Below are 57671 nucleotides of genomic sequence, written 5' to 3' on the forward strand. Positions count from 1 at the left end.
CATGTTGCCGCAGGAGGCGTCCAGACAGAAGTCCATTTGCTCCGAGGCAGTGCAGTCCGGCAACAGGATATCGGCGTACTTGGCCGAGGCGGTCATATGGTTATCGATCACCACAATCATCTCGCACTTGCTATCGTCTTGCAGGATGTCGTGGGTACGATTGACCTCTGCGTGCTGATTCACCAGACAGTTGCCGGCATAGTTCCAGATCATCTTGATCGGCACATCCAGCTTCTCCTTGCCACGCACCCCGTCACGGGTGGCGGTCATCTCGGGACCGCGCACGATGGCATCGGTCCACAGGAACATCGAGATACTGGTCTTAACCGGGTTCTCCAAGGTCGGCATACGGACGAACGGCAGGCTATAGGAGCCTTCACGCGCTCCCGAGTTCCCGCCATTGATCCCCACGTTTCCGGTCAGGATCGGCAGCATGGCGATGGCGCGTGAGGTCAACTCACCGTTAGCGTGGCGTTGCGGCCCCCATCCCTGGCAAATGTAAGCTGGCTTGGCGCTTCCAATTTCACGTGCCAGCTTGATGATCCTATCCTCTGGGATGCCGGTGATCGCCGATGCCCATGCCGGAGTCTTAGCGGTCTTATCCGGTCCCTGACCGAGGATGTAAGCCTTGTAGTGGCTGTTGGCGGGCGCACCAGGCGGCAGAGTACGCTCATCGTAGCCAACACAATACCGGTCGAGGAACGGCTGATCGACCAAACCTTCGCTGATCAGCACATGGGCCAGGCCGGCCACCAGCGCCGCATCGGTTCCCGGGCGGATGGCGATCCACTCATCCTCACGCCCGGCGCCGGTATCGGTGTAACGCGGATCGATGAGGATCATCTTGGCATTGGATTTAGCACGCGCCTGCTCCAAATAGTAAGTCACCCCGCCGCCACTCATGCGCGTCTCACCGGGGTTGTTGCCGAACATCACCACCAGTTTGCTGTTTTCGATATCCGACGGACTATTACCGTCCGCCCAACCGCCGTAGGTGTAATTCAGTCCGGCGGCAATCTGCGCGGTACTGTAGTCACCATAGTGGTTAAGGTAACCGCCGCAGCAGTTCATCAGACGCGCGATCAGCGTCGCGCCGGGAGGCCAGGAGCGCGTCATGGTGCCGCCCAGCGTACCGGTACCGTAGTTCAAGTAGATCGCTTCGTTACCATACTCTTTGATGATTCCCTTCATACTGACGGCGATAGTATCGAAAGCCTCCTCCCAGGAGATACGTTTAAACTTCCCTTCGCCGCGCTTACCGACCCGCTTCATCGGGTACTTCAGACGATCCGGGTTATAGACCCGACGACGCATGGAGCGACCACGCAGACAGGCGCGTACCTGGTGTAAACCGTCATAACGATCATCACCGGTATTGTCGCTTTCGACATAACTAATCTCACCATCCACGACGTGCATACGCAACGGGCAGCGGCTGCCGCAGTTTACGGTACAAGCGCTCCAAATCACCTGCTCATCCTGCGCTGCCGAGGCGGGCTGCGAGGGTTGGGCTTCCGCCCGACACGTAAAGGGGAGCGAGAGCGCACCGCTGGCCGCCGCCAGCCCGCCGATCGCGCCGCCTTTCACCAGAGTACGCCGTGTCAGCGACGCATCTAGCAATGCCGTCCGATTGTGTTTTTTCATAGCATGCTCACTTTTATTTTGCTTTCTACTGGTTAATACGCGCTTGCCCCTCCCGATGAGAGGAGATGCCGACGCAAAGAAAGAAAACGGAATAAGGCAAAGGAGAGATCGCAATGACCCGGAATATCCAGCCCAGAGCGACAAGAGTTAAGGACCCATTAAAAATTAAAATAATCATCCTGCTAAGCAACTCCATGGCAACTCATCGCCTTGCTTAGGAGCATACGGCTTTCACCTGTTCTGCTTTTGTTTCAAATCAAAAAATATCCCGTCGGATTTCACAGAATCGGGTAAATTTTTTTTATTTTTCTTATGCGTAATTTTCTTTTAAAAAAAAGAAATTATTTAGTCTGGTGGACGGCAAAAAAACGACAGCATCACTGCGCCGCGGATCGGCCAAGAGCGTCACACGCCTCCTTTACGGATGAAGCCGGGTACGCCTGTTCCTTGCGCCTCGTCACCGGGCTGCGCGGGTCGAGTTCAGCGTGGATGTTAGCACTGAGTCAGCACGGTAAGCATGAGAGCGTGCCACAGCCTCATAGAAGGACAGCGGTAAAACCTATTCCCTACCCTAACCGGGAGACATCTGCGCCGTTCAGGCTTTCTTGCCGGTCGATCCTCATCGGCGTGGTGTAATTGCGCACTGAATAGCACTTGCGCCTCATCCCCCCCTCTCTGGACGACGCCAAAGGACCACTCCCCTATTATTTACCGTAATCGCAAGTAAGCGCTCAGGACTTTTCATCCCCCGTTAAGGACTCCCGGCGGCATTGTTATTTTGACCTTTGCCATGATCAGCACGCGCGCGGTTTTAATAAATCCAAAGGCCAGGTTAGCGCTAACGCTGTGGGGCAAATATTACCGCCATACTCGCCTCACCGAGGCTTTCACAACACAAAAAAAAGACCCCGCCAAGCGGGGTCTAATGGGATACAGAACGAACGCACTTAACCGATATATTCCAGGCCATTCATATATGGGCGCAAAACTTCCGGTACCTGAATGCGGCCATCGGCCTGCTGGTAGTTTTCCATTACCGCCACCAGCGTACGCCCCACCGCCAAGCCGGAACCGTTCAGAGTGTGCAGCAGACGCGGTTTTTTGTCTTCCTTGCTGCGGTAGCGCGCCTGCATACGGCGTGCCTGGAAATCCCACATGTTGGAGCACGAGGAGATCTCACGGTAGGTGTTCTGTGCCGGAACCCAGACTTCCAGATCGTAGGTCTTGCTAGAGCCGAAGCCCATGTCACCGGTGCACAGCAGCACCTTACGGTACGGCAGGTTCAGCAGTTGTAGCACCTTCTCGGCATGGCCAGTCAGCTCTTCCAAGGCCGCCATGGAGTCTTCCGGGCGCACGATCTGCACCAGTTCGACCTTGTCAAACTGGTGCATACGGATCAGTCCGCGAGTATCGCGGCCATAAGAGCCGGCCTCAGACCGGAAGCACGGCGTATGCGCCGTCATCTTCAGCGGCAGATCACTCTCGTCCAAGATCTCACCACGCACCAGGTTGGTCACTGGCACTTCGGCGGTCGGGATCAACGCATAGGTGCTGCTATCGGCTTCTTCTTCCAGTGGACGAGTGTGGAACAGATCCGCGCCGAACTTCGGCAACTGGCCGGTACCGTACAGGGTATCGTGGTTCACCAGGTACGGGACATAGGTTTCCAGGTAGCCATGCTGCTCAGTATGCAGATCCAGCATAAACTGCGCTAGGGCGCGGTGCATGCGGGCAATCTGACCTTTCATCACCACGAAACGGGCCCCAGTCAGTTTCACCGCCGCGGCGAAGTCCAGGCCGTCGGCCATCTCACCCAGGGTCACATGATCGCGCACCTCGAAATCGTAGCTGCGCGGCTCACCCCAACGGCTGATCTCCAGGTTATCGTTCTCATCTTTGCCGATCGGGACAGAGTCGTCCGGCAGGTTCGGAATGGAGAGCGCCAGATCACGGATCTCCTGCTGGAGCTGATCCAACTCAGCCTTGGCGGCATCCAGCTTTTCACCCAATTCATTGACTTCACGACGCAGCGGCTCGATATCCTCACCCCGGGCCTTGGCCGCACCGATGGATTTGGATCGCGAGTTACGCTCAGCTTGCAGGGATTCCGTCTCCACCTGCAACACTTTACGGCGTTCTTCCTGTTGACGCAGTGTGTCAACATCCAGTTTGTAGCCTCGGCGAGCCAGTTTTTCGGCGACTGCGTCTAGCTCATTACGCAGCAGATTGGGATCTAGCATGCTAATCCTGTGAATTATTGAGGGGTTTTAATAAACTCATACACTGAGGCGGCCATCGCGATGGCGGCAACGCACTCAATGCAAAGCGGATTTCTTCATAACCTTACCGCAATGAATGGGTTAGCGGTAGCGTTTTGTCGGGCTATTTTGATCCTGCTCAGCGAGCCAGGCCAGCTTCTCGCCGATCTTGCCCTCCAAGCCACGCGAGGTCGGCTGATAATAACGCGTCTGCGCCATTTCCGGCGGAAAGTAAACTTCACCCGCTGCGTAGGCGTTGGGCTCGTCGTGGGCGTAACGGTACTCTTCACCCAGCCCCATCGACTTCATCAGCGTGGTTGGCGCGTTGCGCAGATGGGACGGTACGTCATAGTCCGGGCGCTCCTTAGCGTCGCGCAGAGCCGCCTTAAAGGCGGTATACACCGCGTTGCTCTTCGGTGCACAGGCCAGATAGACAATGGCCTGGGCAATGGCACGCTCACCCTCGGCCGGGCCGACGCGGGTGAAACAATCCCAGGCGGCGATCGCCACCTGCATCGCGCGCGGATCGGCGTTGCCGACATCCTCCGAGGCGATAGCCAACAGGCGACGCGCCACATACAACGGATCGCCCCCCGCCGTGATGATACGAGCATACCAGTACAGGGCGGCGTCCGGCGCCGAGCCGCGCACCGACTTATGCAACGCGGAGATCAGATCGTAATAGCGATCACCATGATTGTCGAAGCGAGCGCTGCGCTCGCCAGAGACCGCGCGCAGCAGATCCAGTGTCAGCCGACGCTGCCCCTGGTCATCCGCCTCGGCCATATCCGCCATCATCTCCAGCGTATTCAGCGCCCGACGCGCGTCGCCGTTCACCAGTTCCGCCAAGGCATCACGCGTCTCCTCCGGCAGTTGCAGCTCCTGACCACCGTAGCCACGCTCACTATCGCTCATCGCCTGCTGCAATACCTGGACGATATCTTGCGCCTCCAGCGCCTTGAGCAGATAGACTCGCGCCCGCGATAGCAGCGCCGAATTCAGTTCGAAGGAGGGATTCTCGGTGGTGGCGCCGATAAAGGTGATGGTGCCATCCTCGATATGCGGCAAGAAAGCATCCTGTTGGCTCTTGTTGAAACGGTGCACCTCATCGACGAACAGGATGGTACGCCGCCCGATATCACGATTCTGCCGCGCGCGCGCGATCGCCTCGCGGATTTCCTTGATCCCCGACGTCACCGCCGAGATGCGCTCCACCTCGGCATGCGCGTAACGCGCGATCAACTCCGCCAGGGTAGTCTTACCCGTCCCCGGCGGCCCCCACAAGATCATCGAATGCAGATGGCCGGCCAAGATGGCGCGCGGCAACGGCTTGCCCGCCGCCAGCAAATGACGCTGACCGATATACTGCTCCAGGGTCTGTGGCCGCATGCGCGCGGCCAACGGTTGAAAGGTATCCTGGGCGAAGTCAAGGGAGAGATTACTCACGATCGGCGTCCTGGGCTTATTTCTGGCGCTGATCGTCCAGCGTCACGCCCGGAGGGGGCGTAAAGCGGAACTTGGCCGCATCCACCGCGCCGTTCTGCTGACGCTTCAGGGTATAGACGCTGCGCTGGCCATCCTGCTCAACGGCGCTGAAACCGTTAATGGTGCCATCCGGCAACACGGTGATGGTAAATTTCTTCAGGTTGTTTTTGCTGTTCTTCGGCGTCAGATCGAAGGTATTACCCTGCTGGGTCACGTTGTACTGCGCCCATTCACTGGCATCGTTACGGGTGATCAGCATAAACGGCGTATTGCTGGTGGCGCTGTTCAGCCAGGTGGCCGTGACTTGCTCGACGAACGGGTTATAGAACCACAGGGTTTTGCCATCGGAAACCAATACACTCTCATCCGGCGAGATCATGTGCCAATTAAACAAGTTGGGGCGCTTCACCCACAGCTCACCCTCGCCCTGCTGGACCGCCGTACCGTCCGCCGTGCTGACGGCTTGGGTAAAGCTGGCATGGAAACTATTGACCTTGTTCAGCCGGCCTTGCAGATCGCTGCTTGGCGACGCCAGAACAGAGGCCGACATCATGCCGCTCACGACAACACAGCAGGCAACTAACAGCTTTTTCATCGGAATGATTACCTTCAACAAGAATAAGTTCAGCCTGCCCGGACGACCGCGACCACGGGCAGATATGGCACCGCGCTGTGATTATACGCCAAGGCGTACGACGGCACGGCGAAAAAACGCCGCGCCGCCACGCAATTAATCATAATCGCCGGCAGGGGGAGCCAATACCTCTCGGTTACCGTTATGCCCCTGCGGACTGACAATCCCCTGCGCCTCCATCTGCTCGACGATGCGCGCCGCCCGGTTGTAGCCAATGCGGAACTGGCGCTGTACCCCCGAGATCGAGGCGCGACGCTTGTCGATGACAAATGCGACGGCCTGATCAAACAGCGGATCCAGTTCGTCGTCACTGTCGAGGCCGCCGCCGGCGCCCCCTTCACCATCCTCACAGGCGGTGATGCTGTCAATGTACTGTGGACGCCCACGCGCCTTCCAGTCCTGCACCACCGCGTGCACCTCTTCGTCACGCACAAATGCGCCATGAACACGCACCGGCGCCGACGTATTGGGCGGAATATAGAGCATGTCCCCCATGCCCAACAGCGACTCCGCACCGGCTTGATCGAGGATGGTACGTGAGTCGATCTTGCTGGAGACGGTAAAGGCGATGCGAGTCGGAATATTGGCCTTAATCAGGCCGGTGATCACATCCACTGAGGGGCGCTGCGTCGCCAGCACCAAGTGGATCCCCGCCGCACGCGCTTTCTGCGCCAGACGCGCGATCAACTCTTCGACCTTCTTACCCACCGCCATCATCAGATCGGCGAACTCGTCCACCATCACCACGATGTAAGGCAGTTTCTCCAATGCTGGCGGTAACGCATCCATGCTGTCGCCCGGACGCCACAATGGGTCGGGGATCGGCCGCCCCATCTCCGCCGCCTGGCGGACTTTATCATTGTAGCCAGCCAAATTACGTACCCCGAGCGCCGACATCAGGCGATAGCGACGCTCCATCTCGCCGACGCACCAACGTAACGCATTGGCGGCGTCTTTCATGTCCGTGACCACCTCGGTCAGCAGATGTGGAATACCTTCATACACCGACAGCTCCAGCATCTTCGGGTCGATCATGATGAAGCGCACCTCATCCGGTGTCGACTTAAACAACATACTGAGGATCATCGCATTGACCCCGACCGATTTACCGGAACCGGTCGTACCGGCCACCAGCAGGTGCGGCATACGCGCCAGATCGGCGATCACCGGCTGACCGGCGATATCCTTGCCCAACACGACCGTCAACGGCGAGGGACTGTCACGGAATTGGGCACAATCAAGCACTTCACGCAGGTAGACCGTCTGGCGGTGCTTATTCGGCAGTTCTAAGCCGACATACGGCTTGCCGGGGATCACCTCCACCACGCGTACCGCCACGGCGGAGAGCGAACGCGCCAGATCGCGCGACAGGTTAGAGATGCGCGCCGCCTTCACCCCTGGTGCCAGATCCAACTCGAAACGCGTGATCACCGGCCCCGGCGAGATGCCGACCACCGAAGCCTTGACGCGATAATCGGCCAGGCGCGCCTCGACCAACTGCCCTTGCTGCTCCAGCGCGAACATATCCACGGGCTCAGCATTGGCTGGCGGTGGCGTCAACAGATCCAGCGTCGGCAATGGTGTGGTCGGCTTGTGCAATGGCCGCTCGTCACGAACCAAGAACGGATGAACCAGACCGGCCATAGCATCCGGCGGATTCGCCGCAGCCGGAGCATGGCCAGCCGCTACGGCTGGCTGAGCCGGAGCGGTATCAAACGCAGCGCTATCAAGCGAGTCACTGGGCAGCGGCGACGGCGTGAACAGTGGCGCCATCGGCGCTTCGTCCTCGGCGGCGAAAGCGAAGTCGGCCAGTGAGCTCTCCACTGCTGACGGCGCCGTCCCCGCCAAGACGTCGCGGGCAGAAAAGTTCAGTAAACCATCGTGCGTCGCTGGCGTTGTCGAAGAGGAAGCGGACGGCGTAGAAACGGCGGGACGTTGCGGCGTGGCCGCCGACGTCTCCGCTAGCGGCGTTGGCGCGCTGGCGGTCACGGATGGCGTGGCGGCATAACGCTGCTGCTGAGCGGCTAAAAACTCACGCTGCAAGCGCGCCTGCTCCAACGCATTCTCATCCTCGCCGTCGTGCAGATACGCTTGACCATAACGTGCCCGCTGCTGGCTAACAAAGGCCTCGCGCAGCGCGGCCTGCTCCAACAGGCTGGCATGCTCCTCATCCGTCTCCGGCTGATCCGTCGCTGACGGAGTAGGCTCGGAGTAAGCCGAGAAGCGGGGTAAGGATGTAGAACCACTGGTCGCCGAGCTCGCTGCCCCCTCAACCGCCGCGGCCCGAGCCGTTGCCTGGGCAAAGATAGACTGACCCGCTGAGTCAGCGGCGGCCTGCGCGGGGGCGGTCAGCGGCGTCACCTGCACCTCGGGTATCTGCTCCAGCGCCGCCTGCTCTTCTCGAGCCCGACGCTCCTGCGCCTCGCGCCGGGCCTGCTCTTCCGCCATGCGCTGCGACGGTAATTTAATCCCTAATGAGGCCAACTCCCGTCGCGTCGGGATACGTACCGGATTGGGGCGAGGCAATTCGGGGCCAATCCCCTGCTTCACCTGCGGCCCGCCATCCAGTGCGCCGATAGCTGGCGTAAAGGCGGCGCTGGCGGCCGCACCGAGAGCCAGATCTTCATGGCGGCTAGCCGCGCCGAACACCGGTAGATCCGCCGCCAGTCCTGGATTGATATAGGGTAGATCGCTCGCCGGAGTGAGGCCACTGCCCGCCATCGGCGGCTCGTGCTCTGTCGGCCAGTGGCCGAGAGGCGGCTCGATATCACGCTGCGTGGATGCGCGCACACTGACGGGACGCCCCGCCGCAGAAGCGTGAGGGCGATCTTCCGGCTGACTGAGGGAGTACATCGGTGCCAACGCCGCTTCGTTGCCACTCTCTGTATCGCTGGCACTAAAGGTATAAGGCGCCGCGCTCGTTGGCGACACGGCCTCATCGGCGGGCAACGCGGAAAACGTCGCCGGTGCCGGGGTTTCCTGCGGCGGTGATGGTACCGGCGACGCAGTCATCAATGGTGAGGCCGGGGCAAACGGCGGCGCGCACTCCCCCGGCGTTGCCGAGGTCGATAACGGTGCCGTCGTCAGCGCTGAAGACGTGACAAACGGCACAGTAGTCGCATCGGCGGCGTGGCTCAGCGCGGTATCCGCGACAACCGGCTCCGCCCCTACAGCGGCAGCGAGGCCGCTGGCGGGCAAGGCCGGATTACCCTGCGACGAATGCTCAGGCGGCGTATCGTCGACCTGATCCAACGGGCGCAGTCCCTTCGGCGCTAGCGAGTCATGCTCGGCTACCTCATCACGCGCACGCAGGTCGGCAAACAAGGGATCGTCGGCCTCGTCATCCAGTAACGGCGCAGAGTGCGCCGCCGATGGCGTCTCACTCACTGCGTCGTCGGGCACGGTCACTGCCTCGTCCTCGTCGTACTCATCGTCCAACGCCTCGTCACGACGCGAGCGGTTACTCATAAAGGTCAAAGCACCGAGCAACGTCGCCCCGATCTTCTCGGCGATGGTCAACCAGGACCAGCCGGTAAATAGCGATAGGCCAACGGCCCAGGTGCCTAACATGGCCAGCGTGGCGCCGATACTCCCCAGCAACGGCAATGCCGCGCTGCTGATCAGGCTACCTATCACCCCACCAGAGGCAAAGTAATAGAGATCATCCACATTCAACGCCGCTAGCCCACAGGATGCGACCACCAGCGCCAACATGCCGATGAGACGCACGGCGATGGCGAAATAATCGACATAGCCGTTATCGTCACGCTTGCGGTACGCGACCCAGCACAACACCAACATGATCGGCGGCAAGGCGTAAGCCAGCACGCCAAAGACAAAAAAGAGGGTATCGGCCAGCCAGGCTCCAGCACCACCACCAATATTATGGATGGGCTCATGCCAAGCGGTCTGCGACCAACTGGGATCAGCCGGGTCGAAAGTGAGCAACGACGCCATCATATAGACGGCGAATAGCGCGACTAGGATGAGTAGCGCCTCATAGACACGCCGTCCACCGCTTACATGCTTGAGAACGACATCTTTTTCTTCTGTGTATTCCTGGCTCAAGAAAGGCTCTCCAGGGTCCTGTTGTCTGCCATTGCGAACATTTTATCCGACCTGCCCGCCATAAGAACAGCGCCGAGGCGTATCCCGGCGCTGAAACTGTATACATACACAGGAGTGTACCCAAATTATGGCGGCTTTGCACCTGCCCGCGATCAGCGCGTCTTGATCACCAAGCGGTTGCTCTGCTTCACCTCTTCCATCACCACATAGGTGCGGGTGTCGTTCACGCCCGGCAGACGCAACAGCGTCTCTCCCAGCAATTTACGGTACGCGGACATGTCGGGTACACGGGTCTTCAACAGATAATCGAAGTCACCGGATACCAGATGACACTCCTGGATTTCTTCCAATTTCTGCACTGCGGTATTGAACTGCTCGAACACATCCGGCGCCCCGCGATTCAGGGTGATCTCGACGAACACCAGCAGTGAGGCGTCCAGATAATGCGGATTTAGCAGCGCGGTATACCCCTGAATAAACCCCTGTCGTTCCAGACGGCGTACACGTTCCAAGCACGGTGTCGGCGAAAGCCCGACACGTTTGGAAAGCTCGACATTGGAGATTCGACCATCCTTTTGCAGCTCATTGAGGATATTGCGGTCGATACGATCAAGGTCCTTACCGGGGCGTTTCTTATTATCTACCATCTTGTTATCTCTCTTATACTCTTCTCTGCAATCCTCTGCGGCAAGCGGTTATTGCCCAGGAATCGTCCCAAAAGAAGATGTTATGCTTGCCCGTCAATTGGCAATTTCCATTGCCTCCTCCTGCGACCGCCGGATATCTCCGGAACGCCGCGCTCAACAACTTCCCGGGATCATCCCGGTTTTTGTACTACCTGCCAGTGCCACACCCTTGGCGTAGGCCCACCGTATACGGCGCTGCGGCTTACGACGCACCCAGCATGACCGGCGTAATCGCGCTATGACTCACGCATCGGCAGAACGCCGCCCAGAAGAGACGACAATTTGCTTAGCACCACGCGTACCGGTACACCACTAAGCGTAAAGCCAGCAAACCAGGCCTAAATCCCCTCCTCCTCTCCATGTTTTCGCAAATGAACAGCCGATTGTCAAAGCAAAAGAAATAAAACCAGAGGAACCTGCCGAATAAGCCCGTAAGGCAACGTTTGCTTAGGTTAAAATCACCACCCGGTTGTAGGATGATTTTGCTACTTTTAGCCGCTAAAAAGGAAAAATTTCCGTTAAAAAGACTGGATATTGATGTAAAAACAGCGCATCTTGCTAATATTGCTCTCAGCTATTGATAGAAAATACCTATCATACAGATTGATAACAACTTTTTTGCATGCTTTTTTTAATCCACAAGTTTTCTTAAAATCAGCAGCTATACCAGGTGTACCACAGAGGAAAAGAGGATTTCATGAGCTCCGTAAAACATTGCAAGCTTCTCATTTTGGGCTCTGGCCCGGCGGGATATACCGCGGCCGTCTATGCGGCGCGCGCCAACCTCAATCCGGTACTGATCACCGGGGTCGAGAAGGGGGGGCAATTGACCACCACCACCGATCTGGAAAACTGGCCCGGCGATCCGGAAGGACTCACCGGTCCTTTGCTGATGGAGCGGATGAACCAACACGCGGCCAAATTCAACACCGAGATCGTCTTCGACCATATCCAACGCGTCGATCTGAGCCAACGCCCCTTCCGCCTATTTGGCGATAGCCAAGAGTACAGCTGTGATGCGCTGATCATCGCGACCGGTGCCTCCGCCCGCTACCTAGGGCTGCCATCGGAAGAGGCGTTTAAGGGGCGCGGCGTTTCCGCCTGTGCCACCTGTGATGGCTTTTTCTATCGTCAACAAGAGGTAGCCGTTATCGGTGGCGGCAACACCGCCGTCGAAGAGGCCCTCTATCTGGCTAATATCGCCGCCAAAGTGCATCTGATCCACCGCCGCGACACCTTCCGCGCCGAAAAGATCCTCATCGATCGCCTGATGGATAAAGTCAAGAGCGGTCACATCGTGCTGCATACCAACCGTACTCTGGATGAAGTCCTGGGCGATCAGATGGGCGTCAACGCCTTACGGCTGAAAGATACCCAAAGCGATAACTACGAAGAGCTGGCCGTGACCGGTCTGTTCGTCGCCATCGGTCATCGCCCGAACACCGCCATCTTCGAAGGACAGCTATGCCTGAAAGACGGTTATATCCAGGTCAACTCGGGTCTAAACGGTAACGCTACGCAGACCAGCATCCCGGGGGTATTCGCCGCCGGTGACGTCATGGATCACGTCTACCGTCAGGCAATCACCTCCGCCGGTACTGGCTGTATGGCCGCGCTGGATGCCGAACGTTACCTCGACGCGCTCGCCCACACCGCAGTCTAAGCGCCACACATCTGACACTGGCACCAATGGCGGCAGGTCGCCTCGGCCCAGGTCTCACCGGGACGCGAGAATTTCTCCGCCCCGGTTTCAACGGCCAATAAGGCGTTGTAATATCAAGGACGGCGCCGACTCCCGCAGGGGGCGGCGAATGCGTTCAGCCTGCCGTACGCCTGTGCTCCGGGCCTGATCCTCATTCACCTGCATCAGACTAGACATGATCGCTTAATGAACAAACAACGACAACGCGAACTCACCCTGTGGCTAAAACAGCATAGCCGCCTAGCCCGGCGCTGGCTCCGACTTTCCATGCTGCTCGGCCTGCTCGCCGGTCTACTCATCATCGCGCAATCCTGGTTATTAGCCACCTTACTGCAACAGCTGATCATCGACCACACGCCTCGTTCCGCACTGCTCAGCGACTTCGCCTTGTTAGTCGTCACCATCGTATTACGCGCCCTGTTAGGGGGGGTACGTGAGCGCGTCGGTTTCCGCTGCGGTCAGGTGGTGCGCCGCGAGATCCGTGCCCTGGTGCTCGATCGTCTGGCGTTACTGGGGCCGGCCTGGATCCAGGGGAGACCCGCCGGCCATTGGGCGACGCTGATCCTCGAACAGATCGAAGACATGCAGGATTTCTATGCCCGTTACCTGCCACAGATGGCGCTGGCGGTGACCATTCCGTTGTTGATCCTGGCCGCCGTCTTGCCCATTAATTGGGCCGCCGGACTGATCTTGTTCGCTACCGCGCCGCTGATCCCGCTGTTCATGGCGCTGGTCGGCGTGGGCGCCGCCGATGCTAATCGGCGAAACTTCTTGGCCTTGAGTCGCTTGAGCGCCAATTTCCTCGATCGCCTGCGCGGCATGGAAACCCTACGGCTATTTCACCGCGCTCAGGCCGAGACGCAGCACATCGCCCAAGCGTCGGAGGACTTCCGCAAACGCACCATGGAAGTGTTGCGCCTCGCGTTCCTCTCCTCGGCGGTGTTGGAGTTCTTCGCCTCGGTTTCGATCGCCGTGGTGGCGGTCTACTTCGGCTTCTCCTACTTAGGCGAGCTTAACTTCGGCCATTATGATCACGGCGTGACGCTGTTCGCCGGCTTCCTGGTGTTGATCCTGGCACCAGAGTTCTTCCAGCCGCTGCGCGATTTGGGCGCCTTCTACCACGCGAAAGCCCAAGCCATCGGTGCGGCAGAGGCGCTGGTTACCTTCCTTGATGACAGCGAGCAGGCGCACAGCGTGCAAACCGTGGCAACGAGCGCGCCGACAATGCCCTGCCCTCCCGCCCCCATGCCGCTGACCCTGGAGGCACACAACCTGGAAATCCTTTCGCCGCAAGGCAAGGTGTTGGCCGGGCCACTCAATTTTCGTATCGCCGCCGGTGAGCGCATCGCGCTGGTCGGCCATAGCGGCGCAGGGAAGAGTTCGTTGATCAACCTGTTGCTCGGTTTCCTCCCCTACCGTGGCGAGCTAGTGATCGACGGCCAGCCGTTAACCGCAATCTCGCTAGATGCCTGGCGTAGCCAGTTGGCTTGGGTCGGACAGAATCCGACGCTACCGCTCACTACCTTGCGCGCCAATATCCTGCTGGGCAACCCCCAGGCCGACGAGGAGCAACTACAAGCCGCCATCACCTGCGCCTATGTCGCCGAGTTCCTGGATCAACTGCCCCAGGGGCTGGATACGCCGATCGGCGAGGATGCCGCGCGTCTTTCCGTCGGCCAGGCGCAACGCGTCGCCGTCGCCCGGGCGTTGATTCGCCCTTGCCGTCTGCTATTACTCGATGAGCCGACCGCTAGCCTAGATGCCAACAGCGAGCGCCTAGTGATGCGTGCCCTTCAAGCCGCCGCACGCAACCAAACCACGCTGATGGTCACCCATCAGTTGGATGAGTTGGCGCACTTCGATCGCATTTGGGTAATGGATCAGGGAATGCTGGTGCAGCAAGGGGACTTCGCGGCCCTCTCCCAGCAGCGGGGTACTCCCTTCACCGCCCTCCTTGCCAGCCGTCGTCAGGAGATTTAATCATGCGCGTATTATTGCCCTTCCTGGCTCTTTACCGTCGTCACGGCTTCCGCATGTCGCTCGGCATGCTACTGGCGATCGTCACCCTGCTGGCCAGTATCGGTCTGTTGACCCTCTCAGGCTGGTTCCTCGCCGCCTCGGCGCTGGCGGGACTCGCCGGCTTAGTGACCTTCAACTACATGTTACCCGCCGCCGGTGTGCGCGGCGCCGCCATCATCCGCACCGCCGGACGCTACGCCGAACGACTGGTCAGTCACGACGCCACCTTTCGGGTTCTTTCGCACCTGCGCGTGTTCACTTTCAGCCGCCTGCTCCCGCTGTCACCAGGCGGCTTGGCTCACTTCCGTCAGGCCGAACTGCTCAACCGTCTGGTGGCCGATGTCGATACGCTCGATCACCTCTACCTGCGCGTACTCTCGCCGCTGATCAGCGCATTGGTGATCATCGTGGTGGTGGTGTGCGGCCTTGCCTGGCTCGATGTGCGGTTAGCGCTGACCCTGGGGGGTATCATGCTGCTGCTGTTAATCGGTATGCCGACGCTGTTCTACCACGCCGGTAAGCCGGTCGGCACCGCCTTGACGGCGCTGCGCGCCGACTACCGTACCCAATTGGTCGGCTGGCTCCGCGCCAACGCCGAATTGGCGGTCTATGGTGCCCTGGGCGGCTTCCGCGAGCAACTGGAAGAAAAGGAGCGGCAGTGGCAACAACAGCAACAACGCCAGGCGGCATTGAGCGCGTGCTCACACGGGATCATGATCCTCGCCGCCGGCTTGACCTTTACTCTGATCCTTTGGCTGGCAGCAGGCGGCATTGCCGATGATCCGACACCCGGTGCGTTGATCGCTCTGTTCGTCTTCGCCACCTTGGCCGCCTTCGAATCACTGGCACCGGTGGCTGGCGCCTTTCAACAGTTGGGCCAGGTAATGGCCTCGGCACAACGGGTAGCGCAGCTGATCGACCAAACGCCACAGATACGCTTTCCTGCGCAGGGCAAGGTGCTGGATGAGGATGCAGCGATCGCCTTAAACATCGCCGATGTCCATTTCCGTTATCCCGGCCAACCACGCACGGTGCTGAACGGCGTCACCTTGACGCTCCGCGCCGGCGAACATGTCGCCCTGCTGGGGCGTACCGGCTGCGGTAAGTCGACGCTATTACAGCTGCTGACCCGTGCCTGGGAATACGACACGGGGACGATCTGCCTCAACGATCTGCCGATCGCTAGCCTGGACGAAGGGGCCTTACGCCGCGCCTGTGCCGTGGTAAGCCAACGGGTACACATCTTCAGTGCGACCCTGCGCGACAACCTGCTGCTCGCCGATCCTGAGGCCAGCGACGCCCAATTAAGCGGAGCGCTACGGGCGGTCGGTCTGGAGCGTCTACTGGACGACCGTGCGTTGGACGCTTGGTTGGGGGATGGTGGTCGTCCCCTCTCTGGCGGCGAGCAACGCCGTCTGGGCATTGCCCGTGCCCTGCTGCACCGTGCACCGTTGTTGCTGCTGGATGAACCGACCGAAGGGTTGGATGCCGAAACCGAACGTCAGATCTTGGCGCTGTTGCGCCAACACTGTGCGCAGAAAAGCCTGCTGCTGGTCACCCACCGACTACAGGGACTGGCCCAGATGGATCGTATCTGTGTGATGGACGAGGGACGCATCGTCGAGCAAGGGCGACATGAGGCGCTGTTGCAAGCGCGTGGGCGCTATTATCAGCTCTGCCGCCAGCAGCGTTAAGTACACGCTGAGGAAGAGCAATGATGCGTATCATGCAACTGGATAAACATGTGTTGACGTTTCCCTCGCCAGAACAGGCACTACGTGAGCCGAATGGTCTATTGGCCATCGGCGGCGATCTGCAACCGGATCGCCTACGGCTCGCCTATCAACGCGGCATCTTCCCTTGGTTCTCTCCGGGACAACTGATCCTGTGGTGGTCGCCGGATCCGCGCGCGGTGTTGTCGCCCACGGCGCTACACATCAGCCACAGCTTACGCAAGGCGTTACGCCGTTCCACCTGGCGCGTCACCTTGAATCACGACTTCGCCGGTGTCATCGCCGGTTGCGCCGAGCGGCGCAGCGACGGCACCTGGATCGGCCCAGCGGTGCAACAGGCCTATTGCCAACTATATCAATTGGGCCATGCCCATTCGGTGGAAGTCTGGCAAGGGGAGCAACTGGTCGGCGGGCTCTACGGCGTCGCGCTGGGCAGCTTATTCTGCGGCGAGTCGATGTTTAGCCGGGTCAGTAATGCCTCCAAGATGGCGCTGTGGAGCTTTTGTCGCCATTTTCAGGCCATGGGAGGGCAACTCATCGACTGCCAGGTGCTGAACAGCCATACCGCCTCCTTGGGCGCCCAGGAGATCCCACGGCGTCATTATTTACAGCAACTGCTGGCCTGCCGCGAGCAACGGCTCGATGAACGCTGCTGGCAACGGCAGGCTCTCGCGCTGGGAGAGCCCTCGCCAACGCAGCCGATTACACCTTAATCGCCCAGGCAAAGCTAACTTGCCTTTACATAACCGGGGTTTTTCGGCATTATCTTGCCGGTTAAAAACTGTGGTATTCATACCTAGAGGATTCGATGGCCAAAGAAGACAATATTGAAATGCAGGGTACCGTTCTGGATACGTTGCCCAACACGATGTTCCGTGTAGAACTGGAAAACGGACACGTCGTTACCGCTCACATCTCCGGTAAAATGCGTAAAAACTACATCCGCATCCTGACGGGCGACAAAGTCACTGTAGAGCTGACCCCGTACGACCTGAGCAAAGGCCGCATTGTCTTCCGTAGCCGCTGATAGGCTTTTCCCCGTGCCGCGGGCGCGAGCATAACCCGTTAGCATGATTCAGACCGGCAGCGGCAAGACGGGTTTTCAGGTCGGCATCACCGCCGACCATAAAAAAGAGCGCCTGATGGCGCTCTTTCTTTTACCCACGACGCCGAATTATGGCATGGCATCCTCGGCTTTACGCTGCTGGGTACTGCGGAATTGATAGCTCAGGCTCCCCTCGCCGCTCGCCACGTCCACGCTGACCGCACCGCCGTTAACCAGTGAGCCGAACAACAATTCGTTCGCCAACGGTTTCTTTAGGTTCTCCTGGATCACCCGCGCCATCGGTCGCGCGCCCATCGCCCGATCGTAGCCGCGCTCCGCCAACCAATGACGCGCAGCATCGCTCACCTCCAGCGAAACGCCTTTGCTGTCCAGTTGCGCCTGCAACTCGACGATGAACTTATCCACGACCTGATGAATAATCTCGCTGGAGAGATGATTAAACCAGATGATGCCATCCAATCGGTTACGGAATTCAGGCGTAAACACCCGTTTGATCTCTTCCATCGCATCGCTGCTGTTGTCTTGCAGATTAAAACCGATGGATTTGCGCTGAGTCTCCTGCACCCCGGCGTTAGTGGTCATTACCAGGATCACATTGCGGAAATCCGCCTTGCGCCCGTTGTTGTCCGTTAGGGTCCCGTTATCCATCACCTGCAACAGCAGGTTGAATACATCCGGATGTGCCTTCTCGATCTCATCGAGCAGTAGCACGGCATGTGGACTCTTGATCACCGCATCCGTCAGTAACCCGCCCTGATCAAAACCGACATAGCCCGGTGGGGCACCGATCAACCGACTCACCGTATGGCGTTCCATATACTCGGACATATCAAAACGCAACAATGGAATATCCAGCGCCCGCGCCAACTGTACCGTCACTTCGGTCTTACCAACCCCAGTCGGCCCGGCAAACAGGAACGATCCCACCGGTCGGTGATCCTGGTTTAACCCGGCGCGGCTCATCTTGATCGCCTCAGTCAACGCGCTGATAGCCTTATCCTGACCGAAGACCAGCATCCGTAGACGCTCGCCCAGGTTCTTCAGCACATCGCGGTCGCTGGCGGAAACTGTCTTCTCCGGGATACGAGCGATACGCGCCACCACCGCCTCGATATCCGCCACATTAATGGTTTTCTTGCGCCGACTGGCCGGCATCAGACGGCTACGCGCCCCCGCCTCATCGATCACATCGATGGCCTTGTCGGGTAGATGGCGATCGTTGATATATTTGACCGACAGGTCAACCGCCGCCCGCAACGCCTTGGCGGTGTAGCGCACATCATGATGCGCCTCATACTTAGCCTTTAACCCATTGAGGATCTGCACCGTCTCATCGCTGCTCGGCTCGCTGATATCAATCTTCTGGAAGCGACGCGCCAAGGCGCGATCCTTCTCGAAAATATTGCTGAACTCTTGATAGGTGGTCGAGCCGATTACCCGAATGCGTCCACCGGAAAGCAGCGGCTTAATCAGGTTGGCGGCATCCACCTGGCCGCCGGAGGCCGCGCCCGCACCGATGATAGTATGGATCTCATCGATAAACAGAATGCTGTTGCTGTCCTGCTCCAACTGTTTCAGCAGCGCCTTAAATCGCTTCTCGAAATCGCCACGATACTTAGTGCCGGCCAGTAGCGAGCCAATATCCAACGAGTAGAGGGTACAGTCAGCCATCACCTCCGGCACTTCACCTTGTACGATACGCCAAGCCAACCCCTCGGCGATGGCGGTCTTACCGACGCCGGACTCCCCAACCAGCAACGGGTTATTCTTACGCCGACGACACAACACCTGAATGGTGCGCTCCAGCTCGCGATCGCGCCCGATCAGCGGATCGATGCCGCCGACTCGCGCCAACTGATTCAGATTCGTGGTGAAGTTCTCCATCCGCTCTTCCCCGCCGGGCGCCGCCGCCTCCCCGCTGGAAGCATCGCCGCTCCCGCCGCCCGCCTCGGGGCCGCCGTCGTTTTTATGGGTGCCATGGGAGATAAAGTTGACGATATCCAAGCGACTCACATCATGCTTGCGTAGCAGATAGGCCGCCTGGGACTCCTGCTCGCTGAAGATGGCCACCAGCACATTGGCACCGCTGACCTCATTACGTCCGGACGATTGCACGTGGAACACCGCCCGCTGCAACACGCGCTGAAAGCTCAACGTCGGCTGGGTATCACGTTCGCTGTCGCCCTGAGGCAACTGTGGCGTGGTCTGTTCGATGAAGGTCTCCAGCTCTTGGCGCAATGCGACCAAATCCACCGCGCAGGCCTCCAGCGCCTCGCGCGCCGCCGGGTTGGACAACAACGCCAGTAGCAGGTGTTCGACAGTCATAAACTCATGTCGATGCTCGCGCGCTCTGGCGAACGCCATGTTGAGACTGAGTTCCAGTTCTTGGTTGAGCATGGGCATCTCCCTTCTTCAGTTACCCGGTCAGGCTTTTTCCAGCGTGCACAGTAGCGGATGGTCATTATCGCGCGCATAGCGGTTGATCAAGGCCACCTTGGTTTCCGCCACCTCCGCGGTAAACACACCGCACACCGCCTTCCCCTTATAATGCACAGTCAGCATTAGCTGCGTTGCACGTTCGATGTCGTAGGTAAAGAACTTTTGCAACACCTCAATAACAAACTCCATCGGCGTATAGTCATCATTATTCAGGATGACGCTATACAGTGACGGCGGCTTCACCGCCTCGCGCGTCCGCGCATCGGCCAAGGGTTCGAGATTCAGCCAATCGTTCAAGTTTGCCATTTCAATCTGTTACCTATTTCCTTCCCCCGGCGTCGCCGGTCATCATTCATTACTGAGCGATATCACAACTCTCTATAAGATTACCAGCCCGCCGTGCTTTCTGGCCGCTCAATAGGATAAAAAAAATGCAACGGCTCGCAATTGCGTTAACCACCTCAAACTTTAATCAAAAGTTAGCGTACTAAAAATAACCAATGCTTGACGCCGTCAGGCGCATCAATAGAGTGTAGACAAGCGGTCGACACATGGCATTTTCCCGCGTCGCCGCCCGGTGACACGCCCGTGGCATGGCCTGCCGCCGCCCGTAGGGTCTGTTCCTAAGCTGTTGCCGTCCCATCCGCGACAGGTTAAGAACCGATCTTGAATCAGTCTTATCTCATTAACCGTGATCGCTGCTACCCGCCGCGATCAGCCACCGTAACGAGGGATGTATAAGCATGGAGACGGGTACCGTAAAGTGGTTTAACAACGCCAAAGGCTTTGGCTTCATCTGCCCGACCGGCGGCGGCGACGATATTTTCGCCCATTACACCTCCATTCAAATGGAAGGCTACCGCACACTGAAGGCGGGGCAACGGGTACAGTTTGAGCTGCACATTGGGCCGAAAGGCAATCACGCCGACACCATTATTCCTCTTCCCAACGAGCCGCTCGCCTAATCGGCCGCACTGGCCGGATCCTCCGGCCGGTGCCCTCTGATCCTCAACCGTAATTCAACCCAATGGTTATCTCGTCAACAACTGTTTAGCATATTGTGCTACGGTTTATATTCGTTTCGCGACAATGCTGTCATCGTTCATCAGCCATGACAGGTAGTTCCATGTCGACCATCGAGATCAGCGACACTCACCGCCCCGCCCACGTCGGTTTCACACTGTTCGCTGCACTGGCACAGGGCAAATATCGCCCGGCTGGGCTATGGCACCAGGCCAGCTTCCGCGCCAAATTTGCCTTGCGTACGTTGTTAATGCCCAGCTATCACGGTCAGCTGTTGGCCATGCTGGCCACATTGGCGCAGCGCGATGCCATCCTCAGCAGCCAGCCTCGTCTGCCCTGCCGTCTACATCATCCTTATTTGAGCCGCCGTTTCTCCCGCCGCCAAATCGTCGCGGCCTTAACCGATCATTACCGCTTAGTCGAGCGCTGGCTCAACCACACACAACGCCAGGCACTCTATGGCGGCCACCCACTAACCCTGGCGCGTCTGCGCGGTAAACAAGAACAGGACTACACCCTGCGCCTGGCGGTGATGGAGCGCCTGGGCAAGGAGGGTGAACTCTCCCTTTCCCTGCACGACCAACAGGATCATCTACTCGCCGTCTGCACCTTCAGCCTGCTGGAGTACCATGGGGTACGCACCCTGTTCATCGGTGGGCTCCAGGGCTCCTCACCGTCGCTGCCACACCGCTACACCCAGGAGGCGACCAAGGCATGCTATGGCTTATTTCCTAAACGCCTGCTGGCCGAGGCGCTGAGTGAGATCGCGCTGCTAGCGCAGTGCCAGCAGATCCTCGCGGTCGGCAACGCCGACCATATTTACAGCCACTGGCGCTACCGGCGCAAGAAGCAGTCCCAAATGTTGGCCGACTACGATGGGTTCTGGCGCTCGCTCAGCGGCCAACAAAATGAGGAAGGCTACTTCAGCCTGCCACTAACGCCGCCGCGTAAGCCGCCAGAGAGTATTCCGAGTAAGAAACGCGCCGAGTACCGCCGCCGCTATCAGCTACTCGATACCCTACAACATGCGCTGCGTGCCAGCCTGAGCGACCCGCGCTCCACCACCGCTTAAGCGCCGCTCGACGGCAACAGCGGCAAGAGTAGCCATACTCCGGCCAACACCAGCGGGGGACCGAAAGGCACCGGTAGCGGCGATAAGGCGCCCTGCCGCCAGGTACGCCAGGCGAAACCGATCAAGGCCAGTAGGCAGGCCGCCAACAACAGCGTCGGCAGCCGTGAAACGCCGACCCAAGCGCCGAGCGCCGCCAATAACTTGGCATCACCGCCGCCCAGCCCCTCGATGCCCCGCCAGCGCCAGAAACCCCAGGCCACCAACCACAACAACAGATACCCCGTGAGCACACCGAACACCGCGTCGGGCAGCGTGACGGGGCGGTAGCTCGCCTGCCAGAATAACCCCAACCAGAGCAACCCCAGCGTCAGTTGGTCAGGCAATAGCAGCATGGCACGATCGAGTAACGCCAATCCCAGACTCAGGGAGCAAAAGCCCAGCCCACACAGCCAGACGCCACCGGGAGGCAGGCGGTTAGCCAGCACCAAGGCTATCGCCGCCAAGCCGCAAGCCAAAGCCATGGAGGATGGAAACGGTGGGAAATGGCGATCGTACCAACCAAGTGGGGGGAGCAACGGCCGCGGCAACACGCACAACAGGCGATGTAACGGAAAGCCGAGCGTAAAGCCGAGCATGGCAGCCAACGTGAACCATCCGTCTTGAGTCATCCGCCCCTCCCTATCGGCGGCGGCGTTAATCCGCCTTGCCGCGCGCCAACCACAGCACACGTGAAAACATGTTCTTCAGCAACAGCGGCACCTGGCTCACCCCGGCTTCCTCCGCCCGTGCCGCGACCAAGATCGCCAAATCAGGCTTAGAAGCACGGTGGATCGCCTTGATGATCACCTTACGCGCCGCCATCGGTGCCGAAGCCGGGATGCCTGCGACCTGGTGATACACCTCGGCAAAGCCCTCGTGGTACATGAAATGCTCCATGTCCGGCGCCGGCAACATAGTCAAGCGATCACGCTCGCTCTCTTGCATACCATCCAGCAAGCCTCGCACCGTAGCGGCATACTTGCGCCCCGCTTCATCACCGTCCACCAGCACATGCCAGGCGATCCCCATGCGGCGGGCGAACTTGATCAACGGGCGTAGCCCACACTGGGCAAACTCGATCACCTTGATGCCCTCGGTATCGAAATGGTAGCCACACTGGCGCGCCAACTCGCTCAGCAGCCACACTTCTGTTTCACCCTCCACCAGCAGCCAGCAACGGGCGAATAACGACGAGGCGCGATTGAAACGGATATGAAAGGCGATACGCCGACTGTCCTCAGGCGTCATGCCGCGCGATCCGATGCGATAGGCCGCGACTCGCCCGGATTGACGCACCAGGCGGCACACCCGCTCGACTGGCATCAACGCCAGCAGATCGCCGGAATTGGTGGTGGTCACTTTCTGCAAAGGCAAAAGATTAAGCAGGCCCCAGGCTACCGACAGCATGATCGGATGCAGGCGCGTCTCCGGATCCTCAATCAGCAGCAAGGGACGGGCATGATGATCGAGGATCACAGCCCCCTGGGCCTGCAATAGGGTGGAGAACAACCCCAGCAGAATCAGGCGCATGTTACGACTACCCGACTCGGCGATCATCTGGTTGATGTTCTCCAGTGAACGCCATGCCTGACGGCCATGAATGATCTCGTTACGGTGACGACGACGGGCGCCGGCGGCGGTCTCGTCGCCGTTAGCGGCGAAGTAGTGCTCCAGCAACTGCTGCATCGCGCCCAGCCCGGCGCGCAATTCGCTGTTGCTCAGCTTCTGCGGGTTACACACTAGCTCACGCGTCAGATCGGCCAACTGCTGCGCCACCTGCCCCTGATCGGGAGGCTGACGCGCCGCCAACACATTAGGATGCAAGCGACGAATAAAACGGGCATCGCGCAGACGCAACACCGGATGCAGGCGGATCAGCTCGCGCGCCAACAGATCGACGTGATGCAACGCCAGCGCCTCGCCCTGTTCATTGAGAAAGGAGCGCCAGGTGCAGACTGTCCCATCGTCGCTCAACTCTCCCTCCTGACGGAAGTAGATGCGTTGGAGGCGATCCTCACCCTGCTGCCAGAGCGGTGACAGGCGATGATAGCGGCGGGCCCGCGCATGCCCTCGTAGGCTTTCACAAAAGGTGAAGACGATTTGCAAATGGTGTTCACGCGCCGTCTCGTCGCCCGGAGGAAAATAGAAATCGTGAGCCTCGAAGCGGTAGAGGTCGTGTTGCGGCGATAGACACAACGTCAGAGCATCCAGCAGGCTCGACTTACCCCAGGCATTCTCACCGATCAGTACGGTATTCTCGTCTAGCGACAACGAGATACGATTGATCCCGCGAAATCCCACGACCTCAATGCGTTCCAGATACATGCCATCCCTCTCTTGTCGCAGCACACCCTTTGAGCATGCGGGCAAAGCGTAAGCGGGTCAAGGCAAGGCCGTAGTCGTGACGCCATTTTGTGCTGCTTTTCTAAAAAGTACGCAGCGGAAAAAGCTAAAAACACCATATTCTCACCCACGCGGCGGGTGCAGCTTTACTCATCCTCCCCTTTTCAGTACGGTATTAGCTTTAAAATTTAACAAGTTAGGCTGTTATGTATTCTGGACTCCTGATCATCCTGGTGCCACTGCTACTTGGCTACCTGCTGCCCCTGCATCATAAGACGCTGATCCGTTTCATTAACCGCATGCTGAGCTGGATGGTCTATCTTATCCTGTTCTTCATGGGGATCAGCCTGGCGTTCCTTGACAATCTGGGCAGTAATCTGTGGCTGATCGCCAAGTACGCCTCGCTGTTCTTCGTGTTGATCATCGCGGCCAACCTGCTGGCGCTATGGCTGCTGGAGAAGCGTTACCCGTGGCGTGTGGCTCACCGCCAGGAGGCATTGCCGTCGCGGTTACACATGGCACTGGAGTCCCTGAAACTGTGTGGCGTGGTAGTACTCGGCTTCCTGTTGGGACTGACGCAATGGTCATGGCTCAGCAATGCCACTCACGCCAGCGAATATGCACTGATCTGGCTGCTATTTCTGGTCGGCCTCCAACTGCGTAACAGCGGTATGTCACCGGCGCAGATCCTGCTTAACCGCCGAGGGATGATGATCGGCTGCGTGGTCTGTGTCAGTGCCTTGGCGGGCGGAGCCCTGGCGGCGCTCCTGCTAGGCCTGCCGATTAAGACCGGATTGGCCATCGCCTCCGCCTATGGCTGGTACTCCCTCTCCGGCATCATGTTGACTGAAGCCTTCGGCCCGGTGATCGGCAGCGCTGCCTTTTTCAATGACCTGGCACGCGAGTTATTCGCCATCATGTTGATCCCGAGCCTGATCCAACAGCATCGCAGCAGCGCATTAGGGCTATGCGGAGCCACCTCGATGGACTTTACCCTGCCCGTCTTGCAGCGCAGCGGCGGTATCGAACTGGTGCCGGCCGCCATCGTTCACGGCTTCTTGCTGAGCCTACTGGCTCCGGTGCTGATGGCGCTGTTCTCTTCTTGAGAGAAGCGGGCGGTACGGCAGTATCGCCCCCACCTTGGGTAAATAGTTCCTATTCGCACGCGAATTTGCGCTAAGTCAAACAAAGTAGAAGTTGCATTAAAAACTCCTTTTTTGTTGCCCGCGTCCGTCTTACCCTCAAAACAAGCATAATAAATGCAACTTTAAGTAGAGGGTTCCCCATGTATTGTGTACAGTGTGAGCAAACCATCCGTACTCCAGCCGGCAACGGCTGTGCCTATGCCCAAGGGATGTGCGGCAAGAGCGCCGAAACCTCCGACCTGCAAGATCTACTGGTCGCCGCGTTGCAAAGTCTCTCCGCCTGGGCGCTCGTCGCCCGGGCGTGCGCTATCCACGATCACGCCATCGACAGTTTCGCCCCACGCGCTTTCTTCTCCACCCTGACCAACGTCAACTTCGACTCTGCGCGCATCATCGGCTACACCCGTGACGCCCTGGCGATGCGAGACAGTCTGCGTGCCGCCTGCCAAGCTAAAGCGCCGGGTATCCAATGTGACCACCCGCTGGCCGAGCTGCGCCTAGCCGGTGACGACGTGACGACACTACGCCAGCAGGCGGCCGCCTTCGCCCTGGACAGCGACCGTGCCGAGATCGGCGACGATATCCATGGTCTGCGCATGCTGAACCTGTACGGTCTGAAAGGCGCCGCCGCCTACTTGGAACATGCCCACGTTCTCGGCCAGCACAGCGAGACAATCTACGCCGACTACCATCATTATATGGCCTGGCTCGGCACTCAGCCGCGCGACATGGAAACCCTACTCAACAACGCGATGGGCATCGGCAAGATGAACTTCGCCATCATGGCGATGCTGGACAAAGGATCGACCGACGCCTACGGCGATCCGACACCGACACAGGTCAACGTGCGACCGGTCGCCGGGAAATGCATCCTGATCTCCGGGCACGATCTGAAAGATCTTCAGATGCTGCTGGAACAGACCGCTGGCCGGGGTATCAACGTCTACACCCACGGCGAGATGTTGCCGGCCCATGGCTACCCGGAACTGCGGAAATACCGCCATCTGGTCGGCAACTACGGCAGCGGTTGGCAGAATCAACAGCAGGAATTCGCCCGCTTCCCCGGCCCGATCCTGATGACCTCCAACTGCATCATCGATCCTAATGTCGGCAACTACAGCGACCGCATCTGGACACGCAGCATCGTCGGTTGGCCGGGCGTTCGTCACCTGGAAGGGGACGACTTCAGCCAAGTAATCGCCCAGGCGCAGGTGTGTGACGGCTTCCCCTACAGTGAGATTGAGCAGTGGATCACCGTCGGCTTTGGTCGCGCCACCCTGCTCAACGCGGCGGATAGCGTGATCGATCTGGTCGCCCAGAAGAAACTGCGCCATGTATTCCTGCTCGGCGGTTGCGACGGCAGCCGTGACGAACGTAGCTACTACACCGACTTCGCCCGTGCCATCCCTCAAGACTGCCTGATCATGACTCTGGCCTGCGGCAAGTACCGCTTCAACAAGCTGGAGTTCGGCACCCTAGAAGGGCTGCCGCGTCTGCTGGACGTTGGCCAGTGCAACGACGCCTATGGCGCCATTATGCTGGCGGTCAAGCTGGCCGAGAAGCTGGGCTGTGGCATCAACGATCTGCCGCTGAGCCTGGTGCTCTCCTGGTTTGAACAGAAAGCCATCGTCATCCTGCTGACCCTGCTAGCGCTGGGCGTGAAAAATATCTATACCGGCCCGACCGCGCCGGCGTTCCTGACGGAGAATCTCTTGGCGATCCTCAACCAGCAATTCGGCATGCGCGGCATCAGCAACGTCGAGAGCGATCTCGACGCGCTCCTCAACCAAGCCTAACCTTACACCGCCCCGGTCACATGCCTGGGGCGGCCTTCGTACTGCGAGAACCGACCATCATGACTATGCCAACCCCGCAATGTCCGCATCGGATGCAGGTCCATTCACTGCACCAAGAGACTCCCGACGTCTGGAGCCTGAACCTTATCTGCCCCGACTTTTACCCTTACCGACCGGGTCAATATGCCCTGGTCAGCATCGGTGCTAGCGCCGAGACGCTGCGCGCCTACACCCTCTCCTCCACACCGGGCCTTAGCCCTTTTATCACCCTCACGGTACGGCGCATTGCAGATGGCCTTGGCTCCGGCTGGCTCACCCGCCAGGTGAAACCGGGCGACTACCTGTGGCTCTCGCCGGCGCAAGGTGACTTCACCTGCCCGCAACCGGGCGCCGACGCCTACCTGATGCTAGCCGCCGGCTGCGGGGTAACACCGATCATCGCCATGACCCGCTGGCTTCTGCTACACCGCCCGACGAACGATATTGCGCTGATTTACGCGGTACGCAGCCCACGCGACATCATCTTTGCCGCGGAGTGGCGCCGCCTGGCCGCCGCTTATCCACGCCTACAGCTGATTCTACTGGCTGAAAACGACGCCAGTGGAGCAATCTTGCCGGGGCGCCTGAGCCAGGCGGTGCTGGCACAGGTCGCCAACCTGCCCGCACGCACGGTGATGATATGCGGCCCGGCGCCCTACATGCGTCAAGCGCAAAATCTGGTAAATGAGTTAGGCGTCGCCGCGCACCAGATCCATCTGGAACGTTTCCAGCCTGAAACGGCGAACACGCCCCGCGACGGCACACTGCGCATCCGTTCCTGCTCACACCCCGGCGACTACCGTGCCGCCGTCGGCAGCACCCTGCTCAGCGCCATGGAGCAAAACCAGCTACCGGTACAGGCTGCCTGTCGCGCCGGCGTCTGCGGTTGCTGTAAGACCCGTATTCTACGCGGCGATTATCGCGTCGGTAGCACCCAGACCCTTACCGCCGAGGAGATAGCCCAGGGCTACGTGTTGGCCTGCTGCTGCCAACTTAACGGCGACGTCGAATTGGCCTAACGGCAACGGGCCACGTCATGCGTGGCCCGTTCATGCATACGGATAAGCCTCTCCCGAACCAGCGTCCGTATACGCCGCCGCTTTCGGCCAATGAGGCGCGCGGACGCCAAACCTTTCCATGAGGGAAATCGGTCACGGTCTATCGCCGCCCTCAGCGAGCGGGGATAAACGGCATCCCTGAGTTAGCGCTCACGCGATGGACTGCGCGTCCGCCACACCACGAGCGCTGACCTTTTCCCCGCCGGTATCAGGCGACAATACGTAGCCAGCGGGCCGAACAATGTGACAATAGCCAACCATCGATCCCATAGGCACGCCCAGCACCGGTAAGCATACAAATGGCACCGATCAGTAATAACAGGATATTCTGACCAATCGTATCCGCGCCATTCCCCCCTGCGGCGAGCAAATTCATCAGCGCGGCCAACATCGCCACTAAGCCACCGACGCGCGTGAATAACCCTAGGCATAGGCTTATCCCCGGAACCGCGTAGGCTAAGAAAATGAAAAACGCCCAAAACACGGGATGCGTCGCGATATCATGGGTAATGAAGTCCCCGACCCAAGGATACATCGCCTTGGCGGCAAACCCGCCCGCGCCGCCGATACGCTCGACCAGACCACTCCCCGATAACCAAGCAAGAGAGGACTTCGCGTCGGTCCCCAAAAACGCCCCATTAATCCAATTCCAAGAACCGGCGATCCTCAGTACACTCAGCGCCATCAGCGCAGACATGGGATAAAACCCAAGGTTAACGGCAGTACGCTTTACATCGGCCATAATTACCCCCAAATCACATGATGAATGCCCGGTGCCGTGACCGATGCGCAGAAAAAGACCGCCGACAGCAAGATTAACGTAATATGCCTTGCCCGATACTCACCGGGCGTACGCTTCACGGTCAGCAATGATAAAACGAAGCAAAACAATGGCAGCGCGACGCCAAGCCACGAGGCGCTACCGATGGCAAACCACGACAACATGGTCAGAAAAAATAAGAAGTTGATAAAAGGACTACTCTGCGTTTTCACCGTGCTGACACACGCCGATTGGGGCGTTGATAATCGTTCATCTTTACACATACTCTTTTCTTTCCTCTCTCACGAGTCAGGCTCGAATCTCGTCATGGCATCTCGCACCCCATGACAGAACCGGGCCTAACATCATTATTACGCTCTCCTTGCAGTTACCATTCAGTTTCGCGATAAACTCCAGCCTATCGCCCCAGCGTTGTTGCGTTTTATTTAATGGCGGAATTACTTTTATTAAAATAACTGGCACGAATGTATGCCGCATTCCAGTATAGCAACGATGCGCAGACTGAAATCAGGTTGAAATAAATCCAGCGTAGTATGTCCGATACTGTTATAAATAGCGCCATTAATGGCAGTGGATATATATAAATAATTGTTTTACGTTATATTTCCGCAAAGTGAAAAATTCCACCATAGCGTTTCTCATAAAGCGGAATACGCGAGGTTAATACGACGCCACCTTTCCCTGCGGCGCTCCCGCAGCAGCATCGGGCTGTCATCATGCATGATCACACTGGGCCTATCACAACGCTATCGCTACCAACGTGGTAACTAGAACCATTATCTTTGCGCGCCTTTCCTCAGTCACGGCTCTACACAACGTAACGACCACGCTCGCCAAAAGTGCGGGCGAGAGGTGAAAGCGCTAAGCACATCGATAATATTATCGGCCGTCATTGCCTTAGCCTCTCGTCCGCGCCCCGTTACAACGGATATCACGCTGCCCAACAACGCAGCGGCGCGTTTGGCCCTACGGCCATACCACCTTGGGCAGCCAATCAGCTCACGACGACACAAGCAACGGCCGCCACGCATATGAAGCGGCGAGGCTCAGTCGGTGAACTCGCCAAGCAGCGTCTCTGCCGCTAACTTCCCCAAGGCATTCGCCGCCAGCGGACTATCGCCCGTTAATACCTTGCGATCCTGATGCACCTGACCGCTGATCGCCTGATTCACCAAGGTCAGTCCTCTCTGCTGTAATTTTTCACCGAAGAACCAGGTCAATTGTCCCGGCATATAGCCAATCGCCGGAGTCTGCCGATCAAGGGCATCAGGAAACGCACAAATCGCATAGCCCTGTAGCGGATTATCTCCTGCCGCCAGCGCCAGAAAAGCGGCCGGGCCGTGACAAATCGCGATCAGGTAACGATCATGAGCTAACGCCCAGCGCAGCACGGCGGCCACATCGTCACTCGATGGCAGCCCGATCAATGCGCCGTGCCCCCCAGGGATGAAGATCCCGGCATACTCACTATGCGCGCTGAGTTGGCTGACGATGTCATGCAACTTCCGCGGTCGCAAAAATTGCGGCAGATAATGGTGATAGAAGCCAGTGATCGCCTGATCTTGATCAGGCATTGCCCAGTGTTCGAACTTAACCATTAACCCGGAGAGGGTCGCGACCTCACAGGAAAAGCCCGCTTGGTGCAGATGATACATCGGTACTAGCGTTTCTAACGGATGATTACCGGTAGAGAAGAGAGCGCCGCTCGCGGTCGGCAAGTAACGCTCATCGGCGGCGATCACCAGGATCTTCTGGCGGCCACGATAAGGGCGCGTATACTCCGCGCCGCTCAAATCGGATTGGCGACGGGTAAACTGCTCTAACGCATAGGGTGAAGGGAAAAAGGCATTGTGCTCCGCATGATCGGGGGTCGGTAACTGGCTCGCTGCGATGGTCATCATTCCTCCAAACTCGGGTTGTGTTCAGGATGCTATACACGACGAACTCCCTCACAGACCTTTAGCATAGCCTAGCGCCGTCCCGGCATCGCGTTACCCGATGTGATGTTTAATGACCCCGGTTAGCGACATCCGCCTCCGCACGGCACAGCCGGCGCCGCATACGGTGAGAGCCTTAACGCATCGACACACGGTGAAAGCAGAAAATCAGGGGAGCAGGCCGATGCCATCGACGGGAGAGGTCTACGCAGTGCGGTTAACCTGAACGCACACGGATCTGTGCCCCCACGCAATCGATCGCGTCGTCCTCTTGCTTTTCCTTTGGCAGCCCATCGGTCGGCATGATACAACAGAGTTTTCTCAATGGATTTAGCCGACCAAGGAGTGCCCGATGCTCGATCTACGTAGCGATACCGTAACCCGTCCCAGCGAAGCCATGCGCTTGGCCATGTCACGCGCCGACGTCGGCGATGACGTCTATGGCGACGATCCCAGCGTCAACCGTCTGGAGCAAGAAGCAGCCGAATTAAGCGGCAAGCAAGCGGCGCTGTTTCTGCCCAGCGGCACCCAGGCCAACCTGGTGGCACTGCTGACCCATTGCCAGCGCGGCGACGAGTATATCGTCGGGCAGAAGGCTCATAACTACATGTATGAGGCGGGCGGCGCGGCGGTGCTCGGCAGCATTCAACCGCAACCTATCGATGCCGCCGAGGATGGCACCCTCCCCTTGCCGCAGGTGGCGAGCGTGATCAAACCCGACGACATCCACTTCGCCCGCACCCGACTGCTCAGCCTAGAGAATACTCATAACGGCAAGGTGTTACCGCTGACCTATCTGGCGCAAGCCTGGGCATTCAGCCGCGAGAAGCGACTGGCGCTACACATCGACGGAGCCCGTATCATGAATGCGGCGGTGGCGCTGGCGGTACCGCTCACTACCCTGACGCAGTACTGCGACACCCTGACCCTCTGCCTGTCCAAGGGACTCGGAGCACCGGTCGGCTCACTGTTGTGCGCCGATGCGGACTTCATTCGCCAAGCGCGCCGCTGGCGTAAAATGACCGGTGGTGCCATGCGTCAGGCGGGGATCCTGGCCGCAGCGGGACGCTACGCCTTGCAGCACAACGTCGAACGCCTACGCGATGACCACGCCAACGCCGCATGGCTGGCCCAGGCCGTGCAAGAGCTAGGGTTGGAACTCCTGCCGCCCGGCGCCCAGACTAACATGCTGTTCGTGCGTATGTCCGCCGATGAAGCCGCCGCGCTGGGCCCCTGGATGCAGCGCCACGGTATCCTGATCAGCGCGGGCGCTATCACCCGCCTGGTCACCCACCTCGATGTCAGTCGGGCCGATCTGGAGCGGTTGGTCGCCCTGTGGCGTACTTTCCGCCAGGAGTATCGTCCAGCGAGCGGTTCGGCGCCGGCTCCCACGCCCTACGGCTAACTCATCGCCAGAGAGGTATACATGCGCAGATTGCGTATCCTAGTATTAGGCGCCAGCGGTTATATCGGCCAACATCTGATCCCTCAACTGTGCGCCCAGGGGCATCATGTTCGTGCCGCGGCACGCCGTATTCGCTGGCTGCAAGCGCGTAACTGGCCCGGCGTCGAGTGTCAGTATGTCGATCTCTATCAACCACAGACCCTGGCAGCAGCGTTGGATGGCATCGATCTGGTCTACTACCTGGTGCACGCCATGGGTGACGGCGACGATTTCGTGCGCGCCGAACTCCAAGCGGCACAAAACTTCAGCCGGGCACTGAGTATCTCACGCGTCCAGCAGGTGATCTTCCTCGGCGCACTGCAACCTCCCAGCGATCCCTCGCGTCACCTGGCCGCACGGCGCGAGACCGGCGATATCCTGCGAACTAGCGGGGTACCGGTCACCGAAGTGCGCTCCGGGATCATTATCGGCCCCGGGTCGGCAGCTTTCGAAGTGATGCGCGACATGGTCTATAACCTGGCGATCCTGACGCCGCCACTCTGGGTGCGCTCCAAAAGTTCTCCCATCGCGCTGGAGAATCTATTGACCTACCTGTGCGCACTGGCGGATCGGCCGGATAACGACAACCGGGTGTTCGAAGTCGCCGGCCCCGAATACATCAGCTACCAGACCATGTTCGAACGCTTTATCCGCGTCAGCGGTAAGCGGCGCTGGGTGATCCCGTTACCGATCCCCACCCGACTGATCTCGGTCTACTTCCTGCATCTGATCACCTCGGTGCCGACCAGCATCGCCCGCGCCCTGATCGAAGGACTTAAGCACGATCTCCCGGCCGATGATCGGGCGATCGCTCAGTTGATCCCCCAAACGTTGATCGGGTTCGATCAGGCGCTGACAGATACCCTGGCACACGAACAACAGGTGATCGACTCCGCCGACTGGGGCTACGACGCCCAAGCGTTAGCTCGCTGGCGGCCAGGCTATGGCTTCTACCCGAAGCAGGCAGGCTGCCGTATCACCACCCGCGCGTCGCGCCGGGCGCTATGGCATGTGGTGCAGCAGATCGGCGGCGATCAGGGCTACTTCTTTGCCAACCTGTTGTGGCAGATCCGCGCCCGGCTGGATGATCTCAGCGGTAACCACGTGACCTATGGCCGCCCGACACGTTCCTGCTTGCAACTTGGCGATCAGATCGACGGCTGGAAGGTGATCACCCTCAATGCAGAGCGTCAACTGACGCTGTTGTTCGGTATGAAGGCCCCGGGCTTAGGTCGCCTAACCTTTACCCTCACCGAACACAACGGCTTGCGCTCGCTGGATGTGCGCGCCTGGTGGCATCCCGCCGGCTTCGCCGGACTGCTGTATTGGTTTGCGATGATGCCGGCCCACCTGTTTATCTTCCGCGGCATGGCACAACGCATCGCCGATCTGGCCGAGGCCTGGGACGATGCCCAACCGGCGCCGAACAATGACGCCAACGCCGCGCCCCCCACGGTTAACGGCACGCCCCGCACGCCAGACGCCGCCCCCACCGAGCGTAGCGACTAACCGCGTGCTAGCGGGGAAGCTCGGCCTCCCCGCTAGCCCCGTCTCAGACAACAGCCCGTCCCCACCCGACAGATCGCCGCGGTACGCCTCATCCCTCCTACCGTCTCCCCCTAGCACGACGGCGAGGCCCCGCTCCGTGTTCGACACAGACGACAACAAATCTGCTGAGTAATCCGATTGCATGTCGGGCCGATTCACGGAAAAATGGCACCCTTATTGTGCAGTCGGAGCCGAATCGTGTTCCCGGCAGACAGAACGGCCGCTAACCGGCCGCAACGAATGGCCTGCTCAAGACAGGCTCACGGTGGATAGGCAAGTATGAAAGTTTTGGTGACCGGGGCAACCAGCGGTCTCGGGCGTAATGCCGTAGAGTATTTACGCCAACGGGGGATCAGCGTGCGCGCTGCGGGGGACAACCTGGCGATGGGGCAGGTGCTACAAAAGATGGGGGCGGAGTTCATTCACGCCGATCTCGGCAACTTAGTATCGGCGCAGGCTAAAGCGATGCTGAGCGATGTCGACACCCTGTGGCACTGTTCCGGCTTCACCTCACCCTGGGGATCTCAAGAGCTCTTCGAAACCGCGAACGTGCGTGCCACTCGCCGCCTGGGCGAATGGGCGGCTGCCTATGGCGTCAGCCAGTTCATTCATATCTCCTCACCTGCCGTCTACTTCGATTATCGTCATCATCACGATATCAAAGAAGAGTTTACCCCGGCGCGTTACGCTAACTACTATGCACGCAGCAAGGCTGCCGGCGAAGAGGTGATCCGCGCCTTGGCGCTGGCCAACCCACAGACCCATTTCACCATCCTGCGGCCGCAGGGGTTGTTCGGCCCGCACGACAAGGTGTTACTGCCCCGTTTACTGAGCACCATGAAACAGCACGGCTACCTGCTGTTGCCGCGCGGCGGCGTGGCGCTACTGGATATGACCTACGAAGAAAACGCGGTGCATGCCATGTGGCTGGCGACCCAGCACCCGGATACCCCCTCGGGACGCGCCTATAACATCACCAATCACCAGCCGCGTCCGCTCCATCTGATGCTGCAACAACTGATCGACGAACTGGGCGTCACCTGCCGATTACGCGCCATCCCCTATCCGATATTGGATATCGTGGCGCGTACCATGGAAAAATTAAGTACGCGTAGCGCCAAGGAGCCGACCCTGACCCATTACGGTGCGGCCAAGCTCAACTTCGATATGACGTTGGATACCGGGCGGGCGCAGAACGAACTGGGCTACCAACCCATCGTCTCGCTGGAAGAGGGCATTGTGCGTACCGCGCGCTGGTTGCATGTGCATGGGCGCCTACGCCACCTCTGAATACCGTCAGGCAGCTGTGGGCCTGGGCCGTAGTGCGTAGCGCGCGCCGGTTGCATGAACACGGGCGCCTACGTTACCTCTCAACTACCGGTCAGGCGATTGCGGGCCTGGGCCGTACTTCTCTAATAGCGCATCGACGATGGCGCACGTCTCCGCATCGGGTTCACCGCCAAAATTCGTGGGACGATAGTGCATCTGGAAGGCGGCGATGACGCGCCGCGAGGCGGCGTCATTAATGCCGGTCGGTATGATTTGGTAGCCCCAAAGAGCCAAGCGCCGTTGCAGGTAGGCCACGTCGGGAGCTGCCAGTTGATAGCGCTGACGGTAGGCGCGTACGCGCGCGGCATCCGGCCAGGCACCAACGCCTTGCTCCGCCAACAGCGCCCACGGAAACAACGGCCCCGGATCGACCTTTCGCTGGGGCGCAATATCCCCATGTCCCACCACATCGGCTGGCGCAATGTGATAACGTCGCACGATATCGCGGCTGAGCACGCGCAGCGCCGCGATCTGCTGCGCACTGAAGGGATACCAGACAATACCGTTAGCCGTACGCCGATAGCCGGGATTCTCGATTTCGATACCGATCGAATTGTCGTTGAGCCGGGTCTGGCCGCGCCAGTAACTGACGCCGGCATGCCAGGCGCTGCGCGATTCTGGCACCAATTGCCACACCACCGGTTTACCTTGACTTTGCGGCGGCAATGCCGGCACCAGATAATGCGCGCTAACCTGTTCGTCCGTCAGCACCTTAAGGGAAGAGGAAAAGTCCTCCGCCGTATAATGCATCACCAGGTAACGCACCCGAGGCTCAGCACGCAACGCCCGCTGGCTATCGTCTACCAGGTAGTCACCACGATCGCCGAGCGGCGGATGGGGTTGACACCCGACCAACACGCCACACATCAGTAGCCATAGCCCCTGCTTCATCGTTCGCTCTCCGCCTATGCTGCACGCACCATTAGCCTAACGGCACGCAGATCCCCCGAGGGGAAACGCGCGAGCGATCTTACTCGTGTTCCAACGTGACGTCAGCGTGCTTATCCAGATGCATATCCGCCCACTTGACCGCCTGGGTGCGGTTTTTCACGGCAATCTTTTTAAAAATATTATAAATATGAGTCCTGACCGTGTTCTCGCTAATGTACAGCATATGCGAAATATCCTGATTACTGGCTCCTTGTTGCATCGCTTTTATCACCTCAAGCTCACGCAAAGTCAGGGGTAGCGGAGGACGCCTGGGGCGCAGCGTTCTTTTATCCGTCGATACGCTCGCCGGCGACTGCGCGAAGAGTAAGGCGCGCAACCGATGCAACAAGATCCGCAGGTGCATCTGTGCCGGAAATGCAGCAACAATATTCGCATGACGCTGCCACATCAAGGCGCGATCCTGGCGCTGAACATTGATCAAAATAATTTGTGAGACACGCGGCCGATGAAGTATTAGCTGCGACCAAAAGTCACGCTGCGCCTGTTCACCCTCCAGCAGCGCGGCATCAAATATCACCAAAGGCGAGGCATCCAATAAGTCGGTTATGTTTTTGGTACTATCACAGAGACAAATCGACACGCCAAGATAATTATTAAGCACATCCGCTAACAGCATCGACTGTAACGTGCGCGAAGTAATTAGCGAGAGCACTTTCTTTCCCTTAAATACGTCATGGCTAATCGCCATCATGAAATCCTCTTCATGGCAACGCAGAGACAAATCTAGGACAACGAGACGACATAACAGCTAATAACTATTTGAGATATCACCCCGCAACAAAATAATAAAAAAGGAATAAGACAACAGACAGAACGCGAACACATTGATAGCTTACGTTTACACCGATAGCGGACGCTAACGAGGCGATGCACATCGCCATTCCGCTGGTAATACAAGCATATTCAGTAATTATTCTGCTGTCAAAGCATCCAACAGCAATAACATTGCATTAAGTACAAATACATCCTATCGATAGAAACCTAATGAATGAACGGCTCAGGATTATTGAGTGATCGATAGCCGTAGTAGCAAAGTAAATTACTATTTTTTGATGAAAGAAATACGATGTTTGTATTAGTTACAAAACTGGATTCACAAGCAAAAATAAAATGGCACTGGTTTATTAATATCCAGTAAATCGTCATCTTATTATCCCGACATGAGACCTTTCCGGCGAGTTAGCGATACCACGCGCTGGATATCGTGTTATCCGGGCATTAACAAGGAGTTTTTCATGAAGAACGGTATTATTTCAGTAGCTATGCTAAGTGGGCTTTTTATTTCCCCAGCTCTGCTGGCTGAGTCCCTAACCGCAGGCCGCCTACAACTGCAAGGGGAGATCGTCGGAGCCTCCTGTACTATTCAAAGCAATGACACCGATAAAACCCTCCGGCTGCCGCCGGTCGGCGTCGATCAGTTTACTGACCTCGCCATAGGTGCAATCTATACTGGGGTTTCCGCACAGGCTAACATCAACATTATCTGTAGCGGCTACGATGGCAACACCCTGACGCTCGGCTTCAATAACGCCAATATGACCGAAAACGGCGTGATCACCCCGACTAGCGGTAGCGCAACCGGGGTCGGTTTTCAGTTGGCGATCGACAACAAACTCGTCGATGCCTATACCACCACACACACGCTGAAAGGGGAGCATGGCAACTATGTTCTGCCCATCACCGCCTACTACCACAAGACAAGCGACACGGTTAACAAAGGCCCACTAAGTTCTGCCGTCACCTACACCATTACCCACGATTAACCTTAACCCGCGGGACGCCGGCATGGGTCCCGTCCACTGTGGTGCTGCTATGAAAAACGTCCTACTCTCTCTGCTATGCTGCGTGATCGCCTGGCCAACCTACGCCACTATCGTCATCTATGGCACCCGGATTATCTACCCGGCGGAGCGCCAAGAGATCCGCGTTCAACTGGCTAACCGCGGCGACAAAACCTCGCTGATCCAAGCCTGGATCGATGAGGGGGATCCCTCGGTTCCCCCCGAACAGGTCAAGGCTCCCTTTATGCTCACCCCACCCATCACCACCATTGCGGCAGGCAACGGCCAGCAATTACGGATCCGCGCGCTGGCTAACACGTTGCCGCAAGACCGGGAGTCGCTGTTTTACCTCAACGTGGTTGATATTCCGCCGGATAACCCGGCGCACAGCGGTAATCTACTCAAGCTGGCAATGCAAAACCGTATCAAGCTGTTCTACCGCCCGCAAGGCATTGGAGCACTCGATGAAAAGAGCGTCAGCCAAGTCTTGGCCCGGCGCACCCCCCAGGGGATCACCCTGGATAACCGCTCGGCGAACCACATCACCATCATCCGCCTCAGTGCGGGGCAACAGCGTCAACTGTTGGAGAATACCCTGATGCTGCCACCCTTTTCCCAGCAACAGATCAGCACCGCCGGTCTCGCGGGTGTCTCCGCGCTGACTCTCAGCTATCTCAATGATTATGGTGCTAAAAGCCAACAGGCTATCCCCCTGAACTGAATATCGGAAAATGAGTGAGGAATGGATGCTCAGGTTAAAAACCCCCCCCCTATCCCTGGTTCTGTTGTTCTCTTACACGGAAGCCATCGCCAACATGGATGCCTTCGATACCCGTTTTCTCAAGGGCAACGCCAGACATGCGGCGCTCAGCCACATCACCCTTTCTCCAGATGCCCCCTATCCTGGTGAATACCCACTGGATGTGCAGGTGAATGGTGAATGGCGCGGCCAATACACGCTCACGATCGATCAGCAGCCAGATAACACCTGCCTGAGCGCGACACAGTTACACAGCCTGGGGATTAAGCTCCCCACGCCACCGTTCGATACGAACTGCATCACACTACGCCAGGCGCTGCACGGTGGTAGCTACCGTTTCGACACCGGTCTGCTCCAACTCAACCTCACCCTGCCACAGGCCTTCGTCATCAGTAAGGAGAAAGGATATATTACACCGGAGGGCTGGGATCGGGGTATCAACGCCTTCTTCACCAGCTATAACGCTAGCTACTACTACAGCGACTATCGTGGCAACGGCCATAGCCGTAATACCTATCTCAATCTCAACAGCGGCCTCAATCTGCTCGGCTGGCAATTGCGCGCCGCTACCAGCTATAACCAACGCGACGGTCAGCGCGGCGACTGGAGCAGCAATAGCGCTTATCTCCAGCGTAGCTTCGCCCCGATACACGGGGTACTGCGCCTGGGAGACATGTACAGCGCCACCGATCTGTTCGCGGGCGTTCGTTTCCGCGGCGTCCGCCTATTCAGCGAACTGCGCATGCTGCCCAATTCTAAACAACACTTTACCCCCCTGGTGCGTGGCGTGGCGCAGAGCAATGCCTTGGTCACCGTAGAGCAGAATGACGTCATCGTCTATCGTCAAGAGGTACCGCCCGGTCCATTCTCTATCGAGGATCTGCAATTGGTGGGCGGCGGTGCCGACCTCAATGTCAGCGTACAAGAAGCCGACGGGCGGGTGACGCGCTTCATTGTCCCCTACTCCGCCTTGCCCAACATGCTACAGCCGGGAGTCGGCAAGTACGATCTGGCCGCAGGGCAGACCTACTTGCCCAACATCGACGATCAGCGTGGCTTTTTTCAGGGCAGCTACCAGCATGGTCTGAACAGTCTGCTGACCCTGTATGGCGGAGTCCAGGCCAGTCAGGACTACTACGCCCTGCTGCTAGGCAACGGCCTGAATACCAGGCTAGGGGCCTTCTCACTGGATATTACCCACTCCGCCAGCCGCCTCGCAGATCGCGACGAACAATATGGGCAGAGCTATCAGTTGGCCTACAACAAGTATCTGGCGACCACCGCAACCCACTTCTCGCTGGCGGCTTACCGCTATTCGTCGCGCCACTACCGCACGCTGAGCGATCATCTCTACCTCAACGATAAACGCGCGGATCCAGTCAGCGCATGGGACCACTACCGCTACGATCCAGGCCGAAAAAACAACTTCACCCTCAACCTGAACCAGACCCTAGCGGATGGTTGGGGTTCGTTGTTCATCTCCGGAACCTGGCGCGACTACTGGGGCAGTCATGAGCGGCGCCAAGACTACCAAGTGAGCTACAGCAACAACTGGCAACAGCTGAACTATACGTTGGCCGCCAGCCAGACTTACGACCAAGGGATGAACAGCGATCGGCGTTTTTACCTCTACTTTACGCTGCCGCTTAACGTCGGCGAGCCACGCCGCCCCCTGTACCTGTCCAACGCCACCACCATCGATCGCAACGGCTACCAGTCCAATACCACCACGCTCAGCGGCAGCGCCGGTGAGTGGCAACAGCTAAACTACGGCTTCAACCTCAACAATCAGCGCTCGGATCGGCTCACCGCACTCGGGGGCAACCTGAGCTATAAGGCACGTTCGGCAACCCTGAACGCCAGTTATAGCCAGTCGCAGGACTACCGCCAGAGCAGCGCCGGCATCAGCGGCGGCATCGTCGCCTACCGCGGTGGCGTGCTATTTAGCAATACCCTGACGGACACCATGGCGATCGTCGACGCGCCGGGGCTACGCGCCGCCAGCGTCAATGGCTACGGCTACCACACCACCAACAGCGCCGGCCAGGCGCTCTACGCCGCCTTGACCCCCTACCGTGAAAACAGTCTACGCCTGACACCGTCGGCGCAGGACGATACGGTAGCGTTGAAGAGTAACATGCAAAAACGAGCCCCCTACCAGGGAGCGGTGGTGCTGGCGCGCTTCGAGACTGATACGCGCCAACATTTCTACTTTAGGGCACAACGCGCCGACGGCGCGCCGCTCAACTTCGGTTATCCGGTCAACGGCCGCGACGGTGAGCCCCTGGGATTGGTCGGCCAGGGAGGCATGATCTCCCTGCGCAGCGACGCTTTGCCAGCACAGGTGACGGTGCCGCTGGATACCCAGACGGGCGACCGTTGCACTATTACCCTCTCAGCCGCCACGCTGAGCAGTCAAACCCATCTTTGCCGCTGAGTGTTACGAGGTCGACTCATGAACTATCGCCGTTATCTTTTTATCCTACTCGTGCTGCTCAGCGGCCCGGCGCTCTCCTGGTGCAAACTGGAAGTCCCGGGCATGGAGCGCCAAACGGGACAGGTGCTGATGAGCAATCAGAACATGTTTCCCTCCGGGCAGCAGGTCGCGGTGCCGCTGACCCTATTTAGCAAAACGACCCGCTGTGACAAGTACAGCAGCGAGCAGAATAAGGTCTATCTCGGTACGCCTTACACCAAACCGATCGTTGTGAAATTCTATGACGCCGTCTACATCGAGTTCACCATCCAACCACCTCCCCAGGATACGCTCAAACTGGAAACCAATCGTCGCTATACGGCGGCACAGTTTCTCGATCAACTGGTGGTCAGTGCTAAGCCGGTAGCGCCCACGTATACCCAAAGAGTCGCCAATGACAACGGTGAATATCGGTTAGATACGGCGCTGATTATCAGCGCCGGCAGCGGCGCATCCGATTCGCTCGGGGAGTTTATTCGCCGACTGATTGCCTTTCTCCTCTCCGGCAAATGGCCCGCGAAAGAAAACGATCTGTATCAGCTCAACCTCACCCTGAAGCTGGACTATAAGCCGACCACCTGCCAATTTGTCGAGACCACCCTCACGCTGCCGCCCGTCGCTCTCAGCGATCTACCGCAACGTGGAGAAGTCAGCGGCATCACAGCCAACCATACCCTGGTAGCCCAGTGCGATAACCTCAACGGCGAGCTCACCAATCGCGCCATGAAGGTGACCCTCAGCAGTGACGCGCTACTCGCAGGCAACGCTCGTGTCATCCTGCCCCAACGGGGCGTCTCCGGGGTCGGATTTGTGCTGTATGACGAACAGCAGCGGCCCGTCACCTTGGGCGGTAGCGGCGCGAGCGCCAGCAGCATCAAGCTGCTCCGCCAATGGGAGGGACTGCCCGAACGGGGGTTCAGCCTACCCATCAGCGCCGCTTACTACGTCTACGCGCGTAACCAGGTTCAACCCGGCAAGCTAGAGGCCAATGTCACCATTAACATCGACTACGAGTAAGCCATGCTCGGGCGGTGCCACGCCGTCCGACGCCCTCGAGTACTGTCCTGACACACTCTCATCCTGGTGACGGAAGCGCGGAGCACATCGTCCTCCCCTCGGAGGGCCTTGCGGCCGCGCGCTCATCCCCGGCGATCGAGTAGCCCGACATCGTACTATTTATGAGCGTTCAAAATGCATATCATCAAATTTTCACCCACAAATATTGCATAATTATTCTGATGAAGTTACTCTTTGCCCTATCAATTGCTATTCAGATTAAGCGCATGAGTATTCAAATCGACGGCATCAATTGCTACTACGGCGCACACCAGGCGCTGTTTGACATTACCCTGGCATGCCCGGCCGGTGAGACGCTGGTGTTACTCGGGCCAAGCGGTGCGGGTAAGAGCTCGTTGCTACGGGTGTTGAATCTGCTGGAGATGCCGCGTTCTGGTACCCTGAGTATCGCCGGTCATCAGTTTGATTTTCGCCAACCGCCGGGGGAAAAAGCCATTCGCGATCTGCGGCGTAACGTCGGTATGGTGTTCCAGCAGTACAACCTGTGGCCGCACCTGTCGGTGATGCATAACCTGATCGAGGCGCCCTGCCGGGTGCTGGGGCTATCGAAGGAGGATGCTCTAGCGCGGGCCGAAAAGCTATTAGTGCGCTTGCGCCTTAGCGAGTTCGCCGACCGCTATCCGCTACATCTGTCCGGTGGTCAGCAACAACGGGTCGCCATCGCCCGCGCCTTGATGATGGAGCCGCAAGTGCTGCTGTTCGACGAACCGACCGCCGCCCTCGATCCGGAGATCACCGCCCAGATCGTCAGCATCATCCGTGAGCTGTCGGAGACCGGTATCACTCAGGTGATCGTCACCCACGAAGTCGAGGTGGCACGTAAGACCGCCAGCCGCGTCGTGTATATGGAGCAGGGTCGCATCATCGAACAGGGCGACGCCAGCCACTTTATTCATCCGCAGACCAATGAGTTTGCCGGATATTTGTCCCATTAACGGCCCGCGAGGCCATGCGTAACCGTTGGAGTCTGCGATGAAAAAAATCATAATTGCTGCGATGTTAGCCGGTATCAGCGTCTCTGCCTCGGCAAACGAAACCATTCGCTTCGCCGCCGAAGCCTCGTATCCGCCGTTCGAGTTTATGGACGCGCAGAATAAGATGCAGGGATTCGATATCGATCTGGCCAACGCCATCTGTACCCAGATCAAGGCCACCTGTACTTTCAGCAATCAATCTTTCGACAGTCTGATCCCCAGCCTGAAGTTCAAGCGTATCGATGCGGTGATCTCCGGGATGGACATCACGCCGGAGCGGCAGAAACAGGTCGACTTCTCTCAGCCCTACTATGACAACTCGGCCCTGTTCATCGCCGAAAAGGGCAAGGTTGCCGATGTGGCGGCGCTGAAAGGCAAACGGGTCGGTATCCAGAACGGTACCACCCATCAGAAATACCTGATGGACAAACACCCCGAGCTGACGCCGGTGCCTTACGACAGCTATCAGAACGCTATTCTCGACCTGAAGAATGGCCGTATCGATGCGGTCTTCGGCGACACGGCAGTGGTCAACGAATGGCTGAAACAGAACCCGAATCTGGCGCCGGTTGGCAGTAAGGTGACCGATGCCGACTACTTCGGCAGCGGCTTAGGCATCGCAGTACGCAAGGGCAACAGCAAGCTACTGGAGCAGTTCAACCAGGCGCTGAATCAGCTTAAGCAAGATGGCACCTACCAGACCATCTACGACAAATGGTTCCAGAAATAATCATCGGCAATGCCAGTAGTGCCTATCGGCGTAGGCGTTATGGTTAGCAACATGCGGGCGGCGCAGGCCGCCTGATGGGATAGGCGTCAGGCAATGATTGAATTTATACCCTTAGTCCATGCTGCCGGCATCACTGTCGGCTTAGCTCTCTGTGCTCTGCTGCTCGGCCTGGTTCTTGCCATGCTGTTTGCCGTCTGGGAGTCGGTCCGTTACCGTCCACTGGCGTTGTTGGGTAGCGCCTGGGTCACCCTGCTGCGTGGGCTGCCGGAGATCCTGGTGGTGCTGTTCATCTATTTCGGCTCCTCACAGTTGCTGTTGTGGCTCTCCGATGGTATCCCGCTTAATCTGGGCTTTACCACCCTCACGCTACAGCTGAACATCGATAACTTCGAGGTCAGTCCGTTCCTGTGTGGGGTGTTGGCCTTGGCCTTACTGTATGCCGCCTATGGCTCTCAGACCCTACGCGGCGCGCTGAAGGCGGTGCCGCAAGGGCAACGCGAGGCCGGGATGGCGTTAGGGCTGAGCAAGACCCATATCTTCTTCCGCCTGGTGATGCCGCAGATGTGGCGCCACGCTCTGCCGGGACTGGGTAACCAGTGGCTGGTGTTGCTCAAGGATACTGCGCTGGTCTCGCTGATCAGCGTCAATGACCTAATGCTACAAACCAAGAGCATCGCCACCCGGACCCAGGAACCGTTCACCTGGTACTGTGTGGCCGCCGCGATCTATTTGCTGATCACCTTACTCAGCCAGTATGTGCTCAAGCATATCGAACTACGTACTACCCGCTTTGAACGGAGTGCTTCTTGATGTTGAGCTATATTCCCGACTTGTTGCAGGGACTGCACACCAGCCTGTCATTGACCGTGGTCTCCCTGCTGGTGGCCCTGGTGCTCGCACTCTGCTTTACCGTGATCCTGACCCTGCGGCCACGTGGGCTGACGCTATTGGTACAGGGCTACATCACCCTGTTTACCGGCACCCCGCTCCTGGTACAGATCTTCCTGATCTACTACGGGCCCGGGCAGTTCGCCTGGATCCGCGAAACGCCCTGGCTATGGAGTGCCTTGTCACAACCCTGGCTGTGCGCCATGCTGGCGCTAGCGCTAAACAGCGCCGCCTACAGTACGCAGCTGTTTTACGGCGCGATGCGCGCCATCCCGAATGGCCAGTGGCAATCCTGTGCCGCGTTGGGGATGTCTAAGGGACAGACCCTGCGCATCTTGCTACCATATGCCTTTAAACGCGCCCTCTCCTCCTACTCCAACGAGGTGGTGCTGATCTTCAAGAGTACCTCGCTGGCGTACACCATCACCCTAATGGAGGTGATGGGCTATGCGCAGCAGCTGTATGGCCGGACCTACGATGTGATGGTGTTCGGCGCAGCCGGGATAGTCTACCTGTGCGTCAACGGCCTACTCACCCTGATGATGCGCATGATCGAACGCCGCGCCTTGGCCTTTGAACAACGCAACTAGCCCCGCCTCATCACAGAAAAAGATCGGTTTCGACCGGTCTTTTTTTATTCCTTTCATCATGCCATTAAAATATTTAATCACAAGTATTGCATAATAATTCACTCAATGGCACATTCAGACAGGTGACAGGCGGCGACGATCGTTCCCGTTAGCCCCCTCGACACGTACTGACAAACAACAAACAGCATCTATCACACCCCGCGGGATGGGCCTTGTACAGGAGTTAGCTATGAAGAAGTTACTGGTCTGCGCCATCGTTGCCGCAATGAGTTTTGGCACTCAGGCGGCAGAGAATATTCGTTTTGCCTCGTCGGCTACTTATCCACCGTTCGAGTCTCTCGACGCCAACAACAACATCGTCGGCTTCGATATCGATTTGGCCAAGGCGCTATGCCAGGAAATGAAGGCTCACTGCACCTTCAGCAACCAAGCATTCGACAGTCTGATCACCGCGCTGAAGTTTAAGCGTTACGATGCCGTCATCTCCGGCATGGACATCACCCCTGAGCGGCAGAAGCAGGTGGCGTTTACCCAGCCCTACTACGCCAACTCCGCGATCATCATCGCCCAGAAAGGGAAATACCACAGCATGGCCGACATGAAAGGGTTACGCGTCGGGATGGAGAGTGGCACCACCCACCAGAAATACCTGCAAGAGAAGCATCCGGAGATCAAAACCGTAGCCTATGACAGCTACCAGAACGCCATTCTGGATCTGAAGAGCGGACGCATCGACGGGGTATTCGGCGACACGGCGGTGGTCAATGAGTGGCTGAAGAACAACCCACAGTTGGCATCGGTCGGCGAGCATGTCACCGATCCGCACTACTTCGGCATCGGGCTAGGCATCGCGGTACGTCCGAACGATAAGTCACTGCTGGCGCAACTCAACCAGGCGCTGGCCGCCATCAAGGCCAATGGGACCTACCAGAAGATCAGCGACAAGTGGTTCCCCGCCTCCTGATACACCGCACCGCCGCGCCTTTCGCCTTCCCGATTGGCGCGCTGCGGGCGATTTGTTAGCATGGTCGCCATCGCCCGCCCACCGCCTGGAGCCCACATGCATTACGCCCATTACCACTCACCGTTCGGCCCACTGCTGTTGGTCGCCGACGCCGTCGGCCTGCGCCAACTATGGCTGCCCAATGAACTGATCAGCCGCGTGATCCCCTCCTCCTGGAGGCTCGACGAGGCCTATCCCCTCTTGAGCCGTACCCGGTCACTGCTCGACGCCTACTTCGCCGGTCAACGTCCCGATTGGCGCGCGCTGCCGCTGGCGCCGCAAGGCACGCCCTTTCAGCAACAAGTCTGGCAGCAGCTATGCACGCTTCCCTATGGAGAGAGCAGCCACTATGCCGCCCTGGCCGAGCAACTGGGCAATCCGCGCGCCGTACGAGCCGTCGGCGGCGCGGTGGGGCGTAATCCTATCGCCATCCTGATCCCTTGCCATCGCATCCTCGGCAAGGCGGGCAATCTGACCGGTTACAGCGGCGGTCTGGCGATCAAGCAAGCCCTACTGGATCTTGAGGGGATCCCTTACCGCGCCTGAACACGCTGATGTACCAACAGTGTCAGTACCTCGTAATGGGCGGTATGCGGGAACATGTCGAACAGGCGGATCTTATCGATACGGTACTCCGCCAAGCGTTCGATATCCTGTACCATGCTCTGGGCATGGCAGCTGGAGTAGAGAATGTAGGGCGGTGCCATGCGACGCAGGTCGTTGCACAGCGCGGCTCCGATGCCACGCCGCGGCGGATTGACCAGCACCAGCTGCGGTGCGCTGCCAGTCCCGTCGGCGAAGGCAGCGGAATCGAGAGCGGCGAAATTCACCGATACCAATCCCAGACGTGCGGCCGAACGCCGAGCGCAGGCGATGGCCTCGGCGCTGATCTCGATGCCAGTTAATGTCATTTCGGGGGTCGCGCAGTGCAAACCGAAACCGCCGACGCCACAGAACAGATCCCACATCGCCGTCACGCCCAACGCACGTACCCAGTCACGTGCCTCGGCGTAAAGCGCCTCGGCCACATCGGGGTTAGTCTGGAAGAAGCTCTGCGGGCGAATATAGAGCGGCACACCGTTGAAGGACTCCTCCAACGCCTGCTGTTCACTCAGGAAGATCTCCTGCTCCCCTTCCAAAATCGCCATATGCACCGGCTGAATATTGACGCTGATCACCGTCAACCGTGGCAGTTGCGCCTGGAGCCATGGCAACGCCTGACGCAACTGGGCCAGCTTACGTTCCGAACGCAGCACGAAGCGTAGCATCATCTCACCGTTGAGGCGGCTTTCCGTCAACAACAGGTATTTCAACTCACCGCGCCGCCGCGCCACGTTATAGGGCGTCAGGCCAGCGCGCGGAATAACGGCCTTCAACACGGCAAACACCGGCGCGAAGCTGGCAGGATAGAGCGGGCAATCGCACAGATCCACCCCCTCACCATCACGTGTCAGCATGCCCAACAACGGGCGCTCGACGCTACCACTGACCACCATTTTCGCCTTGTTACGCATCGCCTGTTCGGCGCTGGGACGTGCCGGTAGCCACGCTCCCACCGGCAGGCCTTGCAGCAGCGCGGCTAAATGCTGCTGTTTATCGTCCAACTGACGGGAATAAGGAAGGGAAAGCCACTGACAAGAACGACAGCGGCCCGCCTGATACTGGGCACAATGCATCACAACTCACTCGATGGAAATAGAAACGGAAACGCTCGGGGCGGGGAATTGTATCACAGCGCACGATGGAAGTAGCGCCGGCTGGCGGAAGGAATAAACAGCAGCGCCAGGATCAAGAGATCGGGCAACTTCTGGCCTAGCAAAACCTGTAAGATCTGGCCGCCATCCTCCCCCGGGACACTGAATAGCTCGGGATGGAACCAACCGAGCGAGGCCCACAGCATGTAACCGGTCACCAGTAACTGGCAACCGAGGTAGATCCAACGACTGAGCCGCTTGCCAAGCATCATCGCCAAGCCGCAGCCCAGCTCGATCAACCAGAGTACCAGGCTAGCGCTAAGTAGTAGGATCGTCTGCCAACTTTGCAACGCTTCGCTGAGAAAGGCGGCGATACCGCTCAGGCCAAGGGTGACGCACAACAACACCACGCTCGTCAGACGAATACCTATCAGGGCGGTTCCGGCGATCAACACCGGCACCGGGGCCGCAACAAAATGGTCTATCCTTGGCTGTATACTGCTCATCTGTGCCATCGCATCCGGCTCCGCTGGACGTAACGTATTTCATCATAAGGATGATGAACGGCCGATACAAGCCATCGATAACGAATAACGATATTCCATCAAGGCGTTAGCCCCAGCGGAAGGTCAGTGAAGCAGCGGACCGCCACTGGTTTCGGCGCTGAATTCGCCTTCGCCCTCTTCCCCTTCGCCTAAGAACAGCATGCCGTTTGCGCGCGCTTCCATCATCACCATGGAAATTTGCTCCTCGGCCTGTTGCATAAAGGCAGAAAATTGTTCGAACGTAACACCGACGCTGGCATTGAGTGACATGCAGGCAATGAATTTCGGCAGGTTATCATCCTGGATGTCGACAAATGCCTTGACGCCCAACGTGCTGGCATTAATCTGGCTCAATTCCGTCACCAGCGCGATCAACGCCGTAGGACGGACTTCCGCCAGTGCGGTAAACAGGATAGTGTTATCAAGGAGGTCGACTTTCGCGTCGAATACCCCGTCAAAATTCTGCATGTGTGGTAAATGCAGCGCCTGGCAGGAGTCACACTCGAAGAAGGTGGTACCCCGTTGATCCAGCCAGTGCCGTAACACGTCCAGATCGGGGACGATTAGAGGATCCATTGCGCCCTACCTCACAAAGATAAATCGGATAATTGTTATTAGAAAGGGGGCATAGCTTACGGAACTTTGGCCGCTTGCGCCATGCCCGCAGGCAATTTATTGCCGCGTTGACGTCTGGAAAGCCTGCCATCCGCACACACGACCAGGAGATCGCCATGCCGTTATCCCGTTATGCCACGATGGACCCGCTGATGCTGCTGAGCATCATCAACATGAAGTTGCGCGACGAGTGTGACTCACTGTCGGCGTTGTGCGCACGCTACGAGATCCCTCAGCCACAGTTGGAGTCACGCCTGGCCGCTGCCGGTTTCCGTTATTACCGCGACAGCAACCAGTTCATCCCACGCTAAGCTCGCGCCCGCCGACAGCATCACTCGCCAGACGGGCCTCGGCCGCTTAGTGCGTAATCCACCCCTGGCGGTGCAGGTAGTCGAGCATAAAAGGACGGCGCTCCTTCTCCAGCGTACGGCTAATCTGCTCGCTCCAGCTATCCTGCCGGCTATGGTCGCTCCGCTCGGCGTAATAGGCGCTGACATGGGCGTCATAGGCGGCTAACGCCGCACGATCCAACGGCTGGTAGCGGTTCTCGTGCACCAGAATGCTCAACGGTAACCGCGGCTTCTGCTGCGGGCGTTGCGCCGGATAGCCCAGGCAGAGGCCGACCAGCGGCAACACATGCTGCGGACAGGCCAACAACGTGGTCACCTGCTCGATATGATTACGGATACCGCCGATGAATACGCCTCCCAATCCCAACGACTCGGCGGCGGTCAACGCATTCTGTGCCATCAGCGCCGCATCGACGCAGCCCAACAGCAACTGTTCGGCCGATCCCAACTCGGCCTGCGGGAAGATCTGTTGATGGCGCTGAAAGTCGGCACAGAAGATCCAGAACTCGGCCGCCTCCAAGACATATTGCTGCCCGCCGGACAGCTCGACCAGTTGCTCACGCAACGCGCGATCGGTGACCCGGATGATCGAGGTACATTGCAAGAAACTGGATGAAGAGGTAGCGCGCGCCGCCTCGAAGATCGCCAGGCGCTGCGCCTCGCTGATCGGTGTGCTGCTAAATTGACGAATAGAACGGTGATCGCACAACAAATCAATGGTCGAGATCATAAGTTAGCTAGCTCCCTGATGAGTCGCGTAAACGAATAAGATAACGCCGCGAGACGGCATGCTCCGATGCTAACGCGTTCACCCGCTCCGCCGTTGACCCTGGATGCGCCGTCATCGGTCAAACCTTAGCATTGGATAGATGAAATTTATCAAAGTAACAGGCAAATCCTACTTTTTTTTAGCGCGGGCTACAGGCATAGTAATGCGCATTCAAAAGCCCACGCTAACCCCGTTGGGGATTTAGTGGGACTTGCCATTTCCTCTAAGGAGTCCTCTCATGTTTGCAGTGATCTTTGGGCGTCCGGGTTGCCCCTACTGTGTCCGTGCCAAAGAGTTGGCCGAGAAGCTGAGCGCCGAGCGCGATGATTTTAAATTCCGCTATGTCGATATTCATGCCGAAGGCATCAGTAAGGAAGACCTCTCCAAAACCGTCGGTAAGCCGGTGGAAACCGTACCGCAGATCTTTATCGATCAGCAACACATCGGCGGTTGCACCGACTTTGAAGCCTATGCCAAGGCACATCTGGAGCTGTTCAATAACGCCAACTAACACGTGACGACGGCCAATAAAAAAACCGCTACGGCGGTTTTTTTTATGTCTCTAACAGCAAGCCTCAAGCAAAACGGTAAACCACATCATCGGTGATAACTATCGAATAGCATGCTGACCTCGCATCACCGCCGTGAACCAGTACAACAGCGCACCAAACACGCACCAAAACACCATGCTGGCGCTATAGGGCAGCATCTGTAGCACATTCACCTCACACGCTAACCACTGCGTGTGCAGCAGTAGGCAGCAGAGAGCCGCCGCCGATGCGCCGTAAAACACCGTCAAGACGCGGTACCGCTGCGCCAAGGGACAGGCGATCGCCCCCGGCAACATATACAGCAATAATCCGGGACGCATCCCCGGCAAACTGGCACCACCGTCGCCATTCGGCTGACTGTAACCGTGCAACAGGAAAAAAAGCGCCGTCACTAAAAAAAAACAGAGAATAAGAGAAAACCAACGTCGTCTGTTCGCCACCCCATGCCTCCCTACAGCGAAAAGATACCCTTCCCCCCGATGAGGCAAACCGCGAACGGTCTACCCGCAACGAGCGAATCGCTTCCCGGCGCAGAAAAACAACGAACTATCAACTGAGGACGGCTTTTTGCTGGCTGTCCGTCAACCAACCGTCTAAAATGGGCGGTCATACCCATAGGGTATCCACCATTCACCGCTGGCATGTTCTCGGTGAATTCTCATATATTCTACGGCTGAATTTAGCTCTAACAGTCGATCATATCAAGAACCTGATAGTTAACAATAAGTTATTCTACATGAATATTGATGTCGCGAGTTTGTTAACAGGCAATTATATCCTGCTGCTGTTCGTGGTCCTGGCGCTGGGGCTGTGCCTCGGAAAACTGCGTATAGGCTCCATCCAACTGGGTAACTCCATCGGCGTACTCGTGGTCTCCCTACTCCTGGGCCAGCAGCACTTCGCCATCAACACCGATGCCCTCAACCTAGGATTCATGCTCTTTATTTTCTGCGTCGGTATCGAAGCCGGGCCCAACTTCTTTTCCATCTTCTTCCGTGACGGGAAAAACTATCTCATGCTGGCCTTAGTGATGGTCGCCAGCGCCCTGTTTATCGCGCTGGGGCTGGGTAAGCTATTTCACTGGGACATCGGCTTGACCGCTGGGATGCTCGCTGGCTCGATGACCTCGACGCCGGTGTTGGTGGGTGCGGGCGATACCCTCCGCCAGACACTGGTCAATAATCCTCACCTGGGCCAGCTACAAGATCACCTCAGTCTGGGCTACGCCTTGACCTATTTGGTCGGCCTGGTTAGCCTGATCTTCGGCGCTCGCTATCTGCCAAAGCTACAACACCAGGATCTGCCCACCTCGGCCCAACAGATCGCCCGCGAACGCGGTCTGGACAACGACACCCAACGCAAGGTGTTTCTCCCGGTAATCCGCGCCTATCGCGTCGGCCCAGAGCTGGTCGCCTGGGCGGATGGCAAGAATCTGCGTGAATTAGGGATCTACAGCCAGACCGGCTGCTATATCGAACGAATCCGCCGCAACGGCATCCTGGCAACGCCGGACGGCGATGCGGTGCTCCAGGTCGGCGATGAGATCGCCCTGGTTGGCTATCCCGACGCACACGCGCGCCTCGACCCAAGCTTCCGTAACGGTAAGGAAGTCTTTGACCGCGACCTGCTAGACATGCGCATCGTCACCGAAGAGATCGTGGTGAAGAACAGCAACGCCGTCAGCAAGCGGCTCAGCCAAATCAAGCTAACCGACCACGGCTGCTTCTTGAACCGGGTGATCCGCAGCCAGATAGAGATGCCGATCGACGACAATATCGTACTCAACAAAGGTGATGTGTTGCAGGTCAGCGGTGATGCTCGCCGTGTTAAGAGTGTGGCCGACCGCATCGGCTTCATCTCAATTCACAGCCAGGTCACCGACCTGCTGGCCTTCTGTGCCTTCTTTATCATCGGCCTGATGATCGGCCTGATCACCTTCCAGTTCACCGGCTTCTCCTTCGGCATCGGCAACGCCGCCGGCCTGCTGTTCGCTGGCATCATGCTGGGCTTCCTACGCGCCAACCACCCGACTTTCGGTTACATTCCGCAGGGGGCGCTGAACATGGTGAAGGAATTTGGCCTGATGGTGTTTATGGCGGGGGTCGGTCTGAGCGCTGGCGCCGGCATGCGCAATGGCCTGGGCGACGTCGGCGGCCAGATGTTGGTCGCCGGACTGATCGTCAGTCTGGTACCGGTGGTGATCTGCTTCCTGTTCGGCGCCTTCGTGTTAAAGATGAACCGCGCGCTGCTGTTCGGCGCCATCATGGGGGCGCGTACCTGTGCGCCGGCCATGGACATCATCAACGACGCCTCACGCAGTAACATCCCTGCCCTGGGTTATGCCGGTACCTACGCCATCGCCAACGTGCTGCTGACCCTGGCCGGTACTCTGATCGTCATCATCTGGCCCGGCGTGGTGGGCTGACGCTCCACACCCCTCACCGGCGACAAAAAAAGATCATCTTTTTCGTCGCCGGCGGCTGAACTTTCTGCGCCGCTGTCAGTCTGAATTAATGCCACTGCTTTTCTTTGACGTCCCCATATTGAGGAGCCCGATAATCCCGCCGCTTAGGTTCAAGGTTATCGGGTTTTTTATTGCCTGTAGAAAAATCGTTTTATCATCAAACTTGTTACACAAGCAGTGTGTTCGGTGTGGCGACACCCCTTCAATAACCGCCTCGAACCGTACCCAAAGCGGAGGTGATACACCGACAGAGCGGGAAAAACCGGCAGGAGGTGGAGCTGACCACACTGGCGTGGGTAGACGGGTACAACAATCGCCGGCTACTGGAACGACTCGATCACATCCCCCCTGCTGAAGCCGAAAAAACGTATTATGCTGCCATCGGAAACGGGGTTATGGCAGCCTGAGTTCTCAGACTAAAAACTCGCCCAAAAACCCGGTACGGTTCACCGGCTGGATTCTTCATCATCATCATCAAACTATAGGGCAGGATCGTCTCCTGGGGTGGGGCAGTCCAGTTGAGCTCCGGATAAAAGCATTTTGCTAATTCTGGAAGCCAGAAAATATGTTATCCAGAGGAATTTCTGGATTCAAAAATAATAATTTCGCTCGCAACTGCTGGTTACACTAGCCTGCACTAACCACAGACAGGCGCATCACATTCAGTCCAGAATATGGGCCGACAGGGACAGTGATTACCGCTAGTATCATATTTCCGATAATTTCCTCCGTTTCACAACTAGTAGCTGTTATCACCATTTCCATAAAAAAACCAGAGATTATTATCACCTTCACAAGGAGATACAGATTAACACATTAACCAACCAGGAAAAACATCTGTCTTTCACCATGTCTACGATGTAAAAGTCATTGAATATCTAACACATCTGGAATACAGTTTTTGTGGTGCTAAAAAATGGAATATCATAAGCACAAATAATCAAAGGAAGGAAAATGAAAAATAAAACATTACTTATAGAAATGATTTATCGGTTGCCCCAAATGGGAAAGGATACATCGTTTGGGAAGGATATAGACGACGTCCACGAAGTGATCTTTACTGAAAGGAATAAAAATCAGATCGAAAAGATACTCCGTAAATGGGCCTCAGTAAAACAACCTTGTGTTTTCGGAAAGCTGGCCAGTAAAAAAATGAAAGGCCTTGATTATCATCTGTCTGTTATCAATTCAGAGTCAATACTCTCTGATGAAGCAACACTATTTCATTATCTGAAAGACGAACGTCTCCGCTTCAAACAACGTGCGATGAAAGGCGAGGTCAGTGCCCATCTAATATATTTCGTAAGTCCCTATCTCGCTTATGCCCGTCCCTGTAAAGAATTTATGGAAGTACAAAAGCGCATCTGCTCTCTGTATATACCGGAATGCTACCCTGTTATGGAAGACATTATCTATACGGACAGCATCCCCCTCCAGGAGGCGGAGGGAATAAAAATCTACAAAGCAGGGATCAATACTTTCTATTCATCCGCGCATGGCACTAGGAATCATGATCGACGGATACCAGGAGGGTTCCTTATCTCCGTCAACGCGCCGGGGCATTTCATGCAACTGGCACTGAAGAACGGGATCTATGACAGTGAGTTACATTCACTGGAAGATATTAAAAACATGACAAAACAATCGGTCGGCCAGGGAGGCATTTCTCATCCGGGTAAACTGTCAACAACCTGGCACCCGGAAAAAAAGGTTGACAGATATGGTTGTCCCCTGACACATGGACAGGGAGCTTATTACAGCGGCTTTTATCATACAGATGTTCTCATCCCTGGAGCGTTAACATGCGATGACAGAAGGCTTGATAAAATTAACGATCATGATCCGATGATATTTCGCTGGAATGTACTGTTCTATGTCTCTCTGGAAAAGCTTTCAGCAGAAAATCCCTACTATGGTGAATTCATTGGAATTCCGCTTGACGAGGAAGCTGCTTTCTTCAATCCTTTTGCCCCGCGGCGTTATGAAGATGGCCCCCTTTACCGAAAAGAAGAATACCTATGATAAAAGGGATTATCCTTGCCATGCTGGCGGCATTCTCCTGGGGGGGAGCCATCGTAATGAGTAAAGCCAGCCTTGATGAACTCAACCCGGGCTCTCTTTTTCTTTTTCAGATAATTTCTGCTGCAATATTATCATGGGCAGTTCTTCTCGCCGCCAGAACAAATTTCCCGCTAAATAAAAGAAGTATGCTGGCATATTCCACGGGATTATTTGAGCCATTTCTTGCCTACACCCTTACCCTGTACGGACTGGAAATTGTTCCTGTAGGGATTGCATCAGTAATATTCTCTCTGGAATCCGTATTCATCCTGATTCTTTCGGTTGTCATACTACGAGTGAGAGTAGAAACACCCGGGATATTTTCATTACTTCTTTGTACCGCGATGACAGGCAGTCTGATGACCGTCTTACCTGACATCAGAGGGGAAGATGGAAGCCTGGAGGGCTATCTTCTGGTCATTATTGGCGTATTGTCTGCAGCATTCTATGTCGTGATATCGTCGAAACTGGTTGCCGAATTTACCCCCCTGGCCCTACTGACCGGACAACTGACATTTTGTGTTATCCTGTCAGTTATATCTTTACTGATCAGCGGAACGCCAGTCTTACTCCCTGTTAATTCGATTCTGCTCGTCGTTTTCTCTGGTGTCATGCAGTATTTTCTGGCGTTCTTTCTCTACTTACATGCCCTCCAGTGGATTCAGGTACATGTGGCAGGAGTGATGCTTTATTTTATCCCTGTTATAGCACTTGTCCTGTCATGGCTATTTTTAGGTGAAATAATATCCATAGTACAGGCTACAGGGATCATCATGACGATCACCAGTGTGTTCTGGTTAAACAGAAAATATGGACAAAACGAGTAACAGGGACTGCACCCGGTGAAGATTGACGGTATCTGAGGCCTTGTTGAATAAATCGAACTTTTGCTGAGTTGCAGGATCAGATCACGCATCCGCTGACAGCGCAGACAGCCCCGTGGCAAAGCAGACGTTCAGGATCACCAACTGGCACAACGACAACAAAGCCCTCGTCAATCGTGGCTCCGTCACTTTCTGGCTGGATGATGAGGCGACTCAGGCCTGGTACCATGAATGAGTAAGGTTCGTAAATAAGCATCACCTCGTTGGCTTATCCCGAGCAAGACTTGTTTACCACCACTTGAATACTGACGTGGAACCCGTCCTAACCAGGCAGCCAACTGTCGACTATTTTCGAAATTGCTGGCGTTGCCGATAGTCTTAACACTCATGATGACCGCTCCGCTCAAGTAGTGACGATTTATCGTCCCACTGTGGCACAAGATGTAGGGGCGGCCATTCCATTAACAAAGCCGATCTCTTCCTCTAACTCAGAGAAAATAATATCAGTCTTAGAGCCCATCCCAGTAGGCGTGTATTGTTGCAGCCTGTTTGGACACGGACAGCGCGCAACAACCGGAGCGTACACGCAGTACGTGAGGATTATTCGCTTCGCTCACCCTTCGGGCTGCCCTGAAGGGCGTTCAAAACTTTTTGAAGTTTTGTGTGAGCACTGCCCAGGGCCAAAATGGCAAATAAAAATAGCCTAATGGGATAGGCTCTTAGTCACCATGCGCAGCGACTCGCTCAGATGAAGCCTGGCGCGATCCTAATCAATGGTGTGCCCGGGGAAAAATTGTCGATCAACACGCTCTGCTCCAAGCATTACAATCGGGCCGACTGCGCGCCGCCGGGTTGGATGTCTTCGATCCTGAACCGATCCCCGTCGACGATCCGCTACTCCGGTTAGCCAATGTCGTTGCATTGCCGCATATCGGCTCGGCGACCCATGAGACACGCTATGCGATGGCGCGCTGCGCGGTAGAGAACCTGATCGCCGCACTGGCTGGCGATATCCGGCGCAACTGCGTGAATCACCGTTCACGCCATCAATTCCTCCACGCCCTTCGAGCGGAATAAGGTTTCCTTAAGCCTGGCCGCGTACCCTGAGGTTAAACCCGGCGACAACCGCCGCACATTAGCATTGGCGTAAGCAGACGCATCTCCTTATAGTTTAGCGCTTGCCCGCTCGCCACTGACGGGGCGGGTTGTCGTTCTCCTGTTACGCTGTTTAGTGAGTCTGCTTGAATGGAAGAGTTTAACCGCGCCCTGTTTCTGTGGAT

The 57671-nt window shown here is 57.6% G+C and carries 49 protein-coding genes and 4 pseudogenes (2 of these 53 cut by a window edge); 32 read left to right on the plus strand and 21 right to left on the minus strand.

Features of this window, described 5'->3' with window-relative positions:
• From dmsA to lrp, 6 genes are all read right to left on the minus strand, one after another.
• Nucleotides 1-1644 carry the 5' portion of a dimethylsulfoxide reductase subunit A gene (dmsA, locus tag EHO01S_RS01880; RefSeq protein ID WP_024522360.1) on the minus strand. 804 nt of this gene lie to the left of the window's left edge, so the window shows 1644 of its 2448 coding nt (coding positions 1-1644); it begins with the start codon at nucleotides 1642-1644; its stop codon lies off the left edge, out of view.
• A 947-nt stretch (nucleotides 1645-2591) separates the two neighbouring features.
• The gene (gene serS / locus EHO01S_RS01890; protein ID WP_024522361.1) at nucleotides 2592-3884 is read right to left on the minus strand and encodes a serine--tRNA ligase; all 1293 of its coding nucleotides are present in this window, start codon (nucleotides 3882-3884) and stop codon (nucleotides 2592-2594) included.
• A 120-nt stretch (nucleotides 3885-4004) separates the two neighbouring features.
• Nucleotides 4005-5348, minus strand: coding sequence for a replication-associated recombination protein A (locus EHO01S_RS01895; protein WP_024522362.1), 1344 nt, complete (start codon nucleotides 5346-5348; stop codon nucleotides 4005-4007).
• A gap of 16 nt (nucleotides 5349-5364) precedes the next feature.
• Entirely contained in the window at nucleotides 5365-5982 is a 618-nt protein-coding gene (gene lolA / locus EHO01S_RS01900) for an outer membrane lipoprotein periplasmic chaperone LolA (protein WP_024522363.1), read from the minus strand.
• 135 nt (nucleotides 5983-6117) lie between these two features.
• The gene (locus EHO01S_RS01905; protein ID WP_024522364.1) at nucleotides 6118-10089 is read right to left on the minus strand and encodes a DNA translocase FtsK; all 3972 of its coding nucleotides are present in this window, start codon (nucleotides 10087-10089) and stop codon (nucleotides 6118-6120) included.
• Nucleotides 10090-10241: 152 nt separating this feature from the next.
• On the minus strand, nucleotides 10242-10736 hold the full coding sequence (gene lrp / locus EHO01S_RS01910; RefSeq protein ID WP_005287608.1) for a leucine-responsive transcriptional regulator Lrp: 495 nt from the start codon (nucleotides 10734-10736) through the stop codon (nucleotides 10242-10244).
• A gap of 736 nt (nucleotides 10737-11472) precedes the next feature.
• Here lrp and trxB point away from each other — a divergent pair.
• The 5 genes from trxB to infA all read left to right on the plus strand — a co-directional run bounded on the left by trxB (nucleotide 11473) and on the right by infA (nucleotide 17256).
• The gene (gene trxB, locus EHO01S_RS01915) at nucleotides 11473-12438 is read left to right on the plus strand and encodes a thioredoxin-disulfide reductase (RefSeq protein WP_024522365.1); all 966 of its coding nucleotides are present in this window, start codon (nucleotides 11473-11475) and stop codon (nucleotides 12436-12438) included.
• Nucleotides 12439-12663: 225 nt separating this feature from the next.
• Entirely contained in the window at nucleotides 12664-14457 is a 1794-nt protein-coding gene (cydD, locus tag EHO01S_RS01920) for a heme ABC transporter permease/ATP-binding protein CydD (protein ID WP_024522366.1), read from the plus strand.
• Nucleotides 14458-14459: 2 nt separating this feature from the next.
• Nucleotides 14460-16190: a heme ABC transporter ATP-binding protein/permease CydC gene (gene cydC, locus EHO01S_RS01925; protein ID WP_024522367.1), complete on the plus strand. Its 1731-nt coding sequence runs from the start codon at nucleotides 14460-14462 to the stop codon at nucleotides 16188-16190.
• Nucleotides 16191-16213: 23 nt separating this feature from the next.
• Entirely contained in the window at nucleotides 16214-16942 is a 729-nt protein-coding gene (gene aat, locus EHO01S_RS01930; RefSeq protein ID WP_024522368.1) for a leucyl/phenylalanyl-tRNA--protein transferase, read from the plus strand.
• Nucleotides 16943-17037: 95 nt separating this feature from the next.
• Nucleotides 17038-17256, plus strand: a complete 219-nt coding sequence (infA, locus tag EHO01S_RS01935) for a translation initiation factor IF-1 (protein WP_002211347.1) — start codon at nucleotides 17038-17040, stop codon at nucleotides 17254-17256.
• 147 nt (nucleotides 17257-17403) lie between these two features.
• On the opposite strand, the gene clpA is transcribed toward infA, so the two are convergent.
• Nucleotides 17404-19692, minus strand: coding sequence for an ATP-dependent Clp protease ATP-binding subunit ClpA (gene clpA, locus EHO01S_RS01940; RefSeq protein WP_024522369.1), 2289 nt, complete (start codon nucleotides 19690-19692; stop codon nucleotides 17404-17406).
• A 27-nt stretch (nucleotides 19693-19719) separates the two neighbouring features.
• Nucleotides 19720-20040 carry an ATP-dependent Clp protease adapter ClpS gene (gene clpS, locus EHO01S_RS01945; protein ID WP_024522370.1) on the minus strand — a complete coding sequence of 107 codons (321 nt, stop codon included), beginning with the start codon at nucleotides 20038-20040 and terminating at the stop codon, nucleotides 19720-19722.
• A 437-nt stretch (nucleotides 20041-20477) separates the two neighbouring features.
• Between clpS and cspD the strand changes: the two genes are divergently transcribed.
• Complete coding sequence (gene cspD, locus EHO01S_RS01950) at nucleotides 20478-20699, plus strand: cold shock domain-containing protein CspD (protein WP_024522371.1); 222 nt, start codon at nucleotides 20478-20480, stop codon at nucleotides 20697-20699.
• 161 nt (nucleotides 20700-20860) lie between these two features.
• Entirely contained in the window at nucleotides 20861-21829 is a 969-nt protein-coding gene (locus EHO01S_RS01955) for a VirK/YbjX family protein (protein WP_024522372.1), read from the plus strand.
• Here EHO01S_RS01955 and EHO01S_RS01960 read toward each other — a convergent pair.
• Nucleotides 21826-22497, minus strand: coding sequence for a prepilin peptidase (locus tag EHO01S_RS01960; protein ID WP_024522373.1), 672 nt, complete (start codon nucleotides 22495-22497; stop codon nucleotides 21826-21828). The two genes, EHO01S_RS01955 and EHO01S_RS01960, sit on opposite strands and share 4 nt — an antisense overlap.
• Before the next feature lie 25 nt (nucleotides 22498-22522).
• Nucleotides 22523-24193 carry an ATP-dependent endonuclease gene (locus tag EHO01S_RS01965; protein WP_024522374.1) on the minus strand — a complete coding sequence of 557 codons (1671 nt, stop codon included), beginning with the start codon at nucleotides 24191-24193 and terminating at the stop codon, nucleotides 22523-22525.
• A 224-nt stretch (nucleotides 24194-24417) separates the two neighbouring features.
• Here EHO01S_RS01965 and EHO01S_RS01970 point away from each other — a divergent pair, with 224 nt between their 5' ends.
• From EHO01S_RS01970 to hcr, 3 genes are all read left to right on the plus strand, one after another.
• The gene (locus tag EHO01S_RS01970; RefSeq protein ID WP_024522375.1) at nucleotides 24418-25317 is read left to right on the plus strand and encodes a LysO family transporter; all 900 of its coding nucleotides are present in this window, start codon (nucleotides 24418-24420) and stop codon (nucleotides 25315-25317) included.
• 179 nt (nucleotides 25318-25496) lie between these two features.
• Entirely contained in the window at nucleotides 25497-27152 is a 1656-nt protein-coding gene (hcp, locus tag EHO01S_RS01975; RefSeq protein WP_024522376.1) for a hydroxylamine reductase, read from the plus strand.
• Between the two features lie 59 nt (nucleotides 27153-27211).
• A complete protein-coding gene (hcr, locus tag EHO01S_RS01980) occupies nucleotides 27212-28210 on the plus strand; it encodes an NADH oxidoreductase (RefSeq protein ID WP_024522377.1) in 999 nt (332 codons plus the stop codon).
• A 247-nt stretch (nucleotides 28211-28457) separates the two neighbouring features.
• Here hcr and EHO01S_RS01985 read toward each other — a convergent pair whose 3' ends face one another.
• The 3 genes from EHO01S_RS01985 to hchA form a co-directional block, all read right to left on the minus strand.
• On the minus strand, nucleotides 28458-28991 hold the full coding sequence (locus EHO01S_RS01985) for a TQO small subunit DoxD (protein WP_115314481.1): 534 nt from the start codon (nucleotides 28989-28991) through the stop codon (nucleotides 28458-28460).
• Between the two features lie 2 nt (nucleotides 28992-28993).
• Entirely contained in the window at nucleotides 28994-29293 is a 300-nt protein-coding gene (locus tag EHO01S_RS01990) for a hypothetical protein (protein WP_024522379.1), read from the minus strand.
• 783 nt (nucleotides 29294-30076) lie between these two features.
• A complete protein-coding gene (gene hchA, locus EHO01S_RS01995; protein ID WP_024522380.1) occupies nucleotides 30077-30928 on the minus strand; it encodes a glyoxalase III HchA in 852 nt (283 codons plus the stop codon).
• Between the two features lie 391 nt (nucleotides 30929-31319).
• Between hchA and ltaE the strand changes: the two genes are divergently transcribed.
• The 3 genes from ltaE (at nucleotide 31320) to EHO01S_RS02010 (ending at nucleotide 35249) form a co-directional block, all read left to right on the plus strand.
• A complete protein-coding gene (ltaE, locus tag EHO01S_RS02000) occupies nucleotides 31320-32372 on the plus strand; it encodes a low-specificity L-threonine aldolase (protein WP_024522381.1) in 1053 nt (350 codons plus the stop codon).
• Between the two features lie 21 nt (nucleotides 32373-32393).
• Nucleotides 32394-33920, plus strand: a complete 1527-nt coding sequence (locus tag EHO01S_RS02005; RefSeq protein ID WP_024522382.1) for a DUF2867 domain-containing protein — start codon at nucleotides 32394-32396, stop codon at nucleotides 33918-33920.
• A 318-nt stretch (nucleotides 33921-34238) separates the two neighbouring features.
• Nucleotides 34239-35249, plus strand: coding sequence for an NAD-dependent epimerase/dehydratase family protein (locus tag EHO01S_RS02010; RefSeq protein ID WP_024522383.1), 1011 nt, complete (start codon nucleotides 34239-34241; stop codon nucleotides 35247-35249).
• An 84-nt stretch (nucleotides 35250-35333) separates the two neighbouring features.
• Here the strand turns inward: EHO01S_RS02010 and EHO01S_RS02015 are convergent, their stop codons facing one another.
• Nucleotides 35334-36179, minus strand: coding sequence for an N-acetylmuramoyl-L-alanine amidase (locus tag EHO01S_RS02015; protein WP_024522384.1), 846 nt, complete (start codon nucleotides 36177-36179; stop codon nucleotides 35334-35336).
• A 79-nt stretch (nucleotides 36180-36258) separates the two neighbouring features.
• Entirely contained in the window at nucleotides 36259-36930 is a 672-nt protein-coding gene (locus EHO01S_RS02020; RefSeq protein ID WP_024522385.1) for a LuxR C-terminal-related transcriptional regulator, read from the minus strand.
• A 544-nt stretch (nucleotides 36931-37474) separates the two neighbouring features.
• Between EHO01S_RS02020 and EHO01S_RS02025 the strand changes: the two genes are divergently transcribed.
• The 10 genes from EHO01S_RS02025 to EHO01S_RS02070 all read left to right on the plus strand — a co-directional run bounded on the left by EHO01S_RS02025 (nucleotide 37475) and on the right by EHO01S_RS02070 (nucleotide 47064).
• Nucleotides 37475-38002, plus strand: coding sequence for a fimbrial protein (locus EHO01S_RS02025; protein WP_024522386.1), 528 nt, complete (start codon nucleotides 37475-37477; stop codon nucleotides 38000-38002).
• 49 nt (nucleotides 38003-38051) lie between these two features.
• Nucleotides 38052-38741: a fimbria/pilus periplasmic chaperone gene (locus tag EHO01S_RS02030; protein WP_024522387.1), complete on the plus strand. Its 690-nt coding sequence runs from the start codon at nucleotides 38052-38054 to the stop codon at nucleotides 38739-38741.
• Between the two features lie 25 nt (nucleotides 38742-38766).
• Complete coding sequence (locus EHO01S_RS02035) at nucleotides 38767-41217, plus strand: fimbrial biogenesis outer membrane usher protein (RefSeq protein ID WP_024522388.1); 2451 nt, start codon at nucleotides 38767-38769, stop codon at nucleotides 41215-41217.
• 18 nt (nucleotides 41218-41235) lie between these two features.
• Nucleotides 41236-42273: a fimbrial protein gene (locus EHO01S_RS02040; protein WP_024522389.1), complete on the plus strand. Its 1038-nt coding sequence runs from the start codon at nucleotides 41236-41238 to the stop codon at nucleotides 42271-42273.
• A 266-nt stretch (nucleotides 42274-42539) separates the two neighbouring features.
• The gene (artP, locus tag EHO01S_RS02045; RefSeq protein ID WP_024522390.1) at nucleotides 42540-43268 is read left to right on the plus strand and encodes an arginine ABC transporter ATP-binding protein ArtP; all 729 of its coding nucleotides are present in this window, start codon (nucleotides 42540-42542) and stop codon (nucleotides 43266-43268) included.
• A gap of 37 nt (nucleotides 43269-43305) precedes the next feature.
• The gene (gene artJ, locus EHO01S_RS02050; RefSeq protein ID WP_005287726.1) at nucleotides 43306-44037 is read left to right on the plus strand and encodes an arginine ABC transporter substrate-binding protein; all 732 of its coding nucleotides are present in this window, start codon (nucleotides 43306-43308) and stop codon (nucleotides 44035-44037) included.
• Between the two features lie 93 nt (nucleotides 44038-44130).
• Nucleotides 44131-44847: an arginine ABC transporter permease ArtQ gene (gene artQ, locus EHO01S_RS02055; protein WP_024522391.1), complete on the plus strand. Its 717-nt coding sequence runs from the start codon at nucleotides 44131-44133 to the stop codon at nucleotides 44845-44847.
• On the plus strand, nucleotides 44847-45515 hold the full coding sequence (gene artM, locus EHO01S_RS02060; RefSeq protein ID WP_024522392.1) for an arginine ABC transporter permease ArtM: 669 nt from the start codon (nucleotides 44847-44849) through the stop codon (nucleotides 45513-45515). Before artQ ends, artM begins: the two co-directional genes overlap by 1 nt.
• A 229-nt stretch (nucleotides 45516-45744) precedes the next feature.
• A complete protein-coding gene (locus tag EHO01S_RS02065; RefSeq protein ID WP_024522393.1) occupies nucleotides 45745-46479 on the plus strand; it encodes an arginine ABC transporter substrate-binding protein in 735 nt (244 codons plus the stop codon).
• A gap of 96 nt (nucleotides 46480-46575) precedes the next feature.
• Nucleotides 46576-47064 carry a methylated-DNA--[protein]-cysteine S-methyltransferase gene (locus tag EHO01S_RS02070; RefSeq protein ID WP_024522394.1) on the plus strand — a complete coding sequence of 163 codons (489 nt, stop codon included), beginning with the start codon at nucleotides 46576-46578 and terminating at the stop codon, nucleotides 47062-47064.
• Here EHO01S_RS02070 and rlmC read toward each other — a convergent pair.
• The 3 genes from rlmC to EHO01S_RS02085 form a co-directional block, all read right to left on the minus strand.
• A complete protein-coding gene (gene rlmC, locus EHO01S_RS02075) occupies nucleotides 47052-48194 on the minus strand; it encodes a 23S rRNA (uracil(747)-C(5))-methyltransferase RlmC (protein ID WP_024522395.1) in 1143 nt (380 codons plus the stop codon). The genes EHO01S_RS02070 and rlmC overlap by 13 nt on opposite strands.
• Before the next feature lie 53 nt (nucleotides 48195-48247).
• Nucleotides 48248-48727, minus strand: coding sequence for a YbjO family protein (locus EHO01S_RS02080; protein ID WP_024522396.1), 480 nt, complete (start codon nucleotides 48725-48727; stop codon nucleotides 48248-48250).
• Between the two features lie 114 nt (nucleotides 48728-48841).
• Nucleotides 48842-49333, minus strand: coding sequence for a type III secretion system chaperone family protein (locus EHO01S_RS02085; RefSeq protein ID WP_024522397.1), 492 nt, complete (start codon nucleotides 49331-49333; stop codon nucleotides 48842-48844).
• A 155-nt stretch (nucleotides 49334-49488) separates the two neighbouring features.
• Here EHO01S_RS02085 and EHO01S_RS02090 point away from each other — a divergent pair, with 155 nt between their 5' ends.
• A complete protein-coding gene (locus EHO01S_RS02090) occupies nucleotides 49489-49683 on the plus strand; it encodes a DUF4250 domain-containing protein (RefSeq protein ID WP_024522398.1) in 195 nt (64 codons plus the stop codon).
• A 46-nt stretch (nucleotides 49684-49729) separates the two neighbouring features.
• Here the strand turns inward: EHO01S_RS02090 and nfsA are convergent, their stop codons facing one another.
• Nucleotides 49730-50452, minus strand: coding sequence for an oxygen-insensitive NADPH nitroreductase (nfsA, locus tag EHO01S_RS02095; protein WP_024522399.1), 723 nt, complete (start codon nucleotides 50450-50452; stop codon nucleotides 49730-49732).
• Between the two features lie 277 nt (nucleotides 50453-50729).
• Here nfsA and EHO01S_RS02100 point away from each other — a divergent pair, with 277 nt between their 5' ends.
• Complete coding sequence (locus EHO01S_RS02100; RefSeq protein WP_024522400.1) at nucleotides 50730-51002, plus strand: GrxA family glutaredoxin; 273 nt, start codon at nucleotides 50730-50732, stop codon at nucleotides 51000-51002.
• Nucleotides 51003-51101: 99 nt separating this feature from the next.
• Here EHO01S_RS02100 and ybjM read toward each other — a convergent pair whose 3' ends face one another.
• Entirely contained in the window at nucleotides 51102-51482 is a 381-nt protein-coding gene (gene ybjM / locus EHO01S_RS02105) for an inner membrane protein YbjM (RefSeq protein WP_024522401.1), read from the minus strand.
• A gap of 296 nt (nucleotides 51483-51778) precedes the next feature.
• Here ybjM and EHO01S_RS02110 point away from each other — a divergent pair, with 296 nt between their 5' ends.
• The 5 genes and pseudogenes from EHO01S_RS02110 to EHO01S_RS18810 form a co-directional block, all read left to right on the plus strand.
• Nucleotides 51779-53467 carry an aspartate:alanine antiporter gene (locus EHO01S_RS02110; protein ID WP_024522402.1) on the plus strand — a complete coding sequence of 563 codons (1689 nt, stop codon included), beginning with the start codon at nucleotides 51779-51781 and terminating at the stop codon, nucleotides 53465-53467.
• Nucleotides 53468-53733: 266 nt separating this feature from the next.
• Nucleotides 53734-53913 (plus strand): annotated as a pseudogene (locus tag EHO01S_RS18055) (IS3 family transposase); the annotation flags it as partial.
• Between the two features lie 547 nt (nucleotides 53914-54460).
• Nucleotides 54461-55528 (plus strand): hypothetical protein, encoded by a 1068-nt coding sequence (locus tag EHO01S_RS02115; RefSeq protein ID WP_024522403.1) that lies wholly within the window; start codon nucleotides 54461-54463, stop codon nucleotides 55526-55528.
• Nucleotides 55525-56394: a DMT family transporter gene (locus EHO01S_RS02120; RefSeq protein WP_024522404.1), complete on the plus strand. Its 870-nt coding sequence runs from the start codon at nucleotides 55525-55527 to the stop codon at nucleotides 56392-56394. The genes EHO01S_RS02115 and EHO01S_RS02120 overlap by 4 nt, the downstream gene beginning before the upstream one ends.
• Before the next feature lie 68 nt (nucleotides 56395-56462).
• A pseudogene (locus EHO01S_RS18810) lies at nucleotides 56463-56617 on the plus strand (IS5/IS1182 family transposase); the annotation flags it as partial.
• Here EHO01S_RS18810 and EHO01S_RS18065 read toward each other — a convergent pair.
• Nucleotides 56610-56774, minus strand: a pseudogene (locus EHO01S_RS18065) (transposase); the annotation flags it as partial. The pseudogenes EHO01S_RS18810 and EHO01S_RS18065 sit on opposite strands and share 8 nt — an antisense overlap.
• A gap of 353 nt (nucleotides 56775-57127) precedes the next feature.
• Between EHO01S_RS18065 and EHO01S_RS18075 the strand changes: the two are divergent.
• Together EHO01S_RS18075 and ybjG are read left to right on the plus strand one after the other, a co-directional pair.
• A pseudogene (locus EHO01S_RS18075) lies at nucleotides 57128-57468 on the plus strand (NAD(P)-dependent oxidoreductase); the annotation flags it as partial.
• A 168-nt stretch (nucleotides 57469-57636) separates the two neighbouring features.
• Nucleotides 57637-57671, plus strand: the start of a protein-coding gene (ybjG, locus tag EHO01S_RS02130) for an undecaprenyl-diphosphate phosphatase (protein WP_024522406.1). 574 nt of this gene lie beyond the right edge of the window; 35 of the gene's 609 nt are visible here — the first part of the coding sequence; the start codon lies at nucleotides 57637-57639; its stop codon lies beyond the right edge, outside the window.

Source organism: Edwardsiella hoshinae NBRC 105699 = ATCC 33379 (genome assembly GCF_000474215.1).
Classification (GTDB): domain Bacteria; phylum Pseudomonadota; class Gammaproteobacteria; order Enterobacterales; family Enterobacteriaceae; genus Edwardsiella; species Edwardsiella hoshinae.

Bases quoted from the DNA above. Each gene is read 5' to 3' on its own strand.
- serS (WP_024522361.1), bottom strand. From the start codon at position 3,884: ATGCTAGATCCCAATCTGCTGCGTAATGAGCTAGACGCAGTCGCCGAA.
- lolA (WP_024522363.1), bottom strand. From the start codon at position 5,982: ATGAAAAAGCTGTTAGTTGCCTGCTGTGTTGTCGTGAGCGGCATGATG.
- lrp (WP_005287608.1), bottom strand. From the start codon at position 10,736: ATGGTAGATAATAAGAAACGCCCCGGTAAGGACCTTGATCGTATCGAC.
- trxB (WP_024522365.1), top strand. From the start codon at position 11,473: ATGAGCTCCGTAAAACATTGCAAGCTTCTCATTTTGGGCTCTGGCCCG.
- cydD (WP_024522366.1), top strand. From the start codon at position 12,664: ATGAACAAACAACGACAACGCGAACTCACCCTGTGGCTAAAACAGCAT.
- cydC (WP_024522367.1), top strand. From the start codon at position 14,460: ATGCGCGTATTATTGCCCTTCCTGGCTCTTTACCGTCGTCACGGCTTC.
- aat (WP_024522368.1), top strand. From the start codon at position 16,214: ATGCGTATCATGCAACTGGATAAACATGTGTTGACGTTTCCCTCGCCA.
- infA (WP_002211347.1), top strand. From the start codon at position 17,038: ATGGCCAAAGAAGACAATATTGAAATGCAGGGTACCGTTCTGGATACG.
- clpA (WP_024522369.1), bottom strand. From the start codon at position 19,692: ATGCTCAACCAAGAACTGGAACTCAGTCTCAACATGGCGTTCGCCAGA.
- clpS (WP_024522370.1), bottom strand. From the start codon at position 20,040: ATGGCAAACTTGAACGATTGGCTGAATCTCGAACCCTTGGCCGATGCG.
- cspD (WP_024522371.1), top strand. From the start codon at position 20,478: ATGGAGACGGGTACCGTAAAGTGGTTTAACAACGCCAAAGGCTTTGGC.
- EHO01S_RS01955 (WP_024522372.1), top strand. From the start codon at position 20,861: ATGTCGACCATCGAGATCAGCGACACTCACCGCCCCGCCCACGTCGGT.
- EHO01S_RS01960 (WP_024522373.1), bottom strand. From the start codon at position 22,497: ATGACTCAAGACGGATGGTTCACGTTGGCTGCCATGCTCGGCTTTACG.
- EHO01S_RS01965 (WP_024522374.1), bottom strand. From the start codon at position 24,193: ATGTATCTGGAACGCATTGAGGTCGTGGGATTTCGCGGGATCAATCGT.
- EHO01S_RS01970 (WP_024522375.1), top strand. From the start codon at position 24,418: ATGTATTCTGGACTCCTGATCATCCTGGTGCCACTGCTACTTGGCTAC.
- hcp (WP_024522376.1), top strand. From the start codon at position 25,497: ATGTATTGTGTACAGTGTGAGCAAACCATCCGTACTCCAGCCGGCAAC.
- hcr (WP_024522377.1), top strand. From the start codon at position 27,212: ATGACTATGCCAACCCCGCAATGTCCGCATCGGATGCAGGTCCATTCA.
- EHO01S_RS01985 (WP_115314481.1), bottom strand. From the start codon at position 28,991: ATGGCCGATGTAAAGCGTACTGCCGTTAACCTTGGGTTTTATCCCATG.
- EHO01S_RS01990 (WP_024522379.1), bottom strand. From the start codon at position 29,293: ATGTGTAAAGATGAACGATTATCAACGCCCCAATCGGCGTGTGTCAGC.
- hchA (WP_024522380.1), bottom strand. From the start codon at position 30,928: ATGACCATCGCAGCGAGCCAGTTACCGACCCCCGATCATGCGGAGCAC.
- ltaE (WP_024522381.1), top strand. From the start codon at position 31,320: ATGCTCGATCTACGTAGCGATACCGTAACCCGTCCCAGCGAAGCCATG.
- EHO01S_RS02005 (WP_024522382.1), top strand. From the start codon at position 32,394: ATGCGCAGATTGCGTATCCTAGTATTAGGCGCCAGCGGTTATATCGGC.
- EHO01S_RS02010 (WP_024522383.1), top strand. From the start codon at position 34,239: ATGAAAGTTTTGGTGACCGGGGCAACCAGCGGTCTCGGGCGTAATGCC.
- EHO01S_RS02015 (WP_024522384.1), bottom strand. From the start codon at position 36,179: ATGAAGCAGGGGCTATGGCTACTGATGTGTGGCGTGTTGGTCGGGTGT.
- EHO01S_RS02020 (WP_024522385.1), bottom strand. From the start codon at position 36,930: ATGATGGCGATTAGCCATGACGTATTTAAGGGAAAGAAAGTGCTCTCG.
- EHO01S_RS02025 (WP_024522386.1), top strand. From the start codon at position 37,475: ATGAAGAACGGTATTATTTCAGTAGCTATGCTAAGTGGGCTTTTTATT.
- EHO01S_RS02030 (WP_024522387.1), top strand. From the start codon at position 38,052: ATGAAAAACGTCCTACTCTCTCTGCTATGCTGCGTGATCGCCTGGCCA.
- EHO01S_RS02035 (WP_024522388.1), top strand. From the start codon at position 38,767: ATGCTCAGGTTAAAAACCCCCCCCCTATCCCTGGTTCTGTTGTTCTCT.
- EHO01S_RS02040 (WP_024522389.1), top strand. From the start codon at position 41,236: ATGAACTATCGCCGTTATCTTTTTATCCTACTCGTGCTGCTCAGCGGC.
- artP (WP_024522390.1), top strand. From the start codon at position 42,540: ATGAGTATTCAAATCGACGGCATCAATTGCTACTACGGCGCACACCAG.
- artJ (WP_005287726.1), top strand. From the start codon at position 43,306: ATGAAAAAAATCATAATTGCTGCGATGTTAGCCGGTATCAGCGTCTCT.
- artQ (WP_024522391.1), top strand. From the start codon at position 44,131: ATGATTGAATTTATACCCTTAGTCCATGCTGCCGGCATCACTGTCGGC.
- artM (WP_024522392.1), top strand. From the start codon at position 44,847: ATGTTGAGCTATATTCCCGACTTGTTGCAGGGACTGCACACCAGCCTG.
- EHO01S_RS02065 (WP_024522393.1), top strand. From the start codon at position 45,745: ATGAAGAAGTTACTGGTCTGCGCCATCGTTGCCGCAATGAGTTTTGGC.
- EHO01S_RS02070 (WP_024522394.1), top strand. From the start codon at position 46,576: ATGCATTACGCCCATTACCACTCACCGTTCGGCCCACTGCTGTTGGTC.
- rlmC (WP_024522395.1), bottom strand. From the start codon at position 48,194: ATGCATTGTGCCCAGTATCAGGCGGGCCGCTGTCGTTCTTGTCAGTGG.
- EHO01S_RS02080 (WP_024522396.1), bottom strand. From the start codon at position 48,727: ATGGCACAGATGAGCAGTATACAGCCAAGGATAGACCATTTTGTTGCG.
- EHO01S_RS02085 (WP_024522397.1), bottom strand. From the start codon at position 49,333: ATGGATCCTCTAATCGTCCCCGATCTGGACGTGTTACGGCACTGGCTG.
- EHO01S_RS02090 (WP_024522398.1), top strand. From the start codon at position 49,489: ATGCCGTTATCCCGTTATGCCACGATGGACCCGCTGATGCTGCTGAGC.
- nfsA (WP_024522399.1), bottom strand. From the start codon at position 50,452: ATGATCTCGACCATTGATTTGTTGTGCGATCACCGTTCTATTCGTCAA.
- EHO01S_RS02100 (WP_024522400.1), top strand. From the start codon at position 50,730: ATGTTTGCAGTGATCTTTGGGCGTCCGGGTTGCCCCTACTGTGTCCGT.
- EHO01S_RS02110 (WP_024522402.1), top strand. From the start codon at position 51,779: ATGAATATTGATGTCGCGAGTTTGTTAACAGGCAATTATATCCTGCTG.
- EHO01S_RS02115 (WP_024522403.1), top strand. From the start codon at position 54,461: ATGAAAAATAAAACATTACTTATAGAAATGATTTATCGGTTGCCCCAA.
- EHO01S_RS02120 (WP_024522404.1), top strand. From the start codon at position 55,525: ATGATAAAAGGGATTATCCTTGCCATGCTGGCGGCATTCTCCTGGGGG.